The sequence below is a fragment of the Kitasatospora sp. NPDC001159 genome, assembly GCF_053598235.1.
Window position 1 is genome coordinate 1 of the sequence record NZ_JBSFJV010000066.1, and the last position, 47,848, is coordinate 47,848.

42 protein-coding genes and 4 pseudogenes are annotated in these 47,848 nt (G+C 71.9%); 19 read left to right on the top strand and 27 right to left on the bottom strand.

The window, feature by feature from the left end; all coding sequences use genetic code 11:
* On the bottom strand, positions 1-1,025 hold a 1,025-nt coding region (locus tag ACWC9T_RS28125), incomplete at its 3' end, for an IS1634 family transposase (protein ID WP_449823847.1).
* A 95-nt stretch (positions 1,026-1,120) separates the two neighbouring features.
* Between ACWC9T_RS28125 and ACWC9T_RS28130 the strand changes: the two genes are divergently transcribed.
* The gene (locus tag ACWC9T_RS28130; protein ID WP_449823848.1) at positions 1,121-1,468 is read left to right on the top strand and encodes a winged helix-turn-helix transcriptional regulator; all 348 of its coding nucleotides are present in this window, start codon (positions 1,121-1,123) and stop codon (positions 1,466-1,468) included.
* 152 nt (positions 1,469-1,620) lie between these two features.
* On the opposite strand, the gene tnpB is transcribed toward ACWC9T_RS28130, so the two are convergent.
* On the bottom strand, positions 1,621-2,964 hold the full coding sequence (tnpB, locus tag ACWC9T_RS28135) for an IS607 family element RNA-guided endonuclease TnpB (RefSeq protein WP_449823849.1): 1,344 nt from the start codon (positions 2,962-2,964) through the stop codon (positions 1,621-1,623).
* 63 nt (positions 2,965-3,027) lie between these two features.
* On the opposite strand from tnpB, the gene ACWC9T_RS28140 reads away from it, so the two are divergent.
* Positions 3,028-3,462, top strand: a complete 435-nt coding sequence (locus ACWC9T_RS28140) for a helix-turn-helix domain-containing protein (protein WP_449823850.1) — start codon at positions 3,028-3,030, stop codon at positions 3,460-3,462.
* Between the two features lie 84 nt (positions 3,463-3,546).
* On the opposite strand, the gene ACWC9T_RS28145 is transcribed toward ACWC9T_RS28140, so the two are convergent.
* From ACWC9T_RS28145 to ACWC9T_RS28160, 4 genes are all read right to left on the bottom strand, one after another.
* Entirely contained in the window at positions 3,547-4,149 is a 603-nt protein-coding gene (locus ACWC9T_RS28145; protein ID WP_449823851.1) for a ClpP family protease, read from the bottom strand.
* Position 4,150: 1 nt separating this feature from the next.
* Complete coding sequence (locus ACWC9T_RS28150; protein WP_449823852.1) at positions 4,151-4,789, bottom strand: ATP-dependent Clp protease proteolytic subunit; 639 nt, start codon at positions 4,787-4,789, stop codon at positions 4,151-4,153.
* A 114-nt stretch (positions 4,790-4,903) separates the two neighbouring features.
* Positions 4,904-5,824 (bottom strand): phosphorothioated DNA-binding restriction endonuclease, encoded by a 921-nt coding sequence (locus tag ACWC9T_RS28155; RefSeq protein ID WP_449823853.1) that lies wholly within the window; start codon positions 5,822-5,824, stop codon positions 4,904-4,906.
* Positions 5,825-5,844: 20 nt separating this feature from the next.
* Entirely contained in the window at positions 5,845-6,042 is a 198-nt protein-coding gene (locus ACWC9T_RS28160; RefSeq protein ID WP_449823854.1) for a DUF397 domain-containing protein, read from the bottom strand.
* Here ACWC9T_RS28160 and ACWC9T_RS28165 point away from each other — a divergent pair.
* The 4 genes from ACWC9T_RS28165 to ACWC9T_RS28180 all read left to right on the top strand — a co-directional run bounded on the left by ACWC9T_RS28165 (position 6,041) and on the right by ACWC9T_RS28180 (position 8,640).
* Entirely contained in the window at positions 6,041-6,355 is a 315-nt protein-coding gene (locus tag ACWC9T_RS28165) for a hypothetical protein (protein ID WP_449823855.1), read from the top strand. The genes ACWC9T_RS28160 and ACWC9T_RS28165 overlap by 2 nt on opposite strands.
* 101 nt (positions 6,356-6,456) lie before the next feature.
* On the top strand, positions 6,457-6,774 hold the full coding sequence (locus ACWC9T_RS28170) for a type VII secretion target (protein WP_449823856.1): 318 nt from the start codon (positions 6,457-6,459) through the stop codon (positions 6,772-6,774).
* The gene (locus ACWC9T_RS28175) at positions 6,774-8,123 is read left to right on the top strand and encodes a hypothetical protein (RefSeq protein ID WP_449823857.1); all 1,350 of its coding nucleotides are present in this window, start codon (positions 6,774-6,776) and stop codon (positions 8,121-8,123) included. Before ACWC9T_RS28170 ends, ACWC9T_RS28175 begins: the two co-directional genes overlap by 1 nt.
* Before the next feature lie 70 nt (positions 8,124-8,193).
* Positions 8,194-8,640, top strand: a complete 447-nt coding sequence (locus ACWC9T_RS28180; protein ID WP_449823858.1) for a hypothetical protein — start codon at positions 8,194-8,196, stop codon at positions 8,638-8,640.
* A gap of 140 nt (positions 8,641-8,780) precedes the next feature.
* Here the strand turns inward: ACWC9T_RS28180 and ACWC9T_RS28185 are convergent, their stop codons facing one another.
* A complete protein-coding gene (locus ACWC9T_RS28185) occupies positions 8,781-10,175 on the bottom strand; it encodes an MFS transporter (RefSeq protein ID WP_449823859.1) in 1,395 nt (464 codons plus the stop codon).
* 97 nt (positions 10,176-10,272) lie between these two features.
* On the opposite strand from ACWC9T_RS28185, the pseudogene ACWC9T_RS28190 reads away from it, so the two are divergent.
* Together ACWC9T_RS28190 and ACWC9T_RS28195 are read left to right on the top strand one after the other, a co-directional pair.
* Positions 10,273-10,425, top strand: a pseudogene (locus ACWC9T_RS28190) (helix-turn-helix domain-containing protein); the annotation flags it as partial.
* Positions 10,426-10,548: 123 nt separating this feature from the next.
* Positions 10,549-10,851 (top strand): cupin domain-containing protein, encoded by a 303-nt coding sequence (locus ACWC9T_RS28195; protein ID WP_449823887.1) that lies wholly within the window; start codon positions 10,549-10,551, stop codon positions 10,849-10,851.
* Positions 10,852-11,129: 278 nt separating this feature from the next.
* Here the strand turns inward: ACWC9T_RS28195 and ACWC9T_RS28200 are convergent, their stop codons facing one another.
* A complete protein-coding gene (locus ACWC9T_RS28200; RefSeq protein WP_449823860.1) occupies positions 11,130-12,395 on the bottom strand; it encodes an MFS transporter in 1,266 nt (421 codons plus the stop codon).
* Positions 12,392-13,756 (bottom strand): MBL fold metallo-hydrolase, encoded by a 1,365-nt coding sequence (locus tag ACWC9T_RS28205; RefSeq protein ID WP_449823861.1) that lies wholly within the window; start codon positions 13,754-13,756, stop codon positions 12,392-12,394. The genes ACWC9T_RS28200 and ACWC9T_RS28205 overlap by 4 nt, the downstream gene beginning before the upstream one ends.
* Before the next feature lie 180 nt (positions 13,757-13,936).
* Between ACWC9T_RS28205 and ACWC9T_RS28210 the strand changes: the two genes are divergently transcribed.
* Positions 13,937-14,605, top strand: a complete 669-nt coding sequence (locus ACWC9T_RS28210; RefSeq protein WP_449823862.1) for an ArsR/SmtB family transcription factor — start codon at positions 13,937-13,939, stop codon at positions 14,603-14,605.
* 358 nt (positions 14,606-14,963) lie between these two features.
* The gene (locus tag ACWC9T_RS28215; RefSeq protein ID WP_449823863.1) at positions 14,964-15,470 is read left to right on the top strand and encodes a transglycosylase family protein; all 507 of its coding nucleotides are present in this window, start codon (positions 14,964-14,966) and stop codon (positions 15,468-15,470) included.
* A gap of 171 nt (positions 15,471-15,641) precedes the next feature.
* Here the strand turns inward: ACWC9T_RS28215 and ACWC9T_RS28220 are convergent, their stop codons facing one another.
* The 5 genes from ACWC9T_RS28220 to ACWC9T_RS28240 form a co-directional block, all read right to left on the bottom strand.
* Complete coding sequence (locus tag ACWC9T_RS28220) at positions 15,642-16,403, bottom strand: methyltransferase domain-containing protein (protein ID WP_449823864.1); 762 nt, start codon at positions 16,401-16,403, stop codon at positions 15,642-15,644.
* A 145-nt stretch (positions 16,404-16,548) separates the two neighbouring features.
* Entirely contained in the window at positions 16,549-18,543 is a 1,995-nt protein-coding gene (locus ACWC9T_RS28225) for an amino acid transporter (RefSeq protein WP_449823865.1), read from the bottom strand.
* Positions 18,544-18,753: 210 nt separating this feature from the next.
* The gene (locus ACWC9T_RS28230; RefSeq protein WP_449823866.1) at positions 18,754-20,394 is read right to left on the bottom strand and encodes a multicopper oxidase family protein; all 1,641 of its coding nucleotides are present in this window, start codon (positions 20,392-20,394) and stop codon (positions 18,754-18,756) included.
* A 107-nt stretch (positions 20,395-20,501) separates the two neighbouring features.
* Complete coding sequence (locus tag ACWC9T_RS28235) at positions 20,502-20,957, bottom strand: DUF6153 family protein (RefSeq protein ID WP_449823867.1); 456 nt, start codon at positions 20,955-20,957, stop codon at positions 20,502-20,504.
* A 198-nt stretch (positions 20,958-21,155) separates the two neighbouring features.
* Entirely contained in the window at positions 21,156-22,052 is an 897-nt protein-coding gene (locus ACWC9T_RS28240) for a LysR family transcriptional regulator (RefSeq protein ID WP_449823868.1), read from the bottom strand.
* 143 nt (positions 22,053-22,195) lie between these two features.
* Here ACWC9T_RS28240 and ACWC9T_RS28245 point away from each other — a divergent pair, with 143 nt between their 5' ends.
* From ACWC9T_RS28245 to ACWC9T_RS28255, 3 genes are all read left to right on the top strand, one after another.
* Positions 22,196-23,242: a YncE family protein gene (locus tag ACWC9T_RS28245; protein ID WP_449823869.1), complete on the top strand. Its 1,047-nt coding sequence runs from the start codon at positions 22,196-22,198 to the stop codon at positions 23,240-23,242.
* A gap of 113 nt (positions 23,243-23,355) precedes the next feature.
* A complete protein-coding gene (locus tag ACWC9T_RS28250) occupies positions 23,356-23,979 on the top strand; it encodes a hypothetical protein (RefSeq protein ID WP_449823870.1) in 624 nt (207 codons plus the stop codon).
* 99 nt (positions 23,980-24,078) lie between these two features.
* Positions 24,079-24,480: a YccF domain-containing protein gene (locus tag ACWC9T_RS28255; protein ID WP_449823871.1), complete on the top strand. Its 402-nt coding sequence runs from the start codon at positions 24,079-24,081 to the stop codon at positions 24,478-24,480.
* A 160-nt stretch (positions 24,481-24,640) separates the two neighbouring features.
* Here the strand turns inward: ACWC9T_RS28255 and ACWC9T_RS28260 are convergent, their stop codons facing one another.
* From ACWC9T_RS28260 to grpE, 5 genes are all read right to left on the bottom strand, one after another.
* Entirely contained in the window at positions 24,641-26,272 is a 1,632-nt protein-coding gene (locus ACWC9T_RS28260; RefSeq protein ID WP_449823872.1) for an AMP-binding protein, read from the bottom strand.
* Between the two features lie 139 nt (positions 26,273-26,411).
* Complete coding sequence (locus tag ACWC9T_RS28265) at positions 26,412-26,651, bottom strand: chaplin (protein ID WP_449823873.1); 240 nt, start codon at positions 26,649-26,651, stop codon at positions 26,412-26,414.
* 93 nt (positions 26,652-26,744) lie between these two features.
* Positions 26,745-27,062, bottom strand: a complete 318-nt coding sequence (locus ACWC9T_RS28270) for a hypothetical protein (protein WP_449823874.1) — start codon at positions 27,060-27,062, stop codon at positions 26,745-26,747.
* Positions 27,059-29,629: an Hsp70 family protein gene (locus tag ACWC9T_RS28275; protein ID WP_449823875.1), complete on the bottom strand. Its 2,571-nt coding sequence runs from the start codon at positions 29,627-29,629 to the stop codon at positions 27,059-27,061. The genes ACWC9T_RS28270 and ACWC9T_RS28275 overlap by 4 nt, the downstream gene beginning before the upstream one ends.
* Before the next feature lie 31 nt (positions 29,630-29,660).
* Positions 29,661-30,428, bottom strand: coding sequence for a nucleotide exchange factor GrpE (gene grpE, locus ACWC9T_RS28280; RefSeq protein ID WP_449823876.1), 768 nt, complete (start codon positions 30,426-30,428; stop codon positions 29,661-29,663).
* Positions 30,429-30,503: 75 nt separating this feature from the next.
* Between grpE and ACWC9T_RS28285 the strand changes: the two are divergent.
* Positions 30,504-30,704: pseudogene (locus ACWC9T_RS28285) on the top strand (zinc ribbon domain-containing protein); the annotation flags it as partial.
* Between the two features lie 32 nt (positions 30,705-30,736).
* Here the strand turns inward: ACWC9T_RS28285 and ACWC9T_RS28290 are convergent.
* Together ACWC9T_RS28290 and ACWC9T_RS28295 are read right to left on the bottom strand one after the other, a co-directional pair.
* Positions 30,737-31,162 carry a hypothetical protein gene (locus ACWC9T_RS28290; RefSeq protein ID WP_449823877.1) on the bottom strand — a complete coding sequence of 142 codons (426 nt, stop codon included), beginning with the start codon at positions 31,160-31,162 and terminating at the stop codon, positions 30,737-30,739.
* Between the two features lie 106 nt (positions 31,163-31,268).
* On the bottom strand, positions 31,269-35,360 hold the full coding sequence (locus ACWC9T_RS28295; protein WP_449823878.1) for a hypothetical protein: 4,092 nt from the start codon (positions 35,358-35,360) through the stop codon (positions 31,269-31,271).
* Between the two features lie 206 nt (positions 35,361-35,566).
* Between ACWC9T_RS28295 and ACWC9T_RS28300 the strand changes: the two genes are divergently transcribed.
* On the top strand, positions 35,567-37,414 hold the full coding sequence (locus tag ACWC9T_RS28300; RefSeq protein ID WP_449823879.1) for a serine/threonine protein kinase: 1,848 nt from the start codon (positions 35,567-35,569) through the stop codon (positions 37,412-37,414).
* Between the two features lie 16 nt (positions 37,415-37,430).
* Here ACWC9T_RS28300 and ACWC9T_RS28305 read toward each other — a convergent pair whose 3' ends face one another.
* The 4 genes from ACWC9T_RS28305 to ACWC9T_RS28320 form a co-directional block, all read right to left on the bottom strand.
* Positions 37,431-38,465: an ABC transporter ATP-binding protein gene (locus ACWC9T_RS28305; RefSeq protein WP_449823880.1), complete on the bottom strand. Its 1,035-nt coding sequence runs from the start codon at positions 38,463-38,465 to the stop codon at positions 37,431-37,433.
* Positions 38,462-40,015: an ABC transporter permease gene (locus tag ACWC9T_RS28310; RefSeq protein WP_449823881.1), complete on the bottom strand. Its 1,554-nt coding sequence runs from the start codon at positions 40,013-40,015 to the stop codon at positions 38,462-38,464. Before ACWC9T_RS28310 ends, ACWC9T_RS28305 begins: the two co-directional genes overlap by 4 nt.
* The gene (locus ACWC9T_RS28315; protein WP_449823882.1) at positions 40,012-41,079 is read right to left on the bottom strand and encodes an iron ABC transporter substrate-binding protein; all 1,068 of its coding nucleotides are present in this window, start codon (positions 41,077-41,079) and stop codon (positions 40,012-40,014) included. The genes ACWC9T_RS28310 and ACWC9T_RS28315 overlap by 4 nt, the downstream gene beginning before the upstream one ends.
* Positions 41,080-41,470: 391 nt before the next feature.
* Positions 41,471-43,717: a heavy metal translocating P-type ATPase gene (locus ACWC9T_RS28320; RefSeq protein WP_449823883.1), complete on the bottom strand. Its 2,247-nt coding sequence runs from the start codon at positions 43,715-43,717 to the stop codon at positions 41,471-41,473.
* Between the two features lie 278 nt (positions 43,718-43,995).
* Between ACWC9T_RS28320 and ACWC9T_RS28325 the strand changes: the two genes are divergently transcribed.
* From ACWC9T_RS28325 to ACWC9T_RS28340, 4 genes are all read left to right on the top strand, one after another.
* A complete protein-coding gene (locus ACWC9T_RS28325; protein WP_449823884.1) occupies positions 43,996-44,277 on the top strand; it encodes a metal-sensitive transcriptional regulator in 282 nt (93 codons plus the stop codon).
* 44 nt (positions 44,278-44,321) lie between these two features.
* The gene (locus tag ACWC9T_RS28330) at positions 44,322-45,266 is read left to right on the top strand and encodes a hypothetical protein (protein ID WP_449823885.1); all 945 of its coding nucleotides are present in this window, start codon (positions 44,322-44,324) and stop codon (positions 45,264-45,266) included.
* 613 nt (positions 45,267-45,879) lie between these two features.
* On the top strand, positions 45,880-46,071 hold the full coding sequence (locus ACWC9T_RS28335; RefSeq protein ID WP_449823886.1) for a peptidoglycan-binding domain-containing protein: 192 nt from the start codon (positions 45,880-45,882) through the stop codon (positions 46,069-46,071).
* Between the two features lie 21 nt (positions 46,072-46,092).
* Positions 46,093-46,437 (top strand): hypothetical protein, encoded by a 345-nt coding sequence (locus ACWC9T_RS28340; RefSeq protein WP_449823888.1) that lies wholly within the window; start codon positions 46,093-46,095, stop codon positions 46,435-46,437.
* Here the strand turns inward: ACWC9T_RS28340 and ACWC9T_RS28345 are convergent.
* Positions 46,392-46,768 (bottom strand): annotated as a pseudogene (locus ACWC9T_RS28345) (alpha/beta hydrolase); the annotation flags it as partial. The gene ACWC9T_RS28340 and the pseudogene ACWC9T_RS28345 sit on opposite strands and share 46 nt — an antisense overlap.
* Positions 46,769-47,057: 289 nt before the next feature.
* Positions 47,058-47,732, bottom strand: a pseudogene (locus ACWC9T_RS28350) (permease); the annotation flags it as partial.
* Positions 47,733-47,848 lie beyond the last annotated feature (116 nt).

Below are 47,848 nucleotides of genomic sequence, written 5' to 3' on the forward strand. Positions count from 1 at the left end.
CGCCGGCCGGGAGCCTGGTCGAGCTTGACCTCCTTGACGCGCAGGTTGTCGCGGACTTGCTGGTAGCGGCCCTGGCGGGCGAGGGCGGCTTCGGCGAGGTCGCCTCCGTCGCGCATGCGCATCCCGGCGATGTAGTGGCCGCCGGCGCGGGTGAGGTAGGCGAGGTTGTCAGCAGAGGAGAAGCCGCGGTCGACCACGGTGATCACGCGTCCGAGCTTCCAGTCCCGCATGTCGTCCATGACCTGCGGGAGGATCGCCTGGTCGCTGGTCCCGCCGGGCCATACCCAGCAGCGGACCGGGACGCCTTCCTTGGTGACGGCCAGTCCGATAGTGATCTGCGGCAGGTCGTCGCGGTGGTCCTTGCTCTTGCCGTAGGCGCGGAACGGTGCCTCGCCCTCGTCGGGCTCGTCGCGCTCGAAGTAGGTGTTGGTGGTGTCGAAGAAGAGCAGGTCGACCTCGAGGTTGAGGAGGTTGGCGACCGCGAAGAACACCGCCTCCTGGACCTCGGCCTGGGCGTCGGCGTCCACCAGCAGGTCCATCGCCCGGTAGGCCTGGTCCTCGTCCATCGTCTCCAGGCCCGGTATCGCCGCGTCGCGGCCTGCCCACTCGGCGGCCGAGAGCTTGGAGGCGGGGGCGATGGTGCGGTTGGCGACCAGCGCGAACAGCACCCGCTCCATATCGGTGCGGAAGCGACGCGCGCCGAGGATCTTCGCGAGTGCGGTGTCGATCTCCAGGTGCCGCCACAGGCCCTCGAGCAGCCAGACCGCCCCGAGCGGGCGCGAGCCGGTCACCTCCAGGCCGCCTCCGGCCACGGGAGCGGTCGCGTCGGCGCCGTCCTCGCCCAGGTAGCGGTTGATCGAGGCGACCAGGCGGCGCAGCCCGCCGGTGTCGAGCCGGTCCTCGCGGCCGAAGTTGTAGACCACCTCGGCCTGCGTGGTGCCGTTGATCTGCCGGTTGTGGGCCAGCTGCACGTAGCGGACCGTCGTGCCGTTCTTGTTCTTCCGCTGGGTGGTCCGCAAGTACATGCCCACAGCATGAACGATCACACCAGGACATCACAAGGCTCTATCTATAGGCGTGTGCCCACGTTTTTCCAGCCCGGCACACACCTCGCAACGCCGTGACCTGCACCGACGCCAAGCGCAAGGCTCCTCCGTGCCCACGAACTGCGGAACTCAGGATCTCGGCCCTCATCGCCGGACCGCACCGCTTCGCGCAGCTGCACCAACGAGTCGGTGGCATCAGTCAGAAGATGCTGTCGCAGAACCTCAAGGCACTGGCCCGGGCCGGGCTCGTCGGCCGCCGTGTCGCGCCCACCAACCCGCCCCAGGTGACCTACAGCCTGACGGATCTCGGTGCCAGCCTGGCCGGGCCGCTGACCGAACTCATCCAGTGGTTCGGCCAGCACGGAGACGAACTCCTCGCCGCCCAGGAGCACTACGACAGCCAGCAGACACCGCGCGCGTAACGGGCCGCCCGTGCGGCTTCACCCAGGGCAGAACGCCACTCCCTTCCCCTGACGCCCCGGATCCCTAGGCTGAAGGGGTGAGCACTCATGCGCCGAACGAAGCCCGCGTCATCCGTTCCCTGAGAGATCAGTGAATCTCAGGGATTTGCCCATCACTGGGCAAAGGTCCTCGTCTGACCCGGTCTGGAGGGCCGGTGCGAGGTAGACGCTTCGCAGCCGCCAGCGGGACCAGGTCCCGTCTTACGGTCGGCTCCACGTCCATTTCGTGTCTCCGGGCCACTCCCGGCGACGTGGTGCTTCACGAGGGAAGCGAGGTTGAGCGCGGCGTTCTCATCGCGGTCGATGACCAGCCCGCAGTGTCCACAGGTGAACGTACGTACCCGGAGAGGCAGTTTGGGTTTCACTGCGTGGCAGTGGGAGCACGTCTTGGAGCTGGGGAACCAGCGGTCGGCGACTTCGAGCCGGCCGCCGTTCCACACGGTTTTGTAGGCGAGTTGGCGGCGGATCTCGCCGAATCCGGCGTCGGACACGGCCCGGGCGAGCCTGCGGTTCTTCACCATCCCGGTGACGTTGAGGTCTTCGATCGCGATCGTGCCGTACTCGCGGGCGAGTTCGGTGGTGAGTTTGTGGATGCCGTCGCGGCGCAGGTTGGCGATGCGGTGGTGGATCTTGTTGCGCTGGTCGTTGGCGCGCAGCCATCGCTTCGAGGGGTGCCGGCCGGTGCGACGGTCGGGCCCGGTGCGTCGGGAGGTGGTGCGGGACAGGCGGCGGAGCTTCTTCTGGGCGTAGTCGTAGTGTTTCGGGTTCTCGGTCGGGGGGCGGCAGTCGGAGTACACCGCGAGGGTCTTGACGCCGAGGTCGACGCCGATCACCGTGTTCGGCCGCCTCGGGGTGGGTTCGCTGCGCTCGACCTCGACGGAGAAGGAGACGTACCAGCGTCCGGCGTCCAGGCGCACGGTCGCGGACTTGATCCTCGCGGTGCCGTTCTCGATCCGGCGGGCCAGTTTGCGGGTGGACTCGTGGGTCTTGATCCGGCCGAGAACGGGCAGCACGACGTGGGTGCGCCCGTCCAGGCGGATGACGCCGGTGGTGAACCGGCAGGACTTGACGGCCTTGCGCTTCGACTTGAAGCGCGGGAAGCCCATCGGGCGGCCCTTGCGCCTGCCGTTCCTGGAGTCGGACCAGTTCTTCAGCCCCGTGGCGAGCTGGTCCAGGCCAGTGGTGTACGCCTCCTTGGAGCACTGGGCCCACCACGGCGCGACGTCGTTCTTGGCCTGGTTCCACGCCTTGCGCATGGAGTACATCGACCAGCCGAAGGAGGGCGTGAGGTCCTCGATGCCGTAGGACTTCTCCGCCTCCCGCTGGGACAGGTTCGCCTTGACCCGCGCGAGCGCCCAGTTGTAGGCCACCCGCGCCGCCCCGGCATGCCGCAGCAACGCACCGACCTGACGCTCAGTCGGGTCGAGCGCAAAACGGTACGCCTGCGTCACGATCACCAGGTGACCGTACCGGCTGCCACCGACAGTCGGGCGAAATGCCCGGAACAGTGAGGAATGCTGATGAAATTGACAACAGTTGGCCACCCCCTGCGCCCACAGGCCTCGCCGCCCGGTTCCACCGGGGCGACCCGTGCGCCGCAGCAACCGTCCGGAGCCCCCGAGACACCCGCGCCGAGGGAACCCCTGTGGCGTGACCTCATCGGCGACGCACTGCGACGCGAGCGGCTCGCCCAGGAGCGCACGTTGAAGGACGTCGCCGAGACGGCCCGGATCTCGATGCCGTACCTGTCGGAGCTGGAGCGCGGACGCAAGGAGGCCTCCTCCGAGGTGCTCGCGGCCGCCGCCAAGGCGCTCGGACTCGGCCTCGCCGACCTGCTCTCGCTCGCCCAGGACGAGCTGGCCCGGTACGCCCGGAGCCGGGTGGGTCAAGGCCGGGTGAGCCGCGGCCCCACGTCGCCCACGGCCCAGTACGACGGCCTCTGCCTCGCCGCCTGACGCAACTCGCCGCCTGGCCGAACCGGCGGCCGGCACACCCCCGTGGTACCGGCCGCCGGTTCGGTCATCGGCCACGACGCGCGATCAGACGAACGCGAGCCGTCGGCTCAGCACCTCGTCCGCGAGTCCGTAGGCGACGGCCTCCTCGGCGGTGAGCACCTTCTCCCGGTCCATGTCCGCGCGCAGCGTCGCCACGTCGTGCTGCGTGTGCCGGGACAGGACCTCCTCCACCTGCGAGCGGATGCGGACCACCTCCTTGGCCGCGAGGCTGAGGTCGGAGACCGTCCCCTGCCGGCCGCCACTGGCCGGCTGCCCGAGCAGCACCCGCGCGTGCTGGAGCACGAACCGCCGCCCAGGATCTCCGCCGGCCAGCAGCACCGCCGCCGTCGACGCCGCCTGACCGACGCAGAACGTGGAGATCGGCGCCTGCACGAACGTCATCGTGTCGTAGATCGCCATCAGCGAAGTGAACGATCCACCGGGCGAGTTGAGGTAGATCGAGATCTCACGCTCCGGGCTCTCCGACTCCAGGTGCAGGAGTTGCGCGATGACCACGTTCGCGACCCCGTCGTCGATCTCGGTGCCGAGGAAGATGATCCGCTCGTTCAGCAGCCGGCTGAAGACGTCGTAGGACCGCTCACCGTGTGCGGTCCGCTCGATGACGTAGGGAACTGTGTACGACCCCATGTCACAACCCCATCCGTCGGCGCGACGAGGCCGGGCGGATGTCGGCGACCGACTCCACCACCCGGTCCACGATCCCGTACTCCCTGGCCTGCTCCGCCGTGAACCAGCGGTCCCGGTCGCCGTCCCGCGCGATCGTCTCCTCGCTCTGCCCGGTGTGCTCGGCGGTGATCCGCTCGATGGCCCTCTTGGTGAACTGGAGGTTCTCCGCCTGGATCTCGATGTCCGCGGCGGTGCCACCGATGCCCGCCGAGGGCTGGTGCATCATGATCCGCGCGTTCGGCAGCGCGAACCGCTTGCCGGACGCCCCCACCGTGAGCAGGAACTGACCCATGCTGGCCGCGAACCCCATCGCCAGCGTCGAGACGTCGTTCGGGATGAGCCGCATGGTGTCGTAGATGGCGAGACCCGCGGTGACCGACCCGCCAGGGCTGTTGATGTACAGGCTGATGTCGGTACGCGGGTCCTCCGCGGAGAGCAGCAGCAGCTGCGCGCACACCCGGTTGGCCGACACGTCGTCGACCTGCGTGCCGAGGAGGACGATCCGCTGGGCGAGCAACTGCGCCGCCAGGTGGTCGTCGAAGCGGCTGGGCGGGGTGTCGCCCTGCTCCGCCCGGGGCGGGAGCGCGGTGAGTGGAGTCATCTGGTTCTCCATGTCGAGTCGTCGAGGCGGAGATGCCGTCGACCCCACTCTCACCCCCGGAGCACCCCCGGATGCTCTTTCTCTGCCCGCCGCGAATTCGCCACGGGCAGAGCATCAGACCGTCGTCGCCGCGCAGTCCACGGGTTGACGCGGAGCGCCGTGGAACACCTGCCGCACATGCCACTCCCGGTGCCGGTCCGCGACCGGCGGAAGGCCCGGCTGCGGACCGATGACGGGGCGTCCGGCCAGCGCGAGCACGTGCTGCCGACTGGCCTCACTGCGGCCGACGAACCGTTGGGAGACGAGGATGCGACGGCCCTCCCCCAGGCCCAGGACGCCCTTGTCGAAGAGCTTGTGGTGCAGCGAGCACAGGCACAGACCGTTGTCGACCTCGTCCGGCCCCTCGTGCGACCACCAGCGCACGTGCGCGGCCTCCAGCCCGACCGAACTCGCGCCGAGGGCTCCGTCGTAACCGCAGAACGCGCACTGGAACTCGTAGGCGGTGAGTATCAGTTCACGCATCCGCCGGTCCCGCTGCCGCCGGGCCACGGTGTCCGCGCCGTTCATCGTCCCGCTCTCCGCGTGCTCCAGGTCGAGGCCGACGGATTCACAGAGGTCGGCGTGCAAGGACGGCGGGAAGTGGGCGTCCAGCAACACCCTGGCCATCCGCCCCAGCAGAGCCGGTTCCGCGCCGAGCGCCGCCCGCAGCTCGGACGCGAGCCTGCCGGTGGCCCCGCTCGAACGAAGAACCCCGACCCCGGTACCGGGGCTCCCCGGCCCCGAGTCGGTCCGTACCTCCCATACCCCGTCGTTGACCAGATAGTGGAACGGGTAAGCGGGAGTCGTCGCATGCGACGGCCCGTACTCGGCGAGCAGCCGACTGAGCTCCCCCTCCACCGCGCTGTAGCGCAGCTCGCCCTCGGTGTCCCGCTGGTAACTGCCAAGCGCGTACAGCAGCAACAACGGCTTGTGCGGCGCGCGAACTCCGTTGCGCGCCCAGCGCCTCAGTCCCGCTACCCGATCGAGCCAATCCATGCCCGCCAGGGTAGTTCTCACTACATCGTCAGATGGTCGAACTCTCCTGCCTTGACGCCACGCAGGAAGGCGCGGAGCTTGTCAGGCGTTGTGGCGATGATGACGTCGGGGGCGTCACTCTCGCGGATCTTGATGGCACTATCGGGTGCCGCTGCAACGTAGATGCAGTTGGCGGTGTCGCCGCTGAATGAGGACTTCTGCCAGCTGTGAACGGCCATGAGCCCGCCGACCGATCTGACCTTCGACCAGGAGCTGTGCGGGCTCGTGCTCGACACCGCACCCCGGCTGTTCGCCGTCGTCCAGGTGTACGACGAGAGCGCTGCGGATGCCGATGGGAGGGTCGCGGCCTGGGGGCTCGCCGACAACGACGGCCCGACCCATGTGATCAGCGTCGACGGGCGGGCGCGCATGACCCTCGCGTCGCCCGAGCGAGCCGTGCGCCACTTCGCCCGGCGACCGGGGATCACTGCACGGCTGGTCTGGCTCGCGCAGCCGAGCGCTGCCGCAGTCGACCAAGCCGAAGCCGCCTGACCGGCGAGCCCTCACAAGTCGTCCCGTTCGCCTGCGCTCCTTCCGGTTCGGTCGTTTAGCGTGAGAACCGGAACCACACCCGGACTTGGGGAGGGCATGGGGTGGGTGGATACATCTCGGAGCCGGAACGGCTCCCTGTAGCAGCAGCCAAGCTGGATGAGGGAGCGGACAAGGTCTCACAGGCGGACACCGGCTTCGGTGAGTCGGCTGCAGCCGCGACCCGCCACAGCGAATGGACCATCGGCTCATCCCTTGACACGTGCACGGGCCACTGGTCCAAGGAGACTGGCAAGGTCACCGACGCGATGCGCAAGCTCGCCGAGGGACTTCGAACCACCGCGACCAACTACTACCGCCAGGAAACCACCGTCGCAGAGCAGCTGCGCAGCGCCGCCGCCCTGCTGGAGGACAACGGCTGATGCCTTCCGTCTACGACTACGAACAACCCGACGGCCGCCGCAAGCCTGGCAAGCCCGATCACGACCGCCGCTTCCCCGAGCCGGTCACCCTGCAACAGATCCGATCCTGCGACCCTGAAGCGTTCCATCGGGCGTCGGAGGAGTGGGACAAGGTCGGAAGCGCCATCAGCGCGGCCCGGTTCCTCGCTGTCGATGTCCTCTCCACGCTCCAGGAGGGCTGGAGCGGCGATGCCGCAGACCTGGGACGGCGAGCGCTGAAGGAGCTGATCGACGAAATGTCGATCGCCGAGCAGGAGATGGAGGCCGCACAGCTCACCCTTGTCAATGCCACCACAGGTCTGGCGCTCGCGCGCCGGTGGGTGGCGGAAGCCGACGACCTGGCCCGCGCGAACAGCCTCACGATCAAAGAGGACGGCGACATCGCCTATCCCTCCTGGCTGAGTGGAAACGACCCTGATGGTGATGGCGAGGCCCGTCGGCTGGCCAGCGTCGCCGGAGACATGCGCAACCTGTTGAAGGCTGCCACGACCTACGCCGCCGACGTCAGCAGCACTGCTGGGCATGAGTTGGACCGCATCAACGATGCGGTGAAGTACCGTCACTTCGACGACTGGACGAAGCGGGTGGTGGGTGAGGATCTGGCCGGCGCACGCGACCTGCCGAAGGTCTTCGGTGGTGAGGGCGGGGTGCTGCTGCCGCCCGATCCGTACGACCGGGGCTCGGGCGACTACAACACGGAGAGCCCGACCGACAAGGACCGCATGCTGGCGGCCAGGCTGGGGGCCGGTATCGCTGCCATGCCGTTCGCGGCCGGCGGCACGCATGCCAGCGCCAACATGGCGCACTACCTCTCCGGTACCGGCGAGCCGCTCAATCTGAACGTCGAGGACATGCTGAAGGACATCCCCGACTTCCAGGAGAGTGTGAGCACCACCCTGGACGGCAACCTCCCAGGCTGGCAGGCCGAGGCTCTGGCGGAGTACCGACGCACCGGCAAGCCGGTCGCGCTGGTCCAGCAGACCGGTTGGCAACCCATGTCCGCGACACCGGAGAGCAGTAAGGACTGGTTCTACGCGGTCGGTTCCTTCCACTACAACACCGAAGCGAAGATCGAGGTCAAGCCGACATCACCCGGTGCTCCGCCGGAGGTGACCGTCACCTACAAGACGCATGTCCGCGATCGGTACAACTGGGACTTTGAGAAGAAGGATCCCACCAAGCAGAAGGGAACCCCCGTGCCAGGCATGGGGTACGTATCGGACGGGGACCTCCAGCGCCTCCACCGGACGGGTTTGGCCCGGGAGTTCGACATGGGGGGCGCCAGCGATGCCAGGACCAGGAAGCTCTGACGTGGCATCCGGCAGTTCCGGTGGCCAGTCGTGGACACGATGGCTCCTGGGTACGTTCCTCGCGCTCTGCGTGCTGATCACCGTGGGATGCGTCTGGTGGGGCGTAGCCGGGTTTCTCCGGTCCCTCAATCCGCCTGAGACCGACAACGATCGCGCGGAGCGGCTGGCGGGCCTGCACTACAAGCAGCATCCCAACAAAGGGCGGTACTACATCCCAGCTGCCGCCGTGCTCTCCCGGACCGCCGACGGGTCGCCGGTCGCCTACATTCACTACGGGATCGGTGGCGGCGACTACGTCAACATCGACGACTTCCTCTACACCTACAACCTGCCGAAGACCGGCACCCTCGCCCCGCTGCCGGAGGACCTGCGGGCCGCGCTGCCGGGCGACGAGCCGACCCAGGGAATGTTGCTGCCGGAAGGGCAGGCCGGGCGGCAGATCTTTGTGGTGCAGCGGCCCTCCGACAGACTTCATCCGGGCGCGGCCGACATCTACGTCCGGGCCACCGGCACGTGAAAGGGCCCGCCGCACGGCTGGCCCGGCTCACGCTCGCCCTACAGTGCATTCCGCCCCGCCGCAGTCACAACCGCGGCGGGGCGGCAAAAGAACCTGCGATGCCCTGCCGCCTTCGATGGAAAGGCGCGCGTTGCTGTGGGTCATGTGGCTCGCCGGGCGGGACGGGATGCGCGGGCCACGACGAAGAGGAACAGGCCGCAGGCCGTGACGATCGCCCACCCTGCGTGGGATGCCTGGGCCAGTCCAGCCGGTTCGACGTCGGTCACCAGTCCGCCGGCGATGGCGATACCGACTGCGGAACCGACCTGGCGTGCCGTAGAGGTGATCGCTCCGGCAACGCCTGCGCGCGTGGGCGGGAGGCCGCTGACGGCGGTGTTGGTGATGGGTGCGTTGGCGAAGCCGAACCCGACGCCGATGAGCAGGTAGGCCACCAGGAGCAGCAGGATGCTCGTGTCCCGGCCGAGATCGATCAGGCACAGGCCGCCGATCGCGATGAACGAGCCTGCCACGACGAGTGGCAGCCGTGCTCCGTGGCGCCCCACCAGGGAGCCGGACAGTGGCGCACACACGGTCGCCCCGAGTGCCATGGGCAGTGTCGCCAGACCTGACGTCAGCGCTGTCCACCCGCGCGCGTGCTGGAGATAGAGCGTGTTCAGCAGGAGGCTGACGTTCAGGGCGACGAACACCGCGACCGCACCGAGAACGGCCGTGGTGAACACGGAACCCCGGAACAGGCTGAGGTCCATCAGAGATTCGGACCGACGCAGTTCGACCCGGACGAATCCGGCAGTGGTTGCCACGGCCACGACGTACCCGGCCACGGCCATGGGTGAGGTCCAGCCGATCCGGGATCCTTCGATGAGCAGGCCGACCGAGACACACACGGTGAGCGTGAGCAGTGTTTGGCCGGTCAGGTCGAGCCGCCGCGCTCGCTGTCCGTGTGACTCCGGCACGAACACAGCGGTCAGCACGAGCGCGGCGACGATGACGGGTGCGTTGATCCAGAACACCGACCGCCAACCGAAGGCCGCGACGAGCGCGCCGCCGGTGACGGGTCCGGCGGCCATGCTGAGCCCGTAGACCGACGCCCAGATGCCGATCGCCCGGGCTCTCTCGCGGGGATCCGGCATCGCGTTCACCACGATCGCCAGGGCCACCGGGCTGAGCATCGACGCCCCCATGCCTTGGACGGTGCGGGCCGCGATCAGCACGCCCAACGAAGGAGCGGCCGCGCACGCCAGCGACGAGGCCCCGAAGACCAGCAGGCCGCACTGGAACACCCGACGGCGACCGATCCGGTCCGCCATCGCGCCCGAAGAAATCAGCAGGCTGGCCAGGACGACGGTGTAGGCATCCACGATCCATTCCAGCCCCTGGGTTCCTGCCCCGGTCCCACGCCCGATCGCAGGCAGGCCCACGTTGACGATCGTGGTGTCCAGCCCGACCAGGAACATGCTCAGAGCGCAGACGGCCAACACCGTCCACCGCCGCCGAACGGCCAAGGAGGGGGGAGTGGCCAGGGATGTCTCGCTCACGGGTACGCCTTCCAGTCCGGGATCGTCTGCCCGCTCATGCTCGGACCAGGCGACCAGCGCGGCCCAGCAAAATTGCTGAGACTGCAAACTGGACCGCGTGAAAGCTGAACTCGCGGAAATCCTCGACAGCATCGGCCCACGTCTGCGCGCACTCCGACGGGACCGCGGGCTCACCCTGGAAGCCCTCGCGGCCGACACAGGGATCTCGGTGAGCACCCTGTCCCGGCTGGAGTCAGGCAAGAGGCGCCCGACGCTGGAGTTGCTCATTCCCCTCGCGCAAGCGCACCGAGTGGCCCTTGACCAGTTGGTAGCAGCGCCCGCCACCGGCGATCCGCGTGTCCACCTGACGCCCCACCGCAGGGACCGTGGCAGCGTGCTGGTGCCCTTGACCCAGTACCCGGGCCGTGTTCAGGTGTTCAAGCAGGTCCTCGGCCCCCGCAAGCCGAAGCTCGTGACCCACGAGGGCTACGAGTGGCTGTACGTCCTCGCCGGCGAACTCCGCCTCATCCTCGGCGAACGTGAAATCACCCTGCGCCCGGGCGAGGTCGCCGAGTTCGACACGGCAGAACCGCACTGGTTCGGCCCCGCCGACACCGACGCCGTGGAGATCCTGCACCTCTTCGGTCCCCAAGGCGCCCACGCCGTCATCCGCACCGGCCCCTCAACAACGGCATGACCCGCAACAGACAAGTGGCACGGGGGAGAACGGGCCGCCCCCGAACCGCGGCCCAGCCGATGTGGTCGAAGCGCAGGTGAATGACGACCACATTGGTCACGTCCTCGGGGGGTGACACCGTGGGCAGCGGGCGCGCCGAGCAACCGGCCCCTGCGGTACTTGCCGTCGTCGAACGGCCCGACCCCGGCGTCGACTGCGTGAGGGCCCGCCGCGTAACGCGACGGGCCCTCCACAGGAATCAGTTACCGAACGGCAGTTGAACGCCGCCTATCGCAAAATCAGTGCACGACCTTCTCCTTGATCAGCCGCGCCGCGAGCAGCCCCGAGGCCGCGGTGAGCGCCGCCGCCGCGACGACGGTCGCGTTCAGGCCGAGCGCGTCCGCCAGCACCCCGGCGACCAGGGCGCCCGCCGCGTAGCCGATGTCGCGCCAGAACCGGTAGGTGCCGAGGACGTTGGCGCGCCAGCTGGGGTGGGCGTGGTCGGAGACGGAGGCGATCAGCGCCGGGTAGACCATCGCGGTGCCGAGGCCGAGCAGTACGGCCGAGACGATGCCGGCCAGCAGTGGCCGGTCGAGCAGGGCCAGCGCCATGACGAATCCGACGGCCTGGACCAGCATGCCGGCGACGATCAGCGGCTTGCGTCCCACCCGGTCTGCCAGGTGGCCGGTGGGGATCTGGCCGAAGCCCCACAGCAGCGGGTAGAGGCCCTTGATCAGGCCGACGGCCGCGAGACCGAGCCCGTGGTCGGTGAACAGCAGCGGGAAGACGCCCCAGGTCAGGCCGTCGTTGAGGTTGTTGACCAGCCCGGCCTGGCTGGCGCCGCGCAGCGAGCGGTCCCGCCAGGAGGTGTGCGCGAAGGTCCGCCACAGGTCCGGGGCATCACCGACGGGCTTGGGGTGCTGGGCGAGTTCCAGCGCAACGTGCGCCGCGGTGTCGTGGACGATCAGTGAGAGCGCGAGGCCGGCGACGACGAAGACGACGCCGATCAGCTCGGGGGCCGGGCGCAGCCCGTACGCGGTGGCGAGGTAGCCGGTGACCAGCGCGGTGGCACCGAGCGAGGCGTAGCCGGCGGCCTCGTTGAGGCCGGTGGCGAGGCCGCGCCGACTCGGGCCGACCAGGTCGATCTTCATGTTGACGGTCATCGACCAGGTGAGGCCCTGGTTGATGCCGAGCAGCACGTTGGCGGCCACGATCCAGCCCCAGCCGGGCGCCCAAGCCAGGACGAACGGGACGGGGACGCCGATCAGCCAGCCCGCGACGAGCAGCTGCTTGCGGCGGAAGCGGGCCGTCAGGGCTCCGGCGGCGAGATTGGTCAGGGCCTTGGTGACGCCGAAGGCGATGATGAAGGAGAAGACGGCGAGGTCACTGGTCAGGCGGAAGACCTCGGAGCCGATCAGCGGGATGGTCGTTCGCTCCAGCCCGACCAGGCCGCCGACGGCGGCGGTGACCACGACCAGCAGGGTGAACTGCAGCCAGTTCTCCCGCAGGCCGAGCCGGACCGGGCTCGCCGCGGCGCCTGCCACGACAGGGGCCACGGTGCTCATGCGCCCTCGACCAGACGCTCGCCACGGGCGGCGGCGTACTCGTCCGGTCCGCCCTGCAGGGCGGCCAGACCCGTGTGCCCGGCGCGCTCCAGGATGCTGGCGGCGGTCATCGCGCGTTCGCCGTGGCCGCAGGCGATCAGCGCGCCCTGCGGGGCATCGGCGGCGAGGGCCGCCAGCGAGCCCAGCTCGATGTGGGTGGCACCCGGGACGTGCCCGGCGGTGAACTCAGACTCCTGCCGCACGTCCAGATAGGGGCGCTGCCCGGCCTGCTCGGCGGTGACGAACTCGGTTGCGGCGACCGGCCCTTCGGCCTCGCGCCAGGCCCGCATGCCGCCGGCCAGGCGTCCGGCGAGGCGCTCGTACCCGATCTTGTGGGCCTGCCAGACCAGCTCGTCGAGGTCCTGGCCGTCACCGGTGACGAAGGCCAGCGGGGTGGTGTCGGGCAGGAGCCAGCCGAGCCAGCTGGCGAACTGGCCGCGCAGCGGGATGGAGAGGGCGCCGGGGATGTGCCCGGCGGCGTAGTCGACGGCGGGGCGGACGTCCACGACCTGGCCGCCGTCCGCCAGCAGTCGGCCGACCTGGGCGGCGTCGAGCAGCGGGAGCGGCGGGGTGCCGTCGAGCACCCGGGGCCCGGTGCGGTTGAGCTTGCCGAGGCGGGCGAAGTAGGCGGGGTAGCTGCCGAGGCTGGCGAGCAGCTCGGTGACGAAGGCGTCCTCGGTGGGGGCCGCGAGCAGCGGGTTGGACTGCTTCTGGGCGCCGATGGTGGTGGTGCGGGCGGAGCCGGACGGGGCGGAGCAGAAGGAGCCGGCGCCGTGGGTGGGCCAGACCGGGAGGTGGTCGGGGAGGGTCGCGAGGCGGCGCAGCGAGCGGTACTGGGCGCGGGCCAGTTCGTCGGTGCGTTCGGGGCCGAGCAGGTCGGGGCGGGCGGCGGAGTTCACGATCAGTGAGCCGCCGGTGAAAACGCCGAGTTCGGCGGCGCCGTCGAGGAGCAGGAAGGAGAGGTGCTCGTCGGTGTGCCCGGGGGTGGCGAGGGCGCGCAGGGTCAGTCCGCCGAGGTCGACCTCGTCGCCGTCGGCGAGCGGGGTGTGCGGGAAGGCGCGGTGTCCGGCGGCGGAGGCGAGCACGGTGGCGCCGTCGTCGTGGCCGAGCTGGACGGCGCCGGAGAGGAAGTCGGCGTGCAGGTGGGTGTCGGCGGCGAAGGCGACGGTCAGGCCGCGCCGCTCGGCGGCCGCCCGCAGGGCGCGCAGGTCGCGGCTGGCGTCCACGGCCAGGGCGCGGCCGTGGCCCAGGTCGACCAGGTAGGCGCTGTTGCCCAGCCCCTCGTCGACCAGCGGTATCAGGTGTTCGTCGGCGAAATCCATCGCGGTCCTCCTGTGATGACGATGCGGTCTGCGCCCGGATGCAGCAACACGGCCCAATAGCAATATTCCATGGATTTATGGATGATCTCTTCTGAGCACTGGGGATGCCCGCCGATCGAACCCATTACCATATTCCATGGAACCTTGGATCAAGGCCCCGAGCACCGCGTGGAGGAAACGATGAGCCAGAACGGCGCGAAGGCGCGGCTGTACGACGCGTTCGCGGCCAGCGGGAAGGCCCTGGCCAGCGGAAAGCGTCTGGAACTGCTCGACCTGCTCGCCCAGGGCGAGCGCACCGTGGACGCGCTCGCCAAGGCCGCCGGGCTCAACCTGACCACCGCCTCCGCCCACCTGCAGACGCTCAAGCAGGCCGGTTTCGTCGCCACCCGCCGCGAGGGCGTCCGGATCCACTACCGGCTCTCCGGCGAGGACGTCGGCCAGCTACTCACTCTGCTCCGCAAGGTCGCCGAGCGCCACCAGGCCGCCGTGCCGCCCGCCCTGGCGGCCTACCTCGGCGAGGACGGCGCCCGCGAGGTCGACCACGAGGAGCTGCGCGCCCGCGCCGAGGCCGGGGAGATCGTCGTGCTGGACGTCCGCCCCCTGGAGGAGTACCTGGCCGGGCACATCCCCGGCGCGCGCTCCATCCCGGTGGACGAGCTCGCCGACCGGCTGGAGGAGCTGCCCGCCGGCACCGAGGTGGTCGTCTACTGCCGCGGCGAGTACTGCGTGCTCGCGTACGACGCCGTCCGGCTGCTGGCCGCGCGCGGACGGCGGGCGATCCGGCTCAACGACGGCATGTTGGAGTGGCGCCTGGCCGAACTGCCCGTCGCCGAGGGGGCTTTCACCTAACGGTCCGGCTGGCCGCCGACGCGCTGCCCACCGAGAGGACGAGAGGGGGACGGCCGCGGGGCCGGCGGGGTGGTCCCGGGCGGCCGAGCGGGTGACCTCTCGGACGTGTCGCCACCGGTACGCCCCGTCCGGTGTGCGTCGGTGGGAGAGCACCGCCTCCGGGCGGCGCACTCCCTGTCCCCGGACCTGAGAGCCGCCGATGCCTCCCACCGCCCGTCTTCGCAGCCTTGTCCCCACCGCGCTCTGCGCCCTCACCGTGGCCCTCGCTGTTTCCCCGGCCCACGCCGCACCCCCAGGCCGGGGCACCGGGACCGACCCCGGTGGGAGGTCGGACGGCGGAGGGTACGACTGGGAGCGTGTGGCGAACTGCGAGAGCAACGGCAACTGGCACGTCAACACCGGCAACGGCTACTTCGGCGGCCTCCAGTTCGACCAGCCCACCTGGCGCGCGAACGGCGGCCTCGCTTTCGCCCCGCGCCCCGACCTCGCCAGCCGTGAGGACCAGATCACGGTCGCCCGCCGCCTGGCCGCGCGCCGCGGCCTCTCCCCCTGGCCGGTCTGCGGCGCCCGCGCCGCCGGCGGCCGCGGCCACGAGGCCACCCACGGCCACGAGGCACCCCGTGGCCACGAGGCACCCCGCGGCCATGAGCGCGACACCGTCCTACCGCCGCCCGCTCCGTCGTCCGTTCCGGCGTCCGCGGAGAACGGCCAGTGGACCGTCCGCGAGGGCGACACCCTGGACCAGCTCGCCGCCGACCTGGGCGTCCCCGGCGGCTGGCCCGCCCTCTACGAGCTCAACCGCTCCGTCGTCGGCGAGGACCCGGACCTCATCCAGCCCGGCCTGGTGCTGCGTCTGCCGTCCTGACCCGGCCCGACCACCGGCCCGCCGCCCACGCCCCTCCCTGCGTGGGCGGCGTCGTGCGGCCATACTCCGTCGGCTCGGCGCTCCACGGGTGCCTACCGGCGGGCTCCCGGGAACTCATCGGTGCCCGGAGAAGAACCTTCGCGATCTGCCGGGACTCCGCGCGCTACGGCGCTACGGCCGGACCGCCGCCAGCACGTGCAGCCCCCGCGCGTTGGTCTCGCTGTGGCCGATCTCCAGGCCGGCCGCGCGCACCTGCCCCTCCACCCAGCCGACCGCCAGCCGCAGCTTCGGGTAGCTGCTCACCTGCTGGGTCCAGCCGTCCCCGCTGCGGGTGTGGAGCAGGTCGTGGACCAGCGCGGTGTCCTCGTCCGGGTACTCCAGGAAGCAGGTCATGATCCGGTCCGCGGTGGAGCGCACCGGCAGGAAGCGGTCGGTGCCGGCCAGCGGCCGGGTGAGGTCGCGGAAGGAGAGCACCAGCCGCCCGCCCGGGGCGAGCGCCGCGGCGGCGTCGCGCAGCAGCGTCGTGACGTCCGCGCGGGACGGCAGGTGGGTGAGGGTGTCGCCCATGCAGAGCACCGCCGCCACCGAACCCGACTCGGTGTGCTCCGGCAGCACGCCGCGCAGGTCGGCCCGTACGGTCCTGACCGCCTCGGCGTGCCCGGCCTTCGCCGCCGACTCGGTCAGCTCCTCCAGCAGCGGCGCGCTGGTGTCCACCGCGAGGACGGGCGCGAAGCCGAGCTCGGCCAGCGCCAGGGTCTGGGTGCCCGGTCCGGCGCCGAGGTCCACGGCGGTGCCGGAACCGGCTGCGGGCGCGACCCCCAGCCCGGCCAGCAGTTCGGCCTGTGTCCCGGCGAGCGCGGGGATGTCGCCGCCGAGCATCCAGGTGTAGTGGGCGGCGAGGAGACGGTCGTAGTGCTCAGGTGCGGTACTCATGCGGGCTCGGCCCTTTCTCGCGTCGTCCGGCGCTGTGCTTGTCCAACCGAATGGTGTCCGACCGCACTCTAGAGGCACCTACGGGAACGGCGACGGCCCGCCCGGTCGTGGGAGACCGGACGGGCCGTGGCGGTGCGGGCGGGGGTCAGCCGACGTGGACGCGTGGACGCTTGGTGCGGTCCGGCTCCGCCTCGCGCAGCACCTCGCGGGTGACCGGCGCGACCTCACCCTGACCGAACAGGAAGAACCGCAGGAACTGGGCGAACGGGTTGCCCTCGGTCCACTCGAAGTAGAGGTGCGGCTGCTGCCCGGTGCGGTCCCGGACGGTGAGCGCCAGCGCGGCGATCGCGTTCGGGATGCTGGAGCTCTCCAGAGTGAGCACCCGGTAGCGGCCGTGCAGCACCTCGCCGTGCACGGTCAGCTCGGCCTCGAAGTCGGAGGCGTCGCGGACGGTGACCTCGACGAAGACCAGGTCGTCCTCGCCGGGGATGTCGTTGTCGGCGCGGATCTGGCGGATCTTGTCGCGGTACTCGGCGACGTCGCGGTTGCTCGGCTCGTTGGCGATCAGCCGCAGCGGGCGGTGGGCGTAGTCGCGGATGAATCGTTCCGCCACGTCGTCCAGCACCACGTTGGTGACGCGCAGCTCGAACGCGCGGCGCAGCCGGGAGAGCAACGAGACCAGGATGATGCCGGCGATGAAGCAGGCACCGATCTTCAGACCGTCGGGACGCTCCATGCAGTTCAGCACGGTGGTGTAGAGGAAGACCGCCGCGATGACCCCGAACGCGACGGTCCAGCCGCGCTCGCGCTTCTTGTACGCGGCGATGGTCACCGCGATGGCCGCCGAGCTCATCAGCACCAGCACACCGGTCGCATAGGCACCGCCCTGGGCGTCGACGTCGGCGTCGAAGATCCAGGTGATCAGGAAGGAGATGAGGGTGAGGGTGATCACCATGGGGCGCACCGCGCGGGCCCAGTGCGGCGCCATGCCGTAGCGCGGCAGGTAGCGGGGCAGCAGGTTGAGCATGCCCGCCATGGCGGAGGCTCCGGCGAACCAGAGGATCACGATGGTGGACAGGTCGTAGATGCTGCCGAAGGTGCCACCCAGGTACTCGTGGGCCAGGTACGCCAGCGCTCGGCCGTTGGCCTCACCGCCGTTCTCGAACTCCTTGGCCGGGATGAGCAGCGTGGTGATGAAGCTGGTGGCGATCAGGAAGGCGCTCATGATCACGGCGGCGGTGGTGAGCAGCTTGCGGGTGCCGCGGATCCGGCCCGCCGGGTTGGTCGCGGTGTCGGTCGGGTCGCCCTTGATGTGCGGCATCACGGCGACGCCGGTCTCGAAGCCGGACATGCCCAGCGCAAGCTTGGGGAAGAGCACCAGCGCCACGCCGATCATCATGATCGGGTTGCCGTGCTGGGTGGTCAGCGCGTCGGTCCAGTCGGTGACCACGTGCGGGGCCTGGATGATCTTCCAGACGCCGACCACCACCACGACCACGTTGAGCGCCAGATAGATCCCGACGAGTGCGACGGCCAGGCCGATCGCCTCGCTGAAGCCCTTCAGGAAGACCGCGCCGAGCAGCGCGACCAGGAGCAGCGTGATCAGCACCTGCTTACCGCCGAGGACGCTGGTCAGGTGCGGGTTCTCCACCAGGTGCGCGCTCGCGTCGGCGGCGGACAGCGTGATGGTGATGATGAAGTCCGTCGCCGCGAAGCCGAGCAGCGCGAGGACGAACAGCTTGCCCTTCCAGAAAGACAGCAGCCGCTCCAGCATCGAGATGGAGCCCTCGCCGTGCGGGCTCTCCTGGGCGACCCGCCGGTAGACCGGCAGCGCGCCCAGCAGGGTCACGATCACCAGCACGATCGTGGCGATCGGCGACAGCACACCGGCCGCGAGCGCGGCGATGCCCGGCTGGTAGCCCAGCGTGGAGAAGTAGTCGACGCCGGTCAGGCACATCACGCGCCACCAGCGCTGGCCCTCGTGCGCGCCGTGCGCCCCGGAGTCCCCCGTCTCCGTGTCACTGTCCGTGTCCGGGGCGGGCTTGGAAGCGGAGATGTCCTCCAGCAGCCAGCTGCGGAGCCGTATTCGCGCCGACGACGGAGCCTCCGTCGTCGTCGCCGTCGAACCCGACGAAACCAACTTGCACCTCTTGTTTAAAGACCCCGTAAAAGCGCCGTCGGGCGACGGCAGTGCGCCAGGCTATGCGACGGGCGCTAAGGACGTGTCATCGGCCCGCGTTAAGAAAACGTCATGGCTTCGCAGGTGGGGGCGGTTGGCGAGGTACGGCAGGCCGGGTGCCGGGGCGGGGGCTGTCTTCCCCACCCCGGCGTCTCAGAGCTTGGACCGGGGTTACGCCTGGTAACCGAGGACGGTCATCATGCCGGTCTCCGAGTGGTAGACGTTGTGGCAGTGCACCATCCACAGACCCGGGTTGTCGGCGTCGAAGTCCACCGCCAGGGTCGTGCCCGGCAGCACGATCGCGGTGTCCTTACGCGGGCCGTCACCGGCCAGCGCGAAGGTGTGTCCGTGCAGGTGGACGGGGTGCCACATGCTCGTGCTGTTGCGGAACTCCAGGCGTACCCGTTCCCCCGCCACCACCGGGTAGCGCTGCGCCGGGTCGTACGTGCGGCCGTTGAACGCCCAGTCGGCCTTCGCCATGCCGCCGGTGAGCTCCAGCCTCACCGTCCGGTCCGGCGCCTTGCCGGACAGTCGGACGCCGGCGTCGGCCTTGAGCTGCGCGGCGGTGAGCAGCCGGCCGTCCAGTTCGGCGGGGCGCACCGCGGCGTCGGGCGCGACGCCGCCGCCGGTGCGCAGCACGGCCAGGGCGGTGGCGTTCTTGCCCTCGGCGAGCGCGGTGAGCGGGAAGGCGCCGTCCTTGGCGGTGACCAGGACGTCGTAGCGCTCGCCCATGCCGAGCAGCAGCGCCTGGGTGGTGGCCTGTTCGACCGGGAAGCCGTCGGTGTGGGTGACGGTCAGCTCGTGGCCGCCGAGGGCGACCCGGTAGGCGGTGTCGCCGCCCGCGTTGATCAGGCGGATCCGGATCCGGTCGCCGGGCTTGGCGGTGAAGGTCTCGGGGGCGGTCGCGAGGCGGCCGTTGACCAGGTGGAAGGGGTGGGCGACGTCGCCGGCGTCGCCGCCGAGCAACGGGCTCCGGGCGCCCATCAGCATCCGGGAGGGGCCGGTGGAGCCGGTGGAGCCGGTGGAGCCGGTAGGGGTGCCGGTGGGAGCGCTGCCCATGTCCATGCCGGGCATTCCCGACATCCCCGGCATGTCGTGGTCGGAGTGGTCCATCCCTCCCATGCCCTTGGCGAGTTCGGCGAGGACGGCGTCCGGGGTGCTGCCGTCGACGCCGTCCACCCAGTCGTCCAGGACGACGACCCACTCCCGGTCGTAGCGCAGCGGCTCCTTCGGGTCCTCGATGATCAGCGGTGCGTACAGGCCGCGGTCCTGCTGGACGCCGGAGTGCGGGTGGAACCAGTAGGTGCCCGGGCGGGAGAGCGCGAAGCGGTGGTCGAAGGAGGCGCCGGGCCTGATCTCGGCCTGGGTCACGCCCGGCACGCCGTCCATGTCGTTGCGCAGCGCGAGGCCGTGCCAGTGCAGTGAGGTGGACTGCGGCAGGTGGTTGGCGAGGGTGACGGCGAGCGTCTCGCCGAGGGTGGCGCGCACCTCCTGACCGGGCAGGCGGTCGCCGTACGCCCAGCTGCGGACGGTGCGTCCGCCCAGGTCGAGGGTGGTCTCGGTGGCGGTGAGCGCGACCTTGCGCTCGGGCCCGGGCTTTCGCCTGGCCTCGGCCGCGGCGACCTCGGGGCCGTTCGGGGCGACGAAGCCGACGGGTGTGGCGGCCGGGGTGCCGGCGCCGTTCATCGAGGAGTGGTCCATGGACGAGTGGTCCATGCCCCTCATCGAGCCGGAGGAACAGGCGGCGAGCAGGCCGCTCCCGGCGGCGGCGAGTGCGGCACCGAGGACGGTACGACGGGTGGGAGTGCGCATGGCGGAGTGCACCTCGTGCGGTGGTGTGGGCGTACAGGACGTCGCGTCGGCCGCTCCGTACGCGGGCGCGAAAGAGCGCGCGCGGGCACGGAGCGGCGGGCGCGCGCCTACTGGCGCAGCACCGACAGCCGGTTGAGGAGTATCCGCCCGCCTTCGGGCGGCGGCAGCGCGCGGACGGCCCGCAGCAGATGGGCCCGCACCTCGGCGGCGGCGTCCCCGCTGCGGCGCAGCAGGGGGCCGGCGACCAACAGCACAAGGGTCCAGCCGGCCAGGACGGCGAGACAGACCGTCATCGGGTCCATGCCGTCGGCGGCAGCGGGGTCGGCGGTCGCCTGCGGCTGCGTCTGCGCCCGCTGGACTGCCCCTGCCCCCGTGTGGTGCTCCGGCATCCGTTGCGCCGCCACCGCGTATACGCTCCGGCCCTCATGGCCACCGTGACCGCCGTGGTCACCGGCCGGGTGGCCGAGCGTGTGCATCGTCACGATGCCCAGCAACAGGGCGGCGAGGAGCAGCAGGCGCAGCACCCACGGGACCGACGGACCGAGCGGTCGCCGCTGCGCCATGGCTCGCCTCCCGACCGCCTCCGACTGCCGCGTACCCCCGCAGGGTATCCCGCACTGCGGCCGGGGATCGAGCCAGGGGTCAACCCCGTTCACCCTCTCAACAGGTGCAATTTCACATTGCTATGTTACGGCTCAATCGAGGCGGCCTCGACCCCTCAGCGTCCGCCCCGGCCGACGACCCGGCCACGCTCGCCCTTCTCATTCCCCCTGCACCTGCCGGACGGCGGCCGCCAGGTGCTCCCGGAACCAACGATGGCCCGGGTCAGCCGAGTTGCGCGGGTGCCAGGCCATCCCCAGCTCCAGTGGGGCGAGTTCGATCGGGATCGGGAAGGTGCGCAGCCCCAGCGCGTCGAGGGTCCCCGGCAGCCAGTCCGCCAGGCCGAGCGAGACCAGGTCGCTGTCCCGGGCCAGCAGCATCGCGCTGGTGTGGCTGGGCACCACCACCGCCACCCGGCGCCGCAGCCCGCGCTCGGCCAGCGCGGCGTCGATCGGCCCGAGCCTCTTGCCCCGCCGGGAGATGCCGATGTGGTCGGCGGCGGCGAAGCGCCGGGCGGTGATCCGCCCCGCGAACAGCGGATGCCCGCCGCGGGCCACGCCCACCACCGGCGCCTTGACCAGCGATCGGGTGCGGATCTCCGGGTCCAGCCGTCCGAGGACGCCCACCTCGACGTCCACCAGCCCCTGCCGCAGCGCCGGCCCGCCCTCCAACGCCTCCGGCAGGAACAGCACGTCGACCTTCGGCGCCTCCGCGTGGATCCGCTCGGTCAGCGGACCGGCCACCCGGACCAGCACCAAGTCGCTGGTCTGCACGGTGAAGGTCCGCTCCAGGTGTGCGGGATCGAACCCGGCCCCGGGACGCAGCACGTTCTCACAGCCGCGCAGCAACGCGCCGACCTCCTCGCGGAGTTCGACCGCCCGCGGGGTCGGCACCAGTCCCTGGCCGGCTCGCACCAGCAGCGGGTCGCCGACCGCCCGGCGTAGCCGGGCCAGCATCCGGCTCACCGCCGCCGGCGAGGTGCCGAGCCGCTCGGCGGCCCGGGTCACACTGTTCTCCTGAAGCAGGGCGTCCAGGGCCCGCAGCAGGTTGAGATCCATTCAGGGCTCCTGAACTGCACTTTTACGCCTGAGGCAACTATCCCGTGCCAATCCTTGCATGGTGTAGCCGCAGCGGGCCGCCGAGAGTGGACCCGTCCACCCGGAAACCCGTTTCGCCTCGGAAACCCTTTCAAGGAGCACCCGTGCCGACCGACCCCCGTTCCCACCTCGCCGGCGACGTCCTCGCCGTCGTCAGCCAGAGCGGACCGACCGTCTCCTTCTTCGACGCCGCCACCGACCGGCTCCTCGACACCCTCGAAGTCACTGCCCAGCCCCACGAGTTGTGCTTCGACCCGACCCAGCGCCTACTGTGGTGCACCTCCGCCTACCGCTCCGGCTACTACAACGCCCACGACGGCCACTGCACCGAACTGACCGTCATCGACGCCGACACCCGCCGGATCGTCGAGGTGATCGACCTCGCCCCCGAGCACGGCCCGCACGGCCTGGCCCTGGACACCGCCCGCCGCCGCCTCTACGTCAGCGTCGAGGCCTCGGCGGACCGCCCCGGCGGCGTCGTGGTCATCGACACCGCGACCCGCCGCCCGATCGGCCGGATCGACACCGACGCCCCCGGCCCGCACTGGTTCGCCATCGCGCCGGACGGCCGCACCGGCTTCGCCACCAACAAGGAGGCCCCGTTCGTCTCCGTCGTGGACCTCGACCGCGGCGTCCTGACCGCCAAGGTCGAGGTCCCCGGCAGCGAGGGCCTCGCCGTCGCCCCCGACGGCACCCTCGCCTACGTCGCCGCCCCCTACCTCGGCTTCGCCGGGAAGCCCGACTCCACCCCCGGCATCCGCGTCATCGACGCCCGTTCAGCGACGGTGATCGCCACCCTCCCGACCGAGAACGCCGTGCTCCCGGTCCATCTGACCGCCACCGGAAAGCTCCTGGCCGGCGAGATCCGCTCCGTCCCCGACCCGACCTCCCCCCTCGGCCACCAGGCGCCCGGCCGCCTCACCGTCTTCTCCGCCGACACCCACCGGCACCTCGGCTCCGTCGAGATCGGCCTCTTCCCCCTCACCATCGCCTCCTCCCCCGACGGCCGCCTCGCCTACGTCTCCAGCGTCGTATCCTCCACCGTCGACATCATCGACCTCGACACCCTCACCCCCGTCTCCCGCCTCACCCTCCCCAAACTCGCCGAACCCGGTGCCCACGGCCTCGCCTACCTCCCCCGTTCGGCCTGACACCCGCGGCCTGACACACCATCGGACTCCGGGCGCGGCCCGCGCCCGGAGTCTTGCCGCCACCCGAGTCGGGGCGCATCCTGAGTCCCACCCGTCGTTCCGGGGGAGACACGATGAAACGCAGCTTCGGTGCACTCTGTTCGACGGCAGCGCTGGTAACGGCCCTGGCTGCGGCCGCCGCGTGCGAACCGATCCCCACCCCCGGCCCGATCCGCCACCCGGTCCTTCTCCCCGAACCAGCCCCGCCGTCCGCGCAGTGGATCGTGGACCTCGTCGGCTCGCTCAACACACCACCCCAGTGCCCGAAACCGACACTGCCGACCCTGGTGGTCCTCGACACCGACGGCCGGTACCGGGCGATGGCGTTCTGGCTGGTGGACAACTTCGACGTCTGCTACGCCATCGTCAACCACAACGGCGAGGCGCCCACGACCATCTGGTTCACCGCCATCGAGGACCTCATCCCGCGCACCCCCATGCCGACCGACACCACGGCAGGCGTGGACGCCTACGCCTTCACGGCCTACCGCGGCCAGGTGGACGACATCACGGTCTCCGGCGACACCGGCCACATCGTCAGCCCCGTCCACCGCCGCACCATCGACCTCGGTGCCCGCGACCTCGGCGGCGGCAATCTCGTCACCTTCGCCGAATACCACTACCGGATCCCCCCGACCGGCAAGCCCCTCTCGATCGCCCTCTGCACCCCGACCGGCACCTGCCGCGACGCCCACTGACTTACCCTGAGAAATGGCCCCCCAGGGGGTGGACACGCTCGTCAGCGGGCATGGCACGGTCGTGGCAACGAGCCCGCCGAGCGTGAGAGGGTGACGCGCATGAAGCCCATCAACTTTGTTCTCAATGTCATCTGGCTGCTTTTCTGCGGCATTTGGATGGCGATTGGCTACGCGATCGCCGGAATCATCTGCTGCGTGCTGATCGTGACCATTCCGTTCGGGATCGCGTCGTTCCGGATCGCCGGCTTCATACTGTGGCCGTTCGGGCGGACCACCGTCGAACGCCGGGACGCCGGGGCCGCTTCCTGCATCGGCAACGTGATCTGGTTCGTCTTCGCCGGATGGTGGCTGGCCATCGCGCACCTGGCCACCAGCATCCCGCTGTTCCTGTCGATCATCGGGATCCCCTTCGGGTGGGCCAACCTCAAGATGATCCCGATCTCACTGATGCCGCTCGGCCGCGAGATCGTCTCCACCGACCAGGAGTGGGGCACCTACTAGCCACCGCGAACACCGGTGGCCGACGAGGGCAGTAGTCCTCGTCGACCGTCGGTGCTTGCACTGACCTGCTCCATGCTGAACGTCCGAACGCGATTCCGTTCGGCACTGCCGCGTTCCGGACCGCCGGGTTCATGCTGTGGCCGTTCGGGCACTACAGACGTCAGAGGCCGAGGACGCGCACGGCCATCTCGCGCATCTCGACCTTGCGGATCTTACCGGTGACGGTCATCGGGAACTCCTCGACCACGTGCACGTAGCGCGGGATCTTGAAGTGGGCGAGCCGTCCGGTGCAGTAGTCCCGCACGGCCTCGGCGGTGAGCGGCCCGGCGCCCTCCCGCATCCGGATCCAGGCCATCAGCTCCTCGCCGTACGTGGTGTCGGGGACGCCGATCACCTGGACGTCGAGGATGTCCGGGTGGGTGTGGAGGAACTCCTCGATCTCGCGCGGGTAGAGGTTCTCCCCACCGCGGATCACCATGTCCTTGATCCGCCCGGTGATCGCCAGGTAGCCGTCCCGGTCCATCACGGCGAGGTCGCCGGTGTGCATCCAGCGGGCCGCGTCGACGGCCTCGGCGGTGCGCTCGGGCTCGTTCCAGTAGCCGAGCATGACGGAGTAGCCGCGGGTGCACAGTTCGCCGGGTTCGCCGCGCGGGACGGTACGGCCGGTTGCCGGGTCGACCACCTTGACCTCCAGGTGCGGGCCGACCCGGCCGACCGTGGAGACCCGGCGCTCGACCGAGTCGTCGGTGCGGGTCTGGGTGGAGACCGGCGAGGTTTCCGTCATGCCGTAGCAGATGGAGACCTCGGCCATGCCCATCCGGTCGATGACCTCCTTCATCACCTCGGTCGGACAGGGCGAGCCGGCCATGATGCCGGTGCGCAGGCCGCTGAGGTCGTAGCTGGCGAAGTCCGGGTCGGCGAGTTCGGCGATGAACATGGTCGGCACGCCGTACAGGGAGGTGCAGCGCTCGGCGGCGACGGCGGCCAGGGTGGCGCCGGGCTCGAAGGAGGGGGCCGGGATGACCATGCAGGCGCCGTGGGAGGTGGCGGCGAGGTTGCCCATCACCATGCCGAAGCAGTGGTAGAAAGGCACCGGGATGCAGATCCGCTCCTGCTCCGTGTAGTTGAGCAGCTCGCCGACGAAGTAGCCGTTGTTGAGGATGTTGTGGTGGGAGAGGGTCGCACCCTTGGGGAAGCCGGTGGTCCCCGAGGTGTACTGGATGTTGATCGGGTCGTCGGGGGCCAACTCGGCTTGGCGTTCAACGAGTAGGGCCGGGTCGGCCTCCCGGCCGGCCGCCAGCAGCGCGTCCCAGGCGGGGCTGCCGAGCAGCACCACCCGCTCCAAGTCGCGGCAGTGCGGCCGGACTTCCTCGATCAACGCGGCGTAGTCCGAGGTCTTGAAGCGCTCGGCCGCGACCAGCAGCCGGATCCCGGCCTGGTTCAGCACGTACTCCAACTCGTGCGAGCGGTAAGCCGGGTTGACGGTGACCAGGATCGCGCCGAGCTTGGCGGTGGCGTACTGGGTGAGCGTCCACTCGGCGCAGTTGGGGGCCCAGATGCCGACCCGGTCACCCTTGGCGATCCCGAGCTCCAGCAGGCCGAGCGCCAACGCGTCGACGTCGGCGGAGAGTTGGGCGTACGTCCAGCGACGGGCGGTGGGGCGGTCGACCAGGGCGTCACGCTCGGGGAAGGCGCGCACCGCGCGGTCGAGGTTCTCCCCGATGGTGTCGCCGAGCAGCGGGACGTCGGAGGTGCCGGAGGCGTAGCTGCGCGGGGCGGGCGTGGTCGGCACGGGCTGGCTCCTGGGTGCGGCGGTGCGGGACGGGGACCATGGTCGCCGGTCCCGGGCCGGCACCGCCACCCCCGAACGGGGGTGCGGACACGGCGCCGGGGCCGCCCGTCGGGTTCGACGGACGGCCCCGGCGCTGCTGTCACCCGTTGAAGCAGAAGGTCCCGACGGCCGGGTTGAAGATCCCGCTCGGGCTGAAAGTGTTGCCGCAGACGTTGGACTCGAAGTTGATCGGGAACTGGATCAGGTTGCCGGAGAAGAAACCGGGCGAGCCGATGGCCTGGCCGGTCGCGGTCGCATCGCCGGCGGCGGCGGTGCCGGCACCGGCCAGGACGGCGACAGCGGCGAGCGCGGTGGCGGCGAGGGTGGTGCGAATACGCATTGCGTCACTCCTTGTGAGGGTGGCGAAAGTCCGTGTGACGATCACACGCGTCGCCGATCTCACGTGATCCTGGGCCCGGAACTCCGGGATTACTCACTCCGAGGGCGTGTCACCCTCCTGTTCCGGCGGGACGGCACCCGGAAAGCCCGCCACGCTCAGTGATTCCAGCAGCTCCCGAGCCGGTTCCAGCCCGGGCTCGGCCTCCAGGGCCCGGTGCAGCAGCCCGAGCGCGAGCTCCTCGTCCCCGGCCGCCAGGGCCTCCAACGCCCGGTTGTAATCGATCCGACCGGCGTAACGCAGCCGGAACAGCACGCTCAGGTCCTCCCGGCAGGACGGGCAGCCCAGCGACTGCCGGTCCGCCGGGACCCTGCAGAGCGGGCACAGGACCTCGGGAAGGCTCACGGTGCTCATCGCGGACCGGCCTCCTCCGGGCGGACCGGGCCGAGCGACTCGGCGGCCGGCTCGCTGCCGAGCTCCCGCTCCGCCTGCGCGTACAGCGCCAGCAGGTTCGACATGTGGGTGTTGACCGCCTCCATGTTGGGCGCCTCCACCGCCTCGTCCAGCCCGCGCAGCTCCGCCATGATCCGCTGCGCCAGGGCCGGCGAGACCATGTTCTGGTTGACGTAGACGTTGCACATGGTGAGCATCCGGAAGGTGTGCCCGAGCGAGTCGCACAGGTCGTCCGCCTTCTGGGCCGCGCGCATCGCGCCCTCCCAGTCGGCGGCCTCGCGGCGCAGCCGCAGCTCGGCGGCCACCGAGCGCAGCCGGTCCAGGTCGCTCGGGTCCAGGTGCTTCTCGCAGTAGTGGATGAACAGGCTCAGGTACGCCTCCGAGCCGCGCACCCAGCGCTGGGCCTTGAGCTGGCGCTGTGCCCGTTCCAGTGCCTCGTCCACCGACTGGCCACGGGTCTGCCCGGCCGCCAGGTCGTCCAGGGTGTCCATCAGCCGCTGCGCCTCGCGCTTCTCGGCCTCGGTGAGCTCGCCGCCCCAGCGGTCGGTGAAGGTCTCGATCTGCCGCTGCTGCTCTTCTACCTGCACCTTCAGCTCGGGGTCCAGGGTGACCCGCTCCAGCTTCACGGTCTTCTCGCCGCCTCCCTGGATCCGCACCGACAGGGTGATGGTGCGGTCCCGGTCCAGGCCGAAGGAGACCTCCACCGGGGTACGGCCGCCGAGCCCCTCGGGCAGCCGCAGGGTGAGGTGGCCGATCAGCTCGTTCTGCTGGGCGATCTCGTGCTCGCCCTCGTAGACCGCGACCTCCAGCCGCTGGCGGCCGCTGCCGGAGACCACGAACTCGCGACTGACCGGCGAACTGGTCGGGTAGCTGGTGTTCTTGGGGATGATGACGGCGAGGCGGCCATCGTTGAGCTCGATGCCGAGGTTCTTCGGGGTGATGTCGAAGGGGTTGGTGACCTGCATCAACTCGCCACAACTGGTGCAGACTTCACTGCCGGGCGGGTTGACCGCACTGCAGGAGGCGCAGCGCAAGCCGACGTCCTCGGCAGCGGTGGAGGCCACCCTGGTCCGGCCGGGCGCGGCCGAGTTGAGCGGCTCGCCGCACAGCTCGCAGGCGGTCACACCGGGCGCCGAAGGAGTCCCACAGCGCGGGCAGTTGTCGCTGCGCACCACGGTGGCGGCCTGCGACTGCTTCGGGATGGTCGCCCCCGAGACGGCCGAACCAGCCATGTCCTGGCCGCACTTGGGGCAGGCGGCGGCCTCGGTGTCCACCGGGATGTGGCAGGTCGGGCAGGAGACCCGGTCACCGCCGAGCAGGGAGGTGGCACAGTTGGCGCAGTTGGAGGCGGACAGGTCGCCGGGGGCCCGGCACTCGGGGCACTCCACCTCGCCGACCAGGGCGGACTGCACGGCCGCGCCGAGCGCCACGCACTGCATCGGGTTGACGCCGCGCTTGATCCGGCGGGTGCCGAACACCTCGCCGAGCCGCCGGACGACCAGCGGGATCGAGGTCGAGCCGCCGACCAGCACCACCTCGTCGATGTCCCCGACGGTCAGGTTGGCCTGCATGATGGCCTTGTGGGTCAGCTCGATGGTCCGCTCGATCTGGGCCTCGATCAGCTCCTCGAAGCGGGCGCGCTCGAACTCCGTCTCCAGCACCAGCTGTCCGGCGCCCAGGCCCGGCAGGATGACCTCGGAGGACTCCTGGTTGGACAGCTCGATCTTGACGGCCTCCGCCGTGGAGGCGATCTTCGGGCGGTCGCGCAGGTCGGGCTGGTAGTCCGAGCCGTACTCCTCGCGGATGTCCTCCAGCAGCGCGGTGGTGATCGCGCGGTCGAAGTCGTCGCCGCCGAGCAGGTTGTCGCCCTCGATGCCGAGCACCGAGACCGAGCCGGGCACCAGCAGCAGGATGGAGATGTCGAAGGTCCCGCCGCCGAGGTCGTAGACCAGGACCGTCCGGCCCTCGTCGCCGGCGTCGGTGGAGTGCCCGTACGCGAGCGAGGCGGCGGTCGGCTCGTTGATGATCCGCAGCACGTGCAGGCCGGCCATCCGGCCCGCCTCCTGGGTGGCCGCGACCTGCCGCTCGCCGAAGTACGCGGGGACGGTGATGACGGCCCGGTGGAGCGGCTCGCCGAGGCGTTGCTCGGCGTCCTCCTTGAGCCGGTGCAGGATGATCGCGGAGATCTCGATCGGGGTGTAGGAGCGGCCGTTGAACCAGACGTTGACGTCTCCGTCGGTGCCTGCGGTGACCTTGTAGTCGACCTCCTTGAGGGCCGCCTGCACCTGCGGGTCCTTGAACTTGCGGCCCATGAAGCGCTTGACCGAGCGGATCACGTTGGCGCCGTCGATGGCGATCCGGCTGCGCGCGGTGGAGCCCACCAGCAGCTCGCCCTTGCGCCCGCTGCCGACCACGGAGGGCGTGGCCTCCTGGTTCTGCCGGTTGAAGATGATCTCCGGCTCGCCCCGGCGCAGGTGGGCCACCACGGAGTTGGTGGTGCCCAGGTCGATGCCGAGTGTGCGGTACATGTCGTTCCCCTCTTGCCCCTCGTGGTCCTGGCTACTTCTTGCGCTTGCCGCGCTTGCCCTGCTTGCCCGCGGCCCTGGCGTGCCGACGGACCCGGGGCGGCACCGGCCTGGCCGAGGCTTCGACGGGCGGGGCGGCCCCTGGTTCGACGGCGGGGGACGTGGCGACCGACGGCTCGACGACGTCGGCCTCGACGAGCGACGGCTCGGTCGTCTGCGGCTCCGCCGACTCGTCGGGCTCCACCGACCCGTCGGGCTCCACGGACTCATCGGGCTTGAGCTCCGCGATCCGCGGGTCCGCCGCAGGCGACAGCGCCGCCTCCGGTGCGGCGACCACCACTTGGGCCCGCCGCAGCACCTCCTGCTCCCAGAAGAACCCGGTCACCACCGTCTGCAGCACCGTCTCCGGCGCCACTCCCGGCCGCACCTCGGTGCCGACGATCTCGGTCAGCGCCGGGTCCGCCGCCAGCCCCTCCAGCCGCATCGGCCGCACCCCGGCCTTGGCGAGCCGGCCGAGCAGCCGTCGGCGGGTGGCCTCCAGGCCGGCGCCACGCCCGAGTGCCACCAGCTCGCGGTCCAGGCCGAGGGCGGCGAGCGCGTCGTCCACCTCGACCAGGACGCCCAGCAGTTCGCGCTGCTCGGCCCGGGCGGTCTGCTTCTGATCAGTCAGCTTGTTCCCCAACAGTGAGGAACGGAAAAGCAGTTGGCTGAACTTGGCATCGAGGTCGACGGACTCGACGCCGGGCGGGACCTCCAGCCGCTGGTAACCGTCGAGCCGGGATGCGGTCGATGCGTCGGTCATCAGAACCCCCCTTCACAAATTGACGAATTATCATGTAATGCGTGACGATCACCCACTGTGCAGTGCGTGTGGCACCGCGAGTGGGCGTGCGACTGCGGAGCGGTCCACGACCGGGACGTGAACGCGGCACGCAACATCCTGGCCGCCGGACTGGCGGTTGCAGCCTGTGGAGACGGTGTAAGACCTCAACGGAGCACTCCGGGCGGGCGGGCGTCGGTGAAGCAGGAAGTCGTCCCACCGCAGCGCACACGCGCAGCGGCTCAGTCGCGAGGCTGAGGGGAATCCCGTCCCACGGGAGGAGGAGCGAGTCAATCGGGGACCTCTATCTGCGGCAGCACGGACAGGTCTGCCGCGTAGCGGGCGGGGACGGGCGGTTCCGGATCGGCCCCGCCGGGCGCGGGCTCGGCGAAGTCGGCGGCCAACTCGGCGCGGTGCAGGGCCAGCAGGGCGGGGGCGGGCGGCAGCGGCGGGCGCTCGATCACCAGTAGCGGTTCGGCGAGCGCGGGTGCGAGCAACTCGGCGGCCTGGTCGACCGGCTCGGGCGGAAGCGGCTGCTGGAGGTCCACCTCCAGCCGGCGGTCCGGGTTGCGCAGCAGCGCGGCGGCGTCCTGGATCTGCTGGCGGGTGAACCGGCCCTCCTTCAGCGCCTTCCCGACCGAGAGGTTGATCTCGCGCACCCCGGCCGTGAGCGGGATGCCCAGGACCTCGTACGGCGACGGTTCGTGCAGTGGCATGGCGGGTGGTCTCTCTCCTCACAGGCTCGGGACGATCAACGGACGACGGGTCACAGACGGCCGGGCGTACGGTCTGCGACGACGGCAACTGCTGTGCGGTTGCCGGTCAGCGGAGCATGTTGATGCGCACCGCCAGGGCGCGCAGCTCGTGGTCGTCCGGGTTGTGTTCGACGGCCTGGCGGACCAGCTGCCGGGCCTCCCGGTACTGGCGCGCGTTGGCCCGGGCGACGGCGTAGGAGCTGTAGACGACGCCGAGTTCGCTGTGCAGCTTTGCGCTGTCCTCCGGGGTGCGGGACAGCCCGAGCGCCTCCTCCAGCAGCCGGATCGCCTCGCTGTAACGGCGGCGCTCGTAGTGGCCGATCGCCTCGCCGCGCCAGACGCTGACCATCAGGCGGCGGATGTCCGCCGAGTCGTCGTAGGAGTGGGCCTTCTGCAGCATCGCGGCCTGGTCGGTGAAGGGGCTGTCCTGCATGTTGTCGATGACGTGGTTGGCGAGCAGCACCGCGACCCGGCGCGGAGCCTCGTGGGTGACGTCGCCGTCCCACTCCGGGTCGGCTCGCAGTGCCTCGGCCATCAGCTCGACGGCAGAGGCGCGGTCGTCGGCGAAGGCGGCCGAGCGCGAGAGCTGGCGCATGACGAAGGCGAGGCCGAGCCGGTGCTCCGGGTCGGGGCTGAGGTCGATCAGCCGGTCCCACATTTCGGCGGCCTCCATCAGCTCCTCGTCGGAGGCGTCGGGGCGGCTGAGCTGGCCGGCCCGGTTGCCGAGGGCGGCCTGCAGGAAGTGCTTGGCGGTCGGGTCGCCGGGGACGAGGTCGAGGCTCTTCTGCAGCAGCGCGAGGGCGCGCGGGTAGTCCTTCTCCTCGTTGTTGATCTTGCGGGCCCACTGGGCGTAGGTGGCGCCGAGGTCGCCGCGCACCTCGCGGTCGTCCGGGGCCAGCGCGAATGCCTTCTCCAGCAGCGCGGCGGCTGCCGCCTGGTCGTCGTCACTGCTCTTGAGCAGGGCGCGGGCGGCCCGGACGCCGGACTCGGCGGCGATCCTGGCGGCGTCGGGCGGCAGCTCGGTTCCGGGGACGGTCCGGGCGCGGGTGAGGCAGTCCAGGGCCTCGCGCCAGTCCTGGTTGCGGTGGTGCTCGCGGGCCTGGCTCACCAGGGACTCGCCGAGCAGCGCCTGCCAGCCCTCGCCGCGCTCGTTCTCGGCGACCGCGTCCAGGGCGGCGACGGCGGCGGCCTGGCGGCCCTGGAGACTCAGGTAGCGCTGCGGGCCGAGCTCGCCGAACAGGCCGAGGGCCCGGGTGAGCGCGGGGGCGTCGGGCCCGGCGGGGCGCCGCCAGTCCCGTACGGCCTGCTCGAAGGCGGCGGCCCAGGCGACGAGTTCGGTCTCCGCGCGGAGCAGCCGGTCGAGGGTTGGGCCGACGGCGAGGCGGCGGGCGGGGCGGCCGGGCAGGGTGATCCGGACGTCCTCCCGCTCGAAGGCGCCGGCGGCATGGGTCTCCATGCCCAGGCGCAGGGTCCAGGCGGCGACCTCGTCGCCGGTGCGTCCGGCGGCCCGGTCGAGGGCGCGCAGGTCCTCCCGGAGGCGGTCGGTGAGGGCGGTCCGGGCGGCGGCAGTCCGCTGCGGCTCGGCCTGGCGGCCGGTGATCCGGGCGGACTCGGCCCACAGCTCGCTCTGGTGCAGGGCGGCGACCAGGCAGCCGAGCGTCCAGGCCCAGACGTCCTGGTCGTCAGCGGTTACGGCCAGCCGGTAGCCGGAGAGACCGAGGGCGTGCAGCAGCCGGGGGTGGGCCGGGTCCTTGAGCAGCAGCGCACGGTAGGCCAGGTAGGCCTCGCGGTGGCGGCCCTCGACGGCGTGCTGGTGGGCCTCGTGCTCGCCGAGCAGGACCAGCGCACCGGCCGCGTGCGGGTGGCCGGGGGCGAGGGTGAGGGCCCGGCGCAGGTCGCCGGCGGCCCGTCCGGGCTGCTCGGCGGCGAGCGCGGCGCCAGCCCGGCGGACCAGGACGGCGGCCCGGGCGGCGCCGGCGTCCTCCGGCAGGTCGGCCAACGCCTCGTCGAGGCGGCCGAGTTCGGCGCGCAGCAGGGCGAGGTCGAGGCGCAGCGGCGCGGTGGCGGCGCTGTCGCCGAGCGCCTCGGCCCAGGCGGCGAGGACGGGTTCGGCCTGTTCGGGGGTGCCGGCCCGGCGGGCGCAGTCCAGGACGGCGCGCAGGGCGGGGCCGGTGCAGCGGACGCAGCGCGGGGAGGTGGCCCCGGCGGGGGCGTGCAGGTGGGCGGCGCAGGTCTCGCGGCCGCAGCCGCCGCAGGCTCCGGTGGCGGGGCGGGCGCAGACGGCGCAGTCGCCGGTGGGCTGCGCCGGAGCCGTCGTGGGAGCGGTCAGGAAGTGGCGGTACCAGTCCAGCGCGGTCGCCCAGTTGCCGGCCCGTTCGGCGAGCACCGCGCGCAGCCGGGCGAGCGCCGGGTCGCCGGCCGGGTCGGGGTCGAGCGGGGCGAGCAGGGCGATGGTCGGGACCGGACGGCCCGCCAGCAACGAGACGGCCGCCAGGTGGTAGCGGTCGCGCAGCCCGGCGTCGGCGTCCAGCAGGGCGGTGACCCGCTCGGGCGCGCCCTCGGCCAGCGCGAGGGCGGCGCGCAGCCGGGACTGCCGGTGGGTGAGGGCGCCCGGCAGGGTGTCGGCCAGGGCGAGCGCGGCGGCGGCCCGTTGCCGGGCCTCGGGGCGGTCACGGCCGGTGACCAGCAGGTGGGCGGCCTCGCGCAGGGCAGCCTCGCGCAGCGCGGACCGGTAGCCGGGGGCGGCGGGGTGTTCGGCGGCGGCCCGCTGCCACAGTTCGCGGGCGGCGACCGGGTCGGCGGCCAGCCGGGTGCGGGCGAGCCGGTCACGGGCCAGGGCCTGGCGTTCGCGCAGCTCGGGGTCGTCCAGCTGCTCCCAGCGGGCGAGGGCGCCGGCCTGGTCGTCGGTGCGGGCGAGGGCCAGGCCGAGGTGGAAGGCGGCGATCCGGCCCCAGCGGGAGTCCGGTTCGGTGTCGGCCTCGGCGCGCAAGATCGGCTCGGCCTCGGCGGCCTGCCCGGCGGCGACCAGGGCGGCGCCGAGCCTGACCCGGGCGGCGCGCCAGTCGGGGGCCTGATCGAGGCCGGCCCGGTAGTCGGCGGCGGCCTCGGCGGGGCGCTGGGCCCGTTCGTGGACCAGGGCGAGGCCGAACCGGGCCGGGGCGAAGGAGGGTTGGACGGTCAGGGCGGCGGTGAACTGCTCCCGGGCCTGGTCGTCGGCGCCGAGCAGCAGGGCGAGTCGGCCGAGGGCGTAGCGCGGGCGGGGGTCGTCCGGGGTCTCCCCGGCGGCGGCCGCGAGGTCGGCCCAGGCGGCGTCGGTGGCGCCGAGCCGCTGGCGGGCCAGGCCGCGGAAGAGCAGGCTGTCGGTGCGCAGCGCCGGGCCGCGCCCCCAGGGGGAGGGCTCGCCGGGGCCGCGGCGCAGTGCCTCGGCGAAGGCGGCGACGGCGGGTTCGTCCCGGTGCAGGGTGAACAGCTGGGCGCCCCAGCGGAACCAGAGTTCGCCGCTGCCGCCGGGGGCAGCGGCGGCGAGCAGGGGTTCGGTCTCGGCGGCCCGGCCGGTGGCGCGCAGCAGGGCGGCCCGGGCGAGCACCGGCCAGTCCCGGCCGGGCAGGGCGGCCAGGGCACGGGCGGTGGCGTGGTCGCGCTGGTCGGCGCTGCCCTCGCGGCAGAGCTGTTGCAGCCAGCGCTGGGTGCGGGCGGCGGCCTCGGCCTCCTCGCCGGGGTCGGCGCCCGCGGCGGTGGCCTGGAGGAAGGCGAGCAGCGGCCCGAGGTCGCCGTCGCGGGCCTGCATCCGTTCCTCGGCGAGGCGGCGCAGGCTCCAGCGGGGCAGTTGCCGGGCCGGGTCGGTGAGCAGCGGGAACGCCTCGCGGTGGAGGGCGAGGGTGGCCTGTTGGTCGCCGGTGGGGATGGTGGCCTCGGCCTGGCCGAGCAGGGCGAGCCCGCGCTGGGCGCTCAGTTCCTCGGGCCCGGTGGCGAGTTGGCGGGCCAGCCGGGCGTAGCGACGGCGGGCCCGGGGGGCCTTGCCGGCGGCGAGTTGTTCGGCGGCGGTGGCGAGGGCCTTGGCAACGCCCGTGGCGTCCAGGGTGGTTCGCCTGCGTGCCAGTACGACGGCCGCACCCCCGGCCAGTGCCACCACGATCAGCAGCACCGTGATCAGCAGCATGCACCGTCCCCCTGTTGTTCAACGGCCGTCCACGCCATGATCAACAATCCCCGCACGACCATGAGTTGACGTTGTTTCGTGATGTTGCTCGGGCGCCCATCAGAATAGGCCCTCCTCCGGGCGGACGAACAGGAACCCGGACTATCCTGGGCAGCGCATCAGCAGCGGTGAGAAGCGTCGGGGGTCGCGTGTCCGAGTCTCGTTGGGTGCCCGGCCTCCGGTTCGGGCCCGAGTTCGACCCCGAGCAGTACGAACTCCTGGAGTTCCACCACCGGGGCGGCGAGGCCGAGGTGTGGCGTGCGGTGCGCACCGGACACAACGGCATCAGGGAACTGGTCGCCGCGAAGATCATGCTGGAGCGCGACCCCTCCGAGGTGCGGCGCTGGCTGGGGCGTTGGGACGACGTCTCGCACAACGCCCACCGGCTCGGCGTCACCGACCTGGTGGTGCCCAGCTTCCTGCTCGGCCCCTCCCCGCACCGGCCCGGCGCGGTGCCCTCCGGCGGGCTGTTGGGCTATCAGATCTCGCCCTGGGTCGACGGCGTGCCGCTGCACACCTGGGCGCGCGGCCAGCGCGGCGGCCCGTCGGCGGTGGCCGAGGTGCTGGCGCGGCTGTGCCGGATCGTCGACGAGCTGCACCGCAAGCGCTGGGTGCACCGGGACATCTCCCCCGCCAACGTGCTGGTGGACTCCCAGGGCCAGGTCAAACTGATCGACCTGACCTTCCTCGCCCCGCTCGACCACACCCTGACCGTCGCGGTGTTCACCCCCGGGCACGTCCCGCCGGAGGCCGAGCAGGTCGGCGGCTTTCCCACCACCGCCAAGGACCTCTTCGCGGTCGGCACCCTGGCCCGCACCCTGCTGCTGCCCGACCACGGCCGGCTCGACCACCGGCTCGCCGCCGAGCAGGCTCGCGCCGAACTGCTGGCGGCCGGCTACGGCGAGGAGTTGGCCCGCTGGGCCTGCGAGCCCCTGGCCCGCGACCCCGACCGCCGCCCCGCCCCGCTCGGCCCCTGGGTCTCCCGCGGCCGCGAACTCCTGCGCGCCCACCGCCCGGTGGCGCGCACCGCGGGCCTGGCCGTCCTGCCCGACCGGGCCGGCCGGCCGCTGGTGGTCACCGGCGGCGCCGACGGCACCGCGCTGGCCGGGCCGGGCCGCACCGGCCAGCGGCTGCCCGCCGGCCAGGGCCCCGGATCGGTACGGGACTTGAGGGCCGGCTGGGCCGGACGCCAGGGCGAGCTGGTGGTCTGCGCCGAGGACCGGACCGGCGCCCTCTGGGTCGGCACCGCGACCGGCTGGTGGGAGGCGGCGCGCGGGGTCAGCGGACTGGCCGGGGCGGTCAACTCGGCCGGCGAGCTGACGGTGTGGACCGCGACCGGCGGCGCGCTGCGCTCCTACCGCTGGGCCCCCGGCCTCACCCTCACCGGTCAGGAGCACCCCGGCTGCCCCGCCGACCGGGTGCTCGCCGCCGAGGAGGAACGCCCCGGCGCGTGGCTGGTCCTGGTCGAGCACCGCGAGCGGGTGCTCAGCTGGCGGCCCGGCTCCGTCCAGCCGCCCGTCCCGCTCGGCCCGCCGGGCGCCCTGCGCGCCGGGGCGCTGGCCCGTACCTCCGCCGGACCGCAGGCGGCCACCCTGCGGGCGGACGGCTCCGTCCAGTTGCACACCCTCGGCGCGGCAACCGCGCCGACGGCCGCTCCCGCGACCGCGCCCACGGAGATCGGCGACGGAGCCCACCCTCGGCATCGCCATGGCCGGCCACCGCGGCGGGCCCACCATCGCCCTGGCCGGCGCGGGCGGCGTACGGCTGCGGCTGCCGGCCGGCGGGGCCTCGCGGCGGCCGCGCTGGTGGCGGCCGACGCTGCGCCCGGCCACCCGGGTCGCACTCACCGTGGGCGACGACTGGCGGCTCTGCCTGGCGGCCGTGGTGGAGGGCGAGTTGCAGGTGTGGCAGGAGGACGCGGCCTACCGCTGGCAGGCGGTGGAGCTGCCGGAGGAGCCGTGATCCGCGAGAACGGGTGCCGGGCCGTGGTCTTCGGCACCGGCCGGCACTCGTAGCCGTTGGGGATCCCGATCAGGCCTCCGCCAGCACGTGTACGGGCCCGGCGGCGCTCACGTACGCCTCGCCCCCCACCGGCCACGGGCGGTCCGCCGAGGCGACCAGCAGGTCGGGCAACCCGGCGGCCTCGGGGCGGAGTTCGACGCGGTGGTCGTGGCCCCGGAAGTCGCTGCCGAGGACCTTCGCCGGGACGGCGCCCGCCACCGGCTCGGCGGTGAGCCGGAGTTGGCCCGGGCGCAGCAGCGCCAGGCCGCTGCGCGGCGCCGGGTCGGAGGCGGTCAGCGGGAGCGCGCCGAAGGGGGTGCGGGCCTCGTCTCCCCTGATCTCGGCCGGGATCAGGTTCGCCTCGCCCAGCACCCGGGCGACGGCGGTGTCCGCCGGGCGGTGGTACAGCTCGTCCGGACTGCCGGACTGGGCGATCCTGCCGTCGCGCAGCACGGCGATGGTGTCGGCGAAGGAGAGCGCCTCGTCCTGGTCGTGGGTGACCAGGACCGCCGTGGTGCCGGACTGCCGCAGGGTGGCGGCGACCTCGCGGCGCAGTTCGGCGCGCAGGGCGGCGTCCAGCGCGGCGAACGGCTCGTCCAGCAGCAGCAGGCGCGGCCGGGGCGCCAACGCCCGCGCCAGGGCGACGCGTTGCTGCTGGCCGCCGGAGAGCTGGTGCGGGCGGCGCTCCCCCAGGCCGGGCAGGCCGACCAGGTCCAGCAGTTCGCCGACCCGGGCGCGACGCTGCGAACGCGGCAGGCCGAATCCGATGTTGGCGGCGACGCTCAGGTGCGGGAAGAGCGCGCCGTCCTGCGGGACGAGGCCGATGCCGCGGTGTTCGGCGGCGAGCCGGCTGCGGCCGTCGTCCAGGACACGGTCGTGCAGCACGACCTGCCCGGCGGCGGCCGGGTGGAAGCCGGCCAGCACCCGCAGCAGGGTGGACTTGCCGCAGCCGGAGGGGCCGAGGACGCAGGCGAGGGCGCCGTCCGGCACCGTGAGGTCGATGCCGTGCAGGACCGGGCTGCGCCCGTGCGCGGCGTGCAGGTCGACGACGGACAGTCCGGTCACTGGTTCTCCCCAGGACGGCCGAGGGTACGGCGGGTCAGCAGCAGGACGGAGGGGACGGACAGCGCGACCATCAGGGCCGCGTACGGCGCCGCGGCCCCGTAGGCGAGGCCGCTGGTGTAGACCCAGAACTGGGTGGCCAGGGTCTGGGTGCCGGTCGGGCGCAGCAGCAGGGTGGCGGTCAGCTCGGTGGAGGCGGTGAGGCCGACCATGGCGACGGCGGCGCCGAGGCCGGGCAGGACCAGCGGCAGGGTGATCCGGCCGAGCACCGCGAGCGGCCGGGTGCCGAGGGACCGGGCGGCCTCCTCGACGCCGGGCGGGACCTGCGCGAGGGCGGCGCGTACGGCCGTCAACGCCAGCGGGAAGAACAGCAGGACGTACCCGAGGATCAGCATCGGCGGCTGCTGGTACAGGGGCTGGGCCCAGCGGACCGCGAAGTAGACCACCGAGAGCGCCACCGCGATGCCGGGCAGCGCCCGGGTGAGGTAGGCGACCCGCTCGACCGCGCGGGCCGGCCGGGTGCCGCGCCGCCAGCCGTACAGTGCGACCGGGACGGCGGCGGCGGTGGCGGCGAGGGCCGCGCCGAGCGCGTACCCGAGGGTGGCCAGGGTGGCGCCGAGGACGGAGGCCGAGGGCAGGGTGGTGGAGCTGCCCTTGATCAGCCAGTACGCCAGCGCGTACAGCGGCACCCCGAGCGAGACGCCGACCAGCGCGGCCAGCGCGCCGAGCGCCGGGGCGGTCCAGCCGCCGAGGCGGACCGGCGGGGCGGGGCGGGCGAGGGCGCCGTGCCGGGTGACCCGGGCCCGGCGGCCGGCCCAGGCCTCCAGGCCGACCAGCAGCAGGGCCAGCGCGACCAGCACCAGGGTGAGCAGGGAGGCCGAGGCCGCGTCGAAGCCCAGCTTGTACTGGGTGAACACGGCGGTGGCAAAGGTGGTGTAGCGCAGCATCGCGAAGGCGCCGTACTCGCCGAGCAGGTAGAGCGAGACGAGTAGGACGCCGCCGGCCAGCGCGGGCCGGGTGAGCGGGAGGGTGACCCGCCACAGGGTGGCGAGGCGGCCGCGGCCGAGCGAGCGGGAGACCTCCTCGGCGGCGGCGTCGCCGTGCCGCAGGGCGGCCGCGACCGGCAGGAAGACCAGCGGGTAGAGGGAGCAGGTCATCACCAGTACCGCGCCCCAGTAGCCGTGGACGGAGCGGAACAGCGAGACCCAGGAGTAGCCGCGGACGAACTCCGGTACGGCCAGCGGCAGGGCGAGCGCGACGGTCCAGGCGCGGCGCCCGGGCAGGTCGGTGCGTTCGACCAGGTAGGCGGCGCCGAAGCCGAGGACGGCGGTGGCGAGGGTGACGGCGGCGGTCAGGCCGAGGGTGTGCCCGAGCAGGGTGGCGATCAGCGGGCGGCCGAGCAGCCGCCGGGTCTGGTCCCAACCGGCCTGCGCGGCCTGGGCGATGACGAAGCCGAGCGGCGAGGCGACCACCGCGACGACGGCGACGGCGACGGGGGCGAGCAGGCCGGTGGCCCGCCCGCGCCACCGCCGCCCGGCAACGGGGATCGTCACTGGAGCAGACCGGCGTCCTGCAGCAGGGCCAGGGCCTGCTTGCCGTCGCCGAGCTGGGCCGGGTCGGCGACGGTGCCGATGCCGTCCAGGGCGGGCAGTTCGGGCTTGCCCTTCACGCCGTCGACCAGCGGGTACTCGTAGCTCGCGGAGTTCGCGATGACGGTCTGGGCCGGGGCGGAGGCGAGGTAGCCGAGGAAGGCCTGGGCGGCGGCCTGGTGCTTGCCGTGCTTGAGGACGGCGGCGCCGGAGACGTCGACCAGCGAGCCCGGGTCGCCCTTGGGGAAGTAGTGCAGGGTCGCGTGGGTCTCGGCGGCGCCCTTCTCGTCGCGCATCCGGTAGAAGTAGTAGTGGTCGATGACGCCGCCCTCGACCTCGCCGCTGTTGATCGCGGCGGAGAGGTTCTCGTTGCTGTCGTAGACCTTGGCGTTGTCCTTGAGCCCCTTGAGCCACTGCTTGGCCGCGTCCTCGCCCTTGGCCTTGAGGACCTGGGTGACGACCGGGGCGAAGTCGGTCTCGCTGGGGGCGATGCCGAGGCGCCCCTTCCACTCGGGCTTGGCCAGGTCGAGCACGGAGGCGGGCGGCGCGGTGTCGGCGCCCTTGCCGGTGCCGGCCAGGAAGGCGGAGGTGCGGGCGGAGATGCCGACCCAGTCGCCCTTGCCGGAGCTGTCGGCGGCCGGCACGGACTTGAGGGTGTCGGGGGCGACCTTGGCGAGCAGGCCCTTGTCGCCGAGGACGGTGAGCGCGGGCGGGTTCTCGGCGTAGAAGACGTCGGCCGGGGAGGCGTCACCCTCCTGGAGGATCTGGTTGGCCAGCTCGGCCTCGTCGCCGGAGCGCAACTCGACCTTGATGCCGGTGCGCTTGGTGAAGTCCTCGGTGAGCGCCTTGACGGTCTGCTCGTGCTGGCCGCTGTAGAGGGTGATGGTCTGGCCGGCCAGGGCGGCACCGGAGGGCGCGGGCGCGCCGCTGTCCCCACCGGAGCCACCGGAGCTGCCGCAGGCGGTGAGCGCGAGGGCGCAGGCGGCGACGAGGGACAGGCCCACGAGGGGCCGGACGGTTCCGGGCATGGTGAGGGTCCTCCGAGGAAGCGGGTACGGCCGTACGGGCCTGCGGCAGCCGCAGGGCACCGACCTGGCGACACGAGAATCTAGGCCAGGAAAGGCTTGCCTAACAAGTGGCGGAGCGTCACATCTCGGTCCGGTTGCGATGAGGTAGGACTTCGGTGAGTGCTATCTCAAGTCCACGCAAAAAGCCCTTCAAGTACAGGTCAGAACGGACATGTCCGGACGAGACGGATTCCGGCGGTCGATCTGGGCTGGCGATCCGGGATGGCGATCTTCACTACGGTGCGTGACAGCGATCGGCCGTACCAGGAGGGCCCGGACCTGCCGAGGCCCGGAACCGGGCAGCGGTTCCGGGGCCTCGGGGCCTTGGCGGAAGGGGCTCAGCGGAAGGGGCTCAGCGGAAGCGGCGCAGCCGGAGGCTGTTGCCGACCACGAAGACCGAGGAGAAGGCCATCGCGGCCCCCGCGATCATCGGGTTGAGCATCCCGGCCGCCGCCAGTGGCAAGGCGGCGACGTTGTAGCCGAACGCCCAGAACAGGTTGCCCCTGATGGTGCCCAGGGTCTTGCGAGAGAGCCGGATGGCGTCCGCCGCGGCCAGCAGGTCACCGCGGACCAGGGTGAGGTCGCCCGCCTCGATGGCGGCGTCGGTGCCGGTGCCCATCGCCAGGCCCAGGTCGGCCTGGGCGAGCGCGGCCGCGTCGTTGACGCCGTCGCCGACCATCGCCACGACCTTGCCCTCGGCCTGCAGCCGCTTGACGGTGTCCACCTTGTCCTGCGGCATGACCTCGGCGATCACGTGCTCCGGCTTGATGCCGACCTCGACGGCGACCGCCTCGGCGACCAGCCTGTTGTCACCGGTCAGCAGCACCGGGGTCAGACCCAGGGCGCGCAGCTCGGCGATGGCCTCGGCACTGGTCGGCTTGACCGCGTCCGCCACCTCCAGCACCGCCCGGGCCTCGCCGTCCCAGCCGACCGCGATCGCGGTGCGGCCGGCGGACTCGGCCTTGCGCTTGGCCTCGACGAGGGCCTCCGGCAGGTACTGCGACCACTCGTTGAGCAGCGCCTCCCGGCCGGCCACCACCGCGTGGCCGTCCACCACACCCTGGACGCCCAGGCCCGGCACGTTCTCGAAGCCCTCGACGGCGGGGAGTTCGCCGGCCTTGGCGGCAGCGGTGGCGATCGCCCGGGCGATCGGATGCTCGGAGGCGTGCTCCAGGGCGCCGGCCAGGCGCAGCGCCTCGGCCTCGGTGACGTCCTCGACGGTGTGGACGGCGAGCAGGGTCATCTGGCCGGTGGTGACGGTGCCGGTCTTGTCCAGGACGATGGTGTCGACCTTGCGGGTGGACTCCAGGACTTCCGGGCCCTTGATCAGCACGCCCAGCTGGGCGCCGCGGCCGGTGCCGACCAGCAGCGCGGTCGGGGTGGCCAGGCCCAGGGCGCACGGGCAGGCGATGATCAGCACGGCGACGGCGGCGGTGAAGGCGGCGGTCCAGCCCTCGCCGGTGCCCAGCCAGTAGCCGAGGGTGGCCACCGCGAGGGTGATCACGATCGGCACGAAGACCGCGGAGATCCGGTCCGCGAGGCGCTGCGCGGCGGCCTTGCCGTTTTGCGCGTCCTCGACCAGCTTGGCCATCCGGGCGAGCTGGGTGTCCGCCCCGACCCGGGTCGCCTCGACGACCAGCCGGCCGCCCGCGTTGACGGTGGCGCCGGTGACGAAGTCGGCGACCCCGACCTCGACCGGCACCGACTCACCGGTCAGCATCGAGGCGTCCACCGCCGAGGCGCCCTCGACCACCGTGCCGTCGGTGGCGATCTTCTCGCCCGGCCGCACCACGAACCGGTCACCCACCGCCAGCTCGGCGATCGGGATCCGCACCTCGGCGCCGCCGCGCAGCACCGTCACGTCCTTGGCGCCCAGTTCCAGCAGTGCCTTGAGGGCAGCTCCGGCGGTGCGCTTGGAGCGGGCCTCGAAGTAGCGCCCGGCCAGGATGAAGGCGGTGACGCCGGCCGCCGCCTCCAGGTAGATGTTGGACGCGCCGTCGCTGCGGGCGATGGTGAACTCGAAACCGTGCCGCATGCCCGGCATGCCGGCGTCGCCGAAGAACAGCGCCCACAGCGACCACAGGAACGCGGCGCCGGTGCCCAGCGAGACCAGGGTGTCCATCGTCGCGGCGCCGTGCCGGGCGTTGGTGAACGCGGCCTTGTGGAACGGCCAGGCGGCGTAGGTGACGACCGGGGCGGCGAGGGTCAGCGAGAGCCATTGCCAGTTGTCGAACTGCAGCGCCGGCACCATCGCCATCGCGATCACGGGGACGGCCAGGGCCAGCGCAGTGACCAGCCGCTGGCGCAGCGGGGCCAGCTCGTCGGCCGGCTCGGCCGGCTCCGCGCCCTGGCCGCCTGCGGCGGCCAGGGGCTTGGGCAGGGCGGCGGTGTAGCCGGTGGCCTCGACGGTGGCGATCAGCTCGGCCACCTCCACCTCGCCCTCGATGGTGACCTTCGCCTTCTCGGTGGCGTAGTTGACGCTGGCCGAGACGCCGTCCATCCGGTTGAGCTTCTTCTCGATGCGGGCCGCGCACGAGGCGCACGTCATTCCGCCGATCGAGAGTTCCACCTCCGTGGAGGCGGGGGCCTGCGTGGTCATCGTTGCTCCTCGTGACAGTCGGTACTTCGAGGTACGTGCACGGCCGGGCCCTCATACCCTGGAGGGGTATCGGGCGATGCCGGGTTCATTTATACCCCTGGGGGGTACGCAGAGCAAGGCCCTGATCTATACCCCCAGTGGGTAACTTTGGGCGGCGATCCGCTTGACTTGATACCCCCATGGGGTATTCACTCATCGAGCCGGGGCCCGCGCCGCCCCGCCGACCACTCACTCCCCGCTCCGCCCGCACTCCCCGCCGGAATCCTGAGGAGGGCCGCATGGCCGGCTACAGCACCGAGAAGGACCAGCTCCTGCGCAGACTGCGCCGCGTCGAGGGCCAGATCCGCGGCCTCCAGCGCATGGTCGACACCGGCACCTACTGCATCGACACGCTGACCCAGGTCTCCGCCGCCACCAAGGCCCTCCAGTCGGTGGCCCTGCAGCTGCTCGACGCCCACCTCGCCCACTGCGTCCAGGACGCCATCGCGGGCGGCGGCGCCGAGGCCGACGCCAAGGTCGCCGAGGCCTCGCAGGCCATCGCCCGGCTCATGCGGGCCTGAGGCCGCTCCCCTTCTTCGCACGTCCTTCTGAGGAGAACCCCGTCATGAACACCGCGCTGCGCAGCACCGCCTTCACCGCCGGCCTCGCCGCCGCCTTCGGCCTCGCCCTCGGCGTCGGCCACGCCACCGGCAGCGACCCCGCCGCCAAGCCCGCCGCCGCGCACGCGGGGCACAACGCCACCGCCCCTGCGGGCGAGCACGCCGGGCACGGTGACGGGGGCAGCGCGGCCGCAGAACACCTGCCCGGCGGACTCCAGATCTCCGAGCGCGGCTACACCCTGAGCGTCGACAACCCCTTCGTCACCGCCGGCTCCCCCACCGACCTGCGGTTCCGCATCCTCAGCGCGGACGGCAAGCCGGTCACCGCCTACCAGCAACAGCACGAGAAGGAACTCCACCTGATCGTCGCCCCGCGCGACCTCTCCACCTTCCAGCACCTGCACCCGACCCTCGCCGCCGACGGCACCTGGAGCGCCCCCACCGCCGTACCCGCCGCCGGCGAGTACCGGGTCTTCGCTGACTTCACCCCGGCCGGCGCGAGCGAGGGCCTCACTCTCGGCGCCGACCTCCACGCCGCGGGCGACCTGCGCCCCGCCCCGCTCCCCGAGACCGGACGGACCGTCACCGTCGACGGCTACACCGTCACCCTCGGCGGCGACCTCACCCCCGGCCGCAGCAACCACCTCACCCTGAACGTCAGCAAGGACGGCAGCCCCGTCACCGACCTCCAGCCCTACCTGGGTTCCTACGGCCACCTGGTCGCCCTGCGCGCCGGCGACCTCGCCTACCTCCACGTCCACCCGGACACCACCACCCCGGGCCCCGAGATCGGCTTCACCACCACCGCGCCGAGCGGCGGCAGCTACCGGCTCTTCCTGGACTTCAAGCACCAGGACACCGTCCACACCGCCGCCTTCACCGTCACCACGGACGGCACCGCCCCAGCCGCCCCGGCCACCCAGGAACCGGCCGCCGACCACCAGCACTGAGCAGCCCCCGCACGAGAAGTGCCGGGCGATCCCTCCCACGGGATCGCCCGGCACTTTCGCAGTCTCCGGAGCCGGTGCGCGCGGACGGCATCCAGCCGTCGGGCAGCGGGGTCCGAACGCGCGCAGCGCGCCCCGCCACCAGCCAGGCCCCGAGCCCTCGCCCGGTCGCGTCCCCGTCGGCACCCGGCGGCCGGCTCGCGCCCGGGGAAGGGCATGTTCCGTCACAGAGGTCTCACATCCAGATGGAGAACGCGTCTCACAACGCAGGTCGGCGCCTTGGGACGCGCCTCCGAAGCTGATGGAGCATCAGATCGCTTCCCGGGGGTTCGGCGGATTGCGGCACAGTTCTGCTGCGGCTCGGTGATCACGAGCCGCCACCCGGAACCGCTCCCTGGAAGGAACATTCCGGGAGCCTCAAGTCGCGTATCGCCAAGGCCGCCACCGCGACGGCCGTCGCCGGCGCCGCCCTCCTCACCCTGGCCGGGCTCGGAGTCGGCACCGCCACCACCGCGTCCGCCACCACCCCTCCCGCGTGCAGCTGGTACGGCTTCCACAGCGACAACGAGCCGGAGGTGAGCTACGGCGACAGCGGCGCGGAGATCAAGACGCTGCAGTGCGAGCTCAACTACAGCGTGCGCGCGCTGGTCTGCAGGTGGACGGGATCTTCGGCGACCAGACCCTCTCCATCGTGAAGAAGTTCCAGGGGTGCGCCGGTCTCCAGGTCGACGGCATCGTCGGCCCGAAGACCTGGGCCGCGCTGGACAGCCAGAGCGACATCGACACCGAGGCGAACTACCTCTGCTGATCCGGCCCGACCGAGTACTCAGTGCGCCAGACCGAGATCCGCATCACCTGCCTCGACGAGTCCGCCGCTCCGATCCTGGCCCGCACACGTACGGAGCTGGCCGGAACACCGGGCATTGACATCATCGACGATCCCAACCGGGTGACCGGACGCGGCTACTGCACCGACCTGTGCTACAAAATCTACGCAACCATCCACGGTCAGCAACTGGAGATCGCGGACGGCGGGTTTGTCGACTGGACCCAGCGCCTCACCGGAAGCCACAAAGAACGCCTCCTGATCAGCGGATTCGGCGTTGACCGACTCGCCACAAGCGGCGTCGCCTGCCACTCAGGCACGGCGAGCTCCGCCAGGCGGGCGTTGTAAGGGACGACGATCGGCCCTTCCGGCTCGCTCGCCGCCTGCGCCTTGCGCAGCTCGGCGATCTCCTGCTCGTCCTGCGTGGTACGCGGCCGGTCGCCGTGACCGGGCGCGTCGATGACGGCGACGTGGAACCGCAGCCGGTGAGAAGGTGGGCCCGGCCCGCCATCGCCGGATGCTTCTTGTGGGCGCCGCCGCCGTGGCCCATCAGGACCAGGGGCGCGCGATCGGCGCCGGAGGCCGGCGACCAGAGAACTCCGGGGACGTCGCCCACGGTGAAGTCGCGTTCGAGCATGCCGTTCGACGACGGCTCGGCGGTGAATTGCAGAGAATGCATGGGTGTTGCCTTTCGGGAGTGCCTTGTTGTCGAGGCGCTCCCGGCGACACCTACGTCAATCGCCGGCCGTGACGAAAAGGGGGAGCACCCACGTCGATACAGCGTTCATGGGTCTCACCTCCTCGGGCGGTGTCACGGTCATCTGCAAGCTGCAAGCCGGAGCGTCATCCCGTCCAATCCTTTTCCCAGCCACGTGACCACGACTCCAAGCGAGCCCGTGTGGGCGAGTAGCAGCGTGATCGGGACGAGCGCGAGAAGTCGGCCAGGCCGACTTCTCGCGCAACTCTCATCAGTGGTGGCCGTGGTGGTCGTGGCCCGCGTGCGGGTCACCGTGTCCTGCATGCCCGCCCGAGTCCGGGCCGCCGCCCATCATCCGTAGCATCGCGGCGCCGCCGGTGCGGAAGAAGCGGGTGAACAGGGCCGCTGCCAGGAGCAGGAAGGCGATGTTGAGCCAGGTGGTGTAGTTCCACTCCACCCCCGCCATCGGGATCTCCGCCTCCCGCTGGTTGGGCACCAGCCCCAGCCCGCCGAACAGGAACTCGACCACGTACCCGGCGACCACCATCGCCGTGTAGAAGGTGCCGAGGAGGAAGAGGGTCATCCGGGGGCCGTAGTACTTCCGGTAGATGTTGAGGATCGGCAGGATCAGCAGGTCCGCGAAGATGAACGCGACCACGCCGCCGAAGCTGATGCCCCCCTTCCAAAGGACCACCGCCAGAGGCACGTTGCCGATCGAGCAGACGAAGGACGCGATGGCCACCAGCGGGCCGACCAGCGGGCCCCACAGCTTGCTTGCCAGGGGGTGGTCGACGAAGAAGAACGCCTGCCAGAAGGAGTCGGGGACCCAGGCGGCGATGGCGCCGGCGATGAGCAGACCGATCACCAGGTCCTTGAGGATGGCGGCCCACTCCATCACGAAGACGTGCGAGACCGAGGTGAGGCCGCGAGGGGAGAGCAGGCGGCGGGGGGGGGGGGGGGCCCCCCCCCCCCCCCCCCAAAAAAAAAAAAAAAAAAAAGAGGTGGTGGGGGAGGGTGGTTTTTTAATGGGGGAGATAAAAATGGTGGGGGGGGGGGAGAAAA

Excerpts from the sequence above, each read along its gene's own strand:
- ACWC9T_RS28200 (WP_449823860.1), bottom strand. The coding sequence starts at position 12,395 with ATGAGCACCGTGGCCCCTGTCGTGGCAGGCGCCGCGGCGAGCCCGGTC.
- ACWC9T_RS28220 (WP_449823864.1), bottom strand. The coding sequence starts at position 16,403 with ATGAGTACCGCACCTGAGCACTACGACCGTCTCCTCGCCGCCCACTAC.
- ACWC9T_RS28140 (WP_449823850.1), top strand. The coding sequence starts at position 3,028 with ATGAAATTGACAACAGTTGGCCACCCCCTGCGCCCACAGGCCTCGCCG.
- ACWC9T_RS28230 (WP_449823866.1), bottom strand. The coding sequence starts at position 20,394 with ATGCGCACTCCCACCCGTCGTACCGTCCTCGGTGCCGCACTCGCCGCC.
- ACWC9T_RS28160 (WP_449823854.1), bottom strand. The coding sequence starts at position 6,042 with ATGGCCGTTCACAGCTGGCAGAAGTCCTCATTCAGCGGCGACACCGCC.
- ACWC9T_RS28145 (WP_449823851.1), bottom strand. The coding sequence starts at position 4,149 with ATGGGGTCGTACACAGTTCCCTACGTCATCGAGCGGACCGCACACGGT.
- ACWC9T_RS28235 (WP_449823867.1), bottom strand. The coding sequence starts at position 20,957 with ATGGCGCAGCGGCGACCGCTCGGTCCGTCGGTCCCGTGGGTGCTGCGC.
- ACWC9T_RS28250 (WP_449823870.1), top strand. The coding sequence starts at position 23,356 with ATGAAACGCAGCTTCGGTGCACTCTGTTCGACGGCAGCGCTGGTAACG.
- ACWC9T_RS28325 (WP_449823884.1), top strand. The coding sequence starts at position 43,996 with ATGGCCGGCTACAGCACCGAGAAGGACCAGCTCCTGCGCAGACTGCGC.
- ACWC9T_RS28175 (WP_449823857.1), top strand. The coding sequence starts at position 6,774 with ATGCCTTCCGTCTACGACTACGAACAACCCGACGGCCGCCGCAAGCCT.
- ACWC9T_RS28330 (WP_449823885.1), top strand. The coding sequence starts at position 44,322 with ATGAACACCGCGCTGCGCAGCACCGCCTTCACCGCCGGCCTCGCCGCC.
- ACWC9T_RS28150 (WP_449823852.1), bottom strand. The coding sequence starts at position 4,789 with ATGACTCCACTCACCGCGCTCCCGCCCCGGGCGGAGCAGGGCGACACC.
- ACWC9T_RS28275 (WP_449823875.1), bottom strand. The coding sequence starts at position 29,629 with ATGTACCGCACACTCGGCATCGACCTGGGCACCACCAACTCCGTGGTG.
- ACWC9T_RS28290 (WP_449823877.1), bottom strand. The coding sequence starts at position 31,162 with ATGCCACTGCACGAACCGTCGCCGTACGAGGTCCTGGGCATCCCGCTC.
- ACWC9T_RS28210 (WP_449823862.1), top strand. The coding sequence starts at position 13,937 with ATGAGCCAGAACGGCGCGAAGGCGCGGCTGTACGACGCGTTCGCGGCC.
- ACWC9T_RS28320 (WP_449823883.1), bottom strand. The coding sequence starts at position 43,717 with ATGACCACGCAGGCCCCCGCCTCCACGGAGGTGGAACTCTCGATCGGC.
- ACWC9T_RS28270 (WP_449823874.1), bottom strand. The coding sequence starts at position 27,062 with ATGAGCACCGTGAGCCTTCCCGAGGTCCTGTGCCCGCTCTGCAGGGTC.
- grpE (WP_449823876.1), bottom strand. The coding sequence starts at position 30,428 with ATGACCGACGCATCGACCGCATCCCGGCTCGACGGTTACCAGCGGCTG.
- ACWC9T_RS28265 (WP_449823873.1), bottom strand. The coding sequence starts at position 26,651 with ATGCGTATTCGCACCACCCTCGCCGCCACCGCGCTCGCCGCTGTCGCC.
- ACWC9T_RS28255 (WP_449823871.1), top strand. The coding sequence starts at position 24,079 with ATGAAGCCCATCAACTTTGTTCTCAATGTCATCTGGCTGCTTTTCTGC.
- ACWC9T_RS28165 (WP_449823855.1), top strand. The coding sequence starts at position 6,041 with ATGAGCCCGCCGACCGATCTGACCTTCGACCAGGAGCTGTGCGGGCTC.
- ACWC9T_RS28315 (WP_449823882.1), bottom strand. The coding sequence starts at position 41,079 with ATGCCCGGAACCGTCCGGCCCCTCGTGGGCCTGTCCCTCGTCGCCGCC.
- ACWC9T_RS28155 (WP_449823853.1), bottom strand. The coding sequence starts at position 5,824 with ATGGATTGGCTCGATCGGGTAGCGGGACTGAGGCGCTGGGCGCGCAAC.
- ACWC9T_RS28205 (WP_449823861.1), bottom strand. The coding sequence starts at position 13,756 with ATGGATTTCGCCGACGAACACCTGATACCGCTGGTCGACGAGGGGCTG.
- ACWC9T_RS28240 (WP_449823868.1), bottom strand. The coding sequence starts at position 22,052 with ATGGATCTCAACCTGCTGCGGGCCCTGGACGCCCTGCTTCAGGAGAAC.
- ACWC9T_RS28295 (WP_449823878.1), bottom strand. The coding sequence starts at position 35,360 with ATGCTGCTGATCACGGTGCTGCTGATCGTGGTGGCACTGGCCGGGGGT.